This is a genomic window from Rhizobium esperanzae (genome assembly GCF_014197615.1).
Lineage (GTDB): Bacteria > Pseudomonadota > Alphaproteobacteria > Rhizobiales > Rhizobiaceae > Rhizobium > Rhizobium esperanzae_A.
This window is the reverse complement of record NZ_JACIFY010000009.1, coordinates 1-57671: the sequence shown is the minus strand read 5'-3', so window position 1 is coordinate 57671 and position 57671 is coordinate 1. Positions and strand designations below refer to the sequence as shown.

Annotated in this window: 48 protein-coding genes and 2 pseudogenes (1 of these 50 running past the window's edge); 18 read left to right on the top strand and 32 right to left on the bottom strand. The window is 61.9% G+C overall.

Annotation, left to right across the window (positions count from 1 at the left end; translation table 11 throughout):
• Together GGD57_RS13705 and GGD57_RS13700 are read left to right on the top strand one after the other, a co-directional pair.
• A protein-coding gene (locus tag GGD57_RS13705) for an MFS transporter (protein WP_184470521.1) crosses the window boundary here: on the top strand, nucleotides 1-1209 show its 3' portion. 15 nt of this gene lie to the left of the window's left edge; only the last 1209 of its 1224 coding nucleotides appear in the window; its start codon lies off the left edge, out of view; its stop codon occupies nucleotides 1207-1209.
• 76 nt (nucleotides 1210-1285) lie between these two features.
• The gene (locus GGD57_RS13700; protein ID WP_184470519.1) at nucleotides 1286-2488 is read left to right on the top strand and encodes an ROK family transcriptional regulator; all 1203 of its coding nucleotides are present in this window, start codon (nucleotides 1286-1288) and stop codon (nucleotides 2486-2488) included.
• Between the two features lie 3 nt (nucleotides 2489-2491).
• Here GGD57_RS13700 and GGD57_RS13695 read toward each other — a convergent pair whose 3' ends face one another.
• Nucleotides 2492-3406, bottom strand: coding sequence for a DMT family transporter (locus GGD57_RS13695; RefSeq protein ID WP_184470517.1), 915 nt, complete (start codon nucleotides 3404-3406; stop codon nucleotides 2492-2494).
• 276 nt (nucleotides 3407-3682) lie between these two features.
• Here GGD57_RS13695 and GGD57_RS13690 point away from each other — a divergent pair, with 276 nt between their 5' ends.
• On the top strand, nucleotides 3683-4423 hold the full coding sequence (locus GGD57_RS13690; RefSeq protein WP_184470849.1) for a helix-turn-helix domain-containing protein: 741 nt from the start codon (nucleotides 3683-3685) through the stop codon (nucleotides 4421-4423).
• A 12-nt stretch (nucleotides 4424-4435) separates the two neighbouring features.
• Here GGD57_RS13690 and GGD57_RS13685 read toward each other — a convergent pair whose 3' ends face one another.
• On the bottom strand, nucleotides 4436-5437 hold the full coding sequence (locus GGD57_RS13685; RefSeq protein ID WP_184470515.1) for an NADP-dependent oxidoreductase: 1002 nt from the start codon (nucleotides 5435-5437) through the stop codon (nucleotides 4436-4438).
• A gap of 49 nt (nucleotides 5438-5486) precedes the next feature.
• A complete protein-coding gene (locus tag GGD57_RS13680) occupies nucleotides 5487-6302 on the bottom strand; it encodes an oxidoreductase (protein WP_184470513.1) in 816 nt (271 codons plus the stop codon).
• Between the two features lie 87 nt (nucleotides 6303-6389).
• Here GGD57_RS13680 and GGD57_RS13675 point away from each other — a divergent pair, with 87 nt between their 5' ends.
• Nucleotides 6390-6866, top strand: coding sequence for a winged helix-turn-helix transcriptional regulator (locus GGD57_RS13675; RefSeq protein WP_184470511.1), 477 nt, complete (start codon nucleotides 6390-6392; stop codon nucleotides 6864-6866).
• 81 nt (nucleotides 6867-6947) lie between these two features.
• On the opposite strand, the gene GGD57_RS13670 is transcribed toward GGD57_RS13675, so the two are convergent.
• The 6 genes from GGD57_RS13670 to GGD57_RS13645 are packed head-to-tail and all read right to left on the bottom strand — an operon-like array spanning nucleotide 6948 to nucleotide 14353.
• Nucleotides 6948-8969, bottom strand: coding sequence for a beta-N-acetylhexosaminidase (locus GGD57_RS13670; protein ID WP_184470509.1), 2022 nt, complete (start codon nucleotides 8967-8969; stop codon nucleotides 6948-6950).
• Nucleotides 8970-9006: 37 nt separating this feature from the next.
• Nucleotides 9007-9951 carry an ABC transporter ATP-binding protein gene (locus GGD57_RS13665; protein WP_184470507.1) on the bottom strand — a complete coding sequence of 315 codons (945 nt, stop codon included), beginning with the start codon at nucleotides 9949-9951 and terminating at the stop codon, nucleotides 9007-9009.
• Nucleotides 9948-10763 carry an ABC transporter ATP-binding protein gene (locus GGD57_RS13660; protein ID WP_184470505.1) on the bottom strand — a complete coding sequence of 272 codons (816 nt, stop codon included), beginning with the start codon at nucleotides 10761-10763 and terminating at the stop codon, nucleotides 9948-9950. The genes GGD57_RS13665 and GGD57_RS13660 overlap by 4 nt, the downstream gene beginning before the upstream one ends.
• On the bottom strand, nucleotides 10760-11662 hold the full coding sequence (locus GGD57_RS13655) for an ABC transporter permease (protein ID WP_184470503.1): 903 nt from the start codon (nucleotides 11660-11662) through the stop codon (nucleotides 10760-10762). Before GGD57_RS13655 ends, GGD57_RS13660 begins: the two co-directional genes overlap by 4 nt.
• Nucleotides 11662-12642, bottom strand: a complete 981-nt coding sequence (locus tag GGD57_RS13650) for an ABC transporter permease (protein ID WP_184470501.1) — start codon at nucleotides 12640-12642, stop codon at nucleotides 11662-11664. The genes GGD57_RS13655 and GGD57_RS13650 overlap by 1 nt, the downstream gene beginning before the upstream one ends.
• A 19-nt stretch (nucleotides 12643-12661) precedes the next feature.
• A complete protein-coding gene (locus GGD57_RS13645) occupies nucleotides 12662-14353 on the bottom strand; it encodes an ABC transporter substrate-binding protein (protein ID WP_184470499.1) in 1692 nt (563 codons plus the stop codon).
• 337 nt (nucleotides 14354-14690) lie between these two features.
• Here GGD57_RS13645 and GGD57_RS13640 point away from each other — a divergent pair, with 337 nt between their 5' ends.
• The 3 genes and pseudogenes from GGD57_RS13640 to GGD57_RS13630 all read left to right on the top strand — a co-directional run bounded on the left by GGD57_RS13640 (nucleotide 14691) and on the right by GGD57_RS13630 (nucleotide 19938).
• On the top strand, nucleotides 14691-15599 hold the full coding sequence (locus GGD57_RS13640; protein ID WP_184470497.1) for a flagellin: 909 nt from the start codon (nucleotides 14691-14693) through the stop codon (nucleotides 15597-15599).
• A pseudogene (locus GGD57_RS13635) lies at nucleotides 15599-16555 on the top strand (MFS transporter); the annotation flags it as partial. The gene GGD57_RS13640 and the pseudogene GGD57_RS13635, both read left to right, overlap by 1 nt.
• Before the next feature lie 104 nt (nucleotides 16556-16659).
• Nucleotides 16660-19938, top strand: coding sequence for a GH36-type glycosyl hydrolase domain-containing protein (locus tag GGD57_RS13630; RefSeq protein WP_184470495.1), 3279 nt, complete (start codon nucleotides 16660-16662; stop codon nucleotides 19936-19938).
• Between the two features lie 3 nt (nucleotides 19939-19941).
• Here GGD57_RS13630 and GGD57_RS13625 read toward each other — a convergent pair whose 3' ends face one another.
• The 6 genes from GGD57_RS13625 to GGD57_RS13600 all read right to left on the bottom strand — a co-directional run bounded on the left by GGD57_RS13625 (nucleotide 19942) and on the right by GGD57_RS13600 (nucleotide 24353).
• A complete protein-coding gene (locus tag GGD57_RS13625; protein ID WP_184470494.1) occupies nucleotides 19942-20688 on the bottom strand; it encodes a FadR/GntR family transcriptional regulator in 747 nt (248 codons plus the stop codon).
• Between the two features lie 171 nt (nucleotides 20689-20859).
• Nucleotides 20860-21624: a 2-dehydro-3-deoxy-D-gluconate 5-dehydrogenase KduD gene (gene kduD / locus GGD57_RS13620; protein WP_348645977.1), complete on the bottom strand. Its 765-nt coding sequence runs from the start codon at nucleotides 21622-21624 to the stop codon at nucleotides 20860-20862.
• Nucleotides 21621-22457 (bottom strand): 5-dehydro-4-deoxy-D-glucuronate isomerase, encoded by an 837-nt coding sequence (kduI, locus tag GGD57_RS13615; RefSeq protein WP_184470490.1) that lies wholly within the window; start codon nucleotides 22455-22457, stop codon nucleotides 21621-21623. Before kduI ends, kduD begins: the two co-directional genes overlap by 4 nt.
• Nucleotides 22458-22581: 124 nt before the next feature.
• A complete protein-coding gene (locus tag GGD57_RS13610) occupies nucleotides 22582-22896 on the bottom strand; it encodes a hypothetical protein (RefSeq protein WP_184470861.1) in 315 nt (104 codons plus the stop codon).
• Between the two features lie 162 nt (nucleotides 22897-23058).
• A complete protein-coding gene (locus tag GGD57_RS13605; protein WP_003594835.1) occupies nucleotides 23059-23205 on the bottom strand; it encodes a DUF1127 domain-containing protein in 147 nt (48 codons plus the stop codon).
• Between the two features lie 167 nt (nucleotides 23206-23372).
• A complete protein-coding gene (locus GGD57_RS13600; RefSeq protein WP_184470488.1) occupies nucleotides 23373-24353 on the bottom strand; it encodes a 3'-5' exonuclease in 981 nt (326 codons plus the stop codon).
• Nucleotides 24354-24466: 113 nt separating this feature from the next.
• On the opposite strand from GGD57_RS13600, the gene GGD57_RS13595 reads away from it, so the two are divergent.
• Nucleotides 24467-25735, top strand: coding sequence for a flavin monoamine oxidase family protein (locus GGD57_RS13595; RefSeq protein ID WP_184470486.1), 1269 nt, complete (start codon nucleotides 24467-24469; stop codon nucleotides 25733-25735).
• Between the two features lie 227 nt (nucleotides 25736-25962).
• Nucleotides 25963-26994 (top strand): aldo/keto reductase, encoded by a 1032-nt coding sequence (locus GGD57_RS13590; RefSeq protein ID WP_184470484.1) that lies wholly within the window; start codon nucleotides 25963-25965, stop codon nucleotides 26992-26994.
• A 247-nt stretch (nucleotides 26995-27241) separates the two neighbouring features.
• On the opposite strand, the gene GGD57_RS13585 is transcribed toward GGD57_RS13590, so the two are convergent.
• Nucleotides 27242-29026, bottom strand: coding sequence for an APC family permease (locus tag GGD57_RS13585; protein WP_184470482.1), 1785 nt, complete (start codon nucleotides 29024-29026; stop codon nucleotides 27242-27244).
• Nucleotides 29027-29275: 249 nt separating this feature from the next.
• Here GGD57_RS13585 and GGD57_RS13580 point away from each other — a divergent pair, with 249 nt between their 5' ends.
• From GGD57_RS13580 to GGD57_RS13570, 3 genes are all read left to right on the top strand, one after another.
• Complete coding sequence (locus tag GGD57_RS13580; protein ID WP_184470480.1) at nucleotides 29276-31645, top strand: DUF1989 domain-containing protein; 2370 nt, start codon at nucleotides 29276-29278, stop codon at nucleotides 31643-31645.
• 237 nt (nucleotides 31646-31882) lie between these two features.
• Complete coding sequence (locus GGD57_RS13575; RefSeq protein WP_184470847.1) at nucleotides 31883-32107, top strand: hypothetical protein; 225 nt, start codon at nucleotides 31883-31885, stop codon at nucleotides 32105-32107.
• 77 nt (nucleotides 32108-32184) lie between these two features.
• Nucleotides 32185-32565, top strand: coding sequence for a DUF6481 family protein (locus GGD57_RS13570; protein ID WP_184470478.1), 381 nt, complete (start codon nucleotides 32185-32187; stop codon nucleotides 32563-32565).
• A gap of 142 nt (nucleotides 32566-32707) precedes the next feature.
• Here the strand turns inward: GGD57_RS13570 and minE are convergent, their stop codons facing one another.
• The 16 genes from minE to GGD57_RS13490 all read right to left on the bottom strand — a co-directional run bounded on the left by minE (nucleotide 32708) and on the right by GGD57_RS13490 (nucleotide 47978).
• Nucleotides 32708-32968 carry a cell division topological specificity factor MinE gene (gene minE, locus GGD57_RS13565; RefSeq protein ID WP_126910927.1) on the bottom strand — a complete coding sequence of 87 codons (261 nt, stop codon included), beginning with the start codon at nucleotides 32966-32968 and terminating at the stop codon, nucleotides 32708-32710.
• Entirely contained in the window at nucleotides 32965-33780 is an 816-nt protein-coding gene (gene minD / locus GGD57_RS13560; protein ID WP_184470477.1) for a septum site-determining protein MinD, read from the bottom strand. Before minD ends, minE begins: the two co-directional genes overlap by 4 nt.
• A gap of 31 nt (nucleotides 33781-33811) precedes the next feature.
• Nucleotides 33812-34531 (bottom strand): septum site-determining protein MinC, encoded by a 720-nt coding sequence (gene minC, locus GGD57_RS13555; protein ID WP_184470474.1) that lies wholly within the window; start codon nucleotides 34529-34531, stop codon nucleotides 33812-33814.
• Between the two features lie 209 nt (nucleotides 34532-34740).
• Nucleotides 34741-35343, bottom strand: a complete 603-nt coding sequence (locus tag GGD57_RS29380) for a methyl-accepting chemotaxis protein (protein WP_184470472.1) — start codon at nucleotides 35341-35343, stop codon at nucleotides 34741-34743.
• Between the two features lie 173 nt (nucleotides 35344-35516).
• On the bottom strand, nucleotides 35517-36854 hold the full coding sequence (locus tag GGD57_RS13545) for an NAD(P)-binding domain-containing protein (protein WP_184470470.1): 1338 nt from the start codon (nucleotides 36852-36854) through the stop codon (nucleotides 35517-35519).
• Nucleotides 36855-36938: 84 nt separating this feature from the next.
• The gene (locus GGD57_RS13540; RefSeq protein WP_184470468.1) at nucleotides 36939-37979 is read right to left on the bottom strand and encodes a heme-dependent oxidative N-demethylase family protein; all 1041 of its coding nucleotides are present in this window, start codon (nucleotides 37977-37979) and stop codon (nucleotides 36939-36941) included.
• 34 nt (nucleotides 37980-38013) lie between these two features.
• Nucleotides 38014-38979, bottom strand: coding sequence for a PDR/VanB family oxidoreductase (locus GGD57_RS13535; RefSeq protein ID WP_184470466.1), 966 nt, complete (start codon nucleotides 38977-38979; stop codon nucleotides 38014-38016).
• Nucleotides 38976-39581 carry a dimethylamine monooxygenase subunit DmmA family protein gene (locus GGD57_RS13530; protein ID WP_184470464.1) on the bottom strand — a complete coding sequence of 202 codons (606 nt, stop codon included), beginning with the start codon at nucleotides 39579-39581 and terminating at the stop codon, nucleotides 38976-38978. The genes GGD57_RS13535 and GGD57_RS13530 overlap by 4 nt, the downstream gene beginning before the upstream one ends.
• A gap of 11 nt (nucleotides 39582-39592) precedes the next feature.
• Nucleotides 39593-40726, bottom strand: a complete 1134-nt coding sequence (locus GGD57_RS13525) for an aminomethyltransferase family protein (RefSeq protein ID WP_184470463.1) — start codon at nucleotides 40724-40726, stop codon at nucleotides 39593-39595.
• A 130-nt stretch (nucleotides 40727-40856) separates the two neighbouring features.
• Nucleotides 40857-41741 (bottom strand): formyltetrahydrofolate deformylase, encoded by an 885-nt coding sequence (purU, locus tag GGD57_RS13520; protein ID WP_184470461.1) that lies wholly within the window; start codon nucleotides 41739-41741, stop codon nucleotides 40857-40859.
• Between the two features lie 73 nt (nucleotides 41742-41814).
• On the bottom strand, nucleotides 41815-43122 hold the full coding sequence (gene glnT, locus GGD57_RS13515) for a type III glutamate--ammonia ligase (RefSeq protein WP_184470459.1): 1308 nt from the start codon (nucleotides 43120-43122) through the stop codon (nucleotides 41815-41817).
• An 80-nt stretch (nucleotides 43123-43202) separates the two neighbouring features.
• Entirely contained in the window at nucleotides 43203-44531 is a 1329-nt protein-coding gene (locus tag GGD57_RS13510; RefSeq protein WP_097616662.1) for an FMN-binding glutamate synthase family protein, read from the bottom strand.
• 14 nt (nucleotides 44532-44545) lie between these two features.
• The gene (locus GGD57_RS13505) at nucleotides 44546-45232 is read right to left on the bottom strand and encodes a GXGXG domain-containing protein (RefSeq protein ID WP_184470457.1); all 687 of its coding nucleotides are present in this window, start codon (nucleotides 45230-45232) and stop codon (nucleotides 44546-44548) included.
• 26 nt (nucleotides 45233-45258) lie between these two features.
• A complete protein-coding gene (locus GGD57_RS13500; protein ID WP_184470455.1) occupies nucleotides 45259-46164 on the bottom strand; it encodes a class II glutamine amidotransferase in 906 nt (301 codons plus the stop codon).
• A gap of 89 nt (nucleotides 46165-46253) precedes the next feature.
• Complete coding sequence (locus GGD57_RS13495; protein WP_184470845.1) at nucleotides 46254-46937, bottom strand: helix-turn-helix domain-containing protein; 684 nt, start codon at nucleotides 46935-46937, stop codon at nucleotides 46254-46256.
• Nucleotides 46938-47018: 81 nt separating this feature from the next.
• Nucleotides 47019-47978 carry a GlxA family transcriptional regulator gene (locus tag GGD57_RS13490; RefSeq protein ID WP_184470453.1) on the bottom strand — a complete coding sequence of 320 codons (960 nt, stop codon included), beginning with the start codon at nucleotides 47976-47978 and terminating at the stop codon, nucleotides 47019-47021.
• Between the two features lie 86 nt (nucleotides 47979-48064).
• On the opposite strand from GGD57_RS13490, the gene GGD57_RS13485 reads away from it, so the two are divergent.
• The 6 genes and pseudogenes from GGD57_RS13485 to GGD57_RS29190 all read left to right on the top strand — a co-directional run.
• The gene (locus GGD57_RS13485; RefSeq protein ID WP_184470451.1) at nucleotides 48065-49315 is read left to right on the top strand and encodes a sarcosine oxidase subunit beta family protein; all 1251 of its coding nucleotides are present in this window, start codon (nucleotides 48065-48067) and stop codon (nucleotides 49313-49315) included.
• Nucleotides 49316-49328: 13 nt separating this feature from the next.
• Entirely contained in the window at nucleotides 49329-49610 is a 282-nt protein-coding gene (locus GGD57_RS13480; RefSeq protein ID WP_004674480.1) for a sarcosine oxidase subunit delta, read from the top strand.
• The gene (locus tag GGD57_RS13475; RefSeq protein ID WP_184470449.1) at nucleotides 49607-52561 is read left to right on the top strand and encodes a sarcosine oxidase subunit alpha family protein; all 2955 of its coding nucleotides are present in this window, start codon (nucleotides 49607-49609) and stop codon (nucleotides 52559-52561) included. The genes GGD57_RS13480 and GGD57_RS13475 overlap by 4 nt, the downstream gene beginning before the upstream one ends.
• Entirely contained in the window at nucleotides 52554-53102 is a 549-nt protein-coding gene (locus tag GGD57_RS13470) for a sarcosine oxidase subunit gamma family protein (protein ID WP_184470447.1), read from the top strand. The genes GGD57_RS13475 and GGD57_RS13470 overlap by 8 nt, the downstream gene beginning before the upstream one ends.
• Nucleotides 53103-54084: 982 nt before the next feature.
• Nucleotides 54085-54978, top strand: coding sequence for a hypothetical protein (locus GGD57_RS13465; protein ID WP_184470445.1), 894 nt, complete (start codon nucleotides 54085-54087; stop codon nucleotides 54976-54978).
• 24 nt (nucleotides 54979-55002) lie between these two features.
• Nucleotides 55003-57671: pseudogene (locus tag GGD57_RS29190) on the top strand (hypothetical protein); the annotation flags it as partial.

Genomic DNA, 57671 nt, shown 5'->3' with positions numbered 1-57671 from the left:
CCCGCCGTCTTCCGCAATCCGGCGATCCGCGCAAGCATGATCGCCATTTTCACCTTCGGCATGGCAGGCGCAATGACCGCACCTTATCGTTCGGTCGTCGGCATCCGCGAGCTTGGCCTGAGCGACGGTCTCTATTCCTGTCTGGCCTTCGCCTCGGCGGCGGTGAACGTTGTTATCAGCGTCATGCTCGGCAATCTCGCCGATCGGCTGGGCGAATACCGTTCGGCGATGATCGGTGCCTGCATCTTCGGCATCGTCGGCTACGGCATGGTCTACGCCTTTCCCTCCGCGGCGATCTTCATCATCAGCGGCTTGCTGCCGCTGCCGGTCTACGGGGCGCTGAATTCGCTGCTGTTTGCCAATGCGCGGGCGGCCATGCATGGCATGAACCGCAGTGACATGGTGACGGCCAACTCCGGCGTGCGCGCCATGATCTCGCTCTCCTGGGTGCTGATCCCGGGCATAACAGGTCTTGCGCTCTCCGGCGCATCGAGCATGCTGCCGGCCTACCTCTTTGCCGCCATCTCATGCCTTTTCTGCCAGGGCATCATCCTCTTCGCCCTGCCGAAGCGGGCGGGAACGGAGATATCGGCGACCCATCATCTGAGCTATCTCGGCGCGCTGCGGCAGGTGATTTCACCGCGGATTTCGGCGCATATCGCAGGCGTGGCGCTGATAACAAGCACGCTGCATCTGAACGACGCCCTGCTGCCGCTGATCGCTACCGGCCCAGCCCATGGCAGGCTCAGCGATGTCGGCATTCTCGTCGGCATCGTCGCCTTGCTGGAGGTCGTCTTCATCATCGTCTGGTCGCGGATCGCGCGGGAGGCCGGCCAGATGACCGCACTTGCCGCCGGCACCATCATCTATGCCGTGTTCCTCAGCCTTCTCGGCTTTGCCTCCGAGCCGTGGCATCTCTACGCGCTGACCTTGCTCGCCGGCATTGGTGCGGCGGCGATCATCAGCATTCCGATCACCTATCTGCAGGATCTCATTGCCGATCGGCCGGGGCTCGGCAGCGCACTGATCTCCGTCAATATCTTTGCGAGTGCGGGCATCGGCGCGCTGGTTTTTGCCGCCGGCACCTATATGACAGGTTATTCCGGGACCGCCATCATGAGCGCCGTCACCGGTCTGTCGGGCATAACGCTCCTCGGCCTGCTGCAGAGACGAAATGCCGTTGCGCCCGTTGACGCCGGGCTTCAATAAACGCTGGTAAAGAATGTGGCTTTCATCACTATCCGTCTTATGACAAGGGTGGGTCACCATTTCCTTTGAAGGCGACATGAAGGCAATCTCCGGCACGAATCTCGAGCAGGCCAAGTCTCACAACCGGCGTGTGGTGATCGAGGCCGTGCGCACCCACGGTCCCCTGTCGCGCGCGGCGATCGCCCGGATGACGGCGCTGACCGCGCAGACCGTATCCAATATCGTCGAGGAACTGGAGAGGTCGCATCTTCTGGTGCCGGCCGAGGCGCAGAAGCTGGCGCGCGGCCAGCCGATCATCCCCTATTCGATCAATCCGGCCGGCGCCTATTCGATCGGCCTCGAACTTGGCCGCCAGCGCGCCAGCGGGGTTCTGACCGATCTCTCCGGCGCTGTGCGCGCACGCATCGAGCGCCACGTCGAACATCCCGATCCGCAAAGGGCGATGCCGGCGCTGCAGTCGATCGTCGAAGACCTCACGCAGGCCTTCGCCTTCGACCGAAGCCGGCTGCTCGGCGTCGGCATGGCCCTGCCCGGCCGTTATGCCGATGGCGGCATTACCTCTCTCAGCCCGCAGAACCTGCCCGGCTGGCAGGATTTTCCCGTCGGCCATGAGCTGGAGCAGCGGGTCAAGGTGCCGGTGCTCGTCGAAAACGATGCGACGGCGGCCGCGATCGGCGAGCGTCTTCACGGTGTTGCCCGCGGCCTCGGCAGCTTCGTCTATCTGTTTCTGGCCGGTGGCGGCGGCATCGGTGCCGGCATGTTCCTCGACGGCCATCTCTACAAGGGCAGCCGCAACAATGCCGGCGAGATCGGCCATATCATCGTCGAGCCGCACGGCAAGCTCTGCAGTTGCGGCAAACGCGGCTGCCTGGACCGCTACGTCTCGCCAACCGTCGCTTATGAATTCATGGGCATTGCCAATGCCGAGGAGCTGTCGCCAGACGATCTCGACGCACTGATCGCCAAGGGCGGCGAAGGCCTGGATGCCTGGCTCGACCAGGCCGTCCAGCCGCTGCGCCAGACGCTCGACTTCCTCGAACTTGCCTTCGATCCGCAGACCATCGTGCTCGGCGGCAGCATATCGACCTCGCTGATGGCCCGGCTCGCCGAGCGGCTGGAGCCGCTGCACACCCCGATCGACCCCAATCAAAAGCGGATGGTGCCCCGCGTGATGATCGGCATGACCGGCAAGGATACGGCGATCCTCGGTGCCGCCGCCCTGCCGATCTTTTCCGAAACCAATCCACGCTTCGACGTCCTGCAAAAGCCGGTCGTCTGACCCTCATTCCCCCGCCGGCACACGCGCATCGACTTGGCGCGCGCGGCGCGCCGGAGGCCGCGCAAAGATGACCACGTTGCCGAGAAGCGTCAGCGCCAGGCCGACGAGGCCGAGACCGGTCCAGTGGTAGCCTTCGAAGACCGTCGACAGCGACAAGGCGACGATCGGGAACAGGACGGTGGCATAGGCAGCGCGTGAGGAGCCGATGCGCGACACCAGCATCAGATAGGTGGTGAAGCCGATCACCGAACCGATTGCCGCGAGATAGAGCAGTGCGGTGAGATACCGGATGTCGGGCGGCGTCACGATCGGCGTTTGCGTCACGGCAATCAGCAGCAGGAGGAAAATCGCCCCATAGGTCATGCCCCAGGCATTGGCGGTCACCGGTGAAATTCCGGCCGCGCTGTTTCGGCGCGACGCCATATTGCCGAGCGAGAAGAACAGCGTGCCGAGTGCTGCGAGCCCAATCCCTTTCAACGTGCCCAGATTGAAATCGACGACGACCTCCTCTGCGAACAGCAGCAGGAGGCCGGTGGCGCCGAGCGCGGCTGCCAGAAGCGTGCGGCCGGTAACCCGGTCGCCGAAGAACAGGCGCGCATTGACGGCATTGTAGATCGTTGCGAGCGAGAAGATCACCGAGACCAGCCCGGAGGGGACAAAGGCGGCGGCGTTGTAGAAACAGATGAAATTGAGGCTGAACAGGCAGAGTGCTTGCGCAAGGATGAAAGGCTGATCGCGCAAGGCAGGGAGCTTCAGCCGCCGCATGACGGCCAGGATGGCGACGAGGATGACGGCTGCGAGCGCAAATCTGTAAAAGACCGAGACCAGGACCGGCACGGGACCGACCTGCATCGCGATGGCGATCCAGGTCGTCCCCCATATCAGGACGGTCGAGATGAAGAGAGCGGCATTTGCCATGGCGTGATCCTCGTTTTCCCGATCGATAGGCCAACCGTGAGCCGGGCTCTTGCAGATTCTTGCTGCGAAATTTTATGACCCTGGACTTCCTGCTCGCCACGCGGACCGTCCACCGGTATTATCGCGAGGACGTACAGGTGTGGGGAAGAATAGGTGAAAGATAGCCGCCTCTCGGTTTACAGCTTTTTGTCGGCATCTCCCTCTGCCCGGGTGTCACAGTCGATCGATCTGGGGTTCGGGCGATCGGCGGCCCTCTGGAGCAATGGCAGCGACAGGATGAGCTATGAGCGGCCGGACGGACATACGTTCAGCCTCTATCTCACCGGCGGCGCCGGAACGCGCCGTCTGGATGGCAGCCCCGCCGCGCAGGGCCGGCCCGGAGCCTTGTGCGTCATGCCGCAGGGACACTCGTCGGAATGGGAAATTACCGACCCCTTCGAATTCGTCCATCTCTACGTTCCGGACGATCAGATGCGCCGGATGTTTGCCGAGACGTTTGACCGCGATTCGAGGCTTATGGTCCTTCCCGAAGCGACCTTCGCAGATGCGCCCGCTTTGGCGCGCACGCTTCGGCAGATGACGCAAGCGATGTCGGCGGGCGATCATCTCATGGCTGAAGAGGCGATGACGCAGACGATCAAGGATTTCTTCGTCGATCCGCGTTACGCAGGGATGCGTTCCCGCGCCATCAGCGGCGGGCTCGCTCCTCATATCCGGCGCCGGATCCTGGACTATATCGAGGCCCATCTCGACGAGACGATCCGCTTGCAGGATCTGGCGGCGATCGGGCAGCTCAGCGCCTTTCATTTTCAGCGGATGTTCCGGGCAAGCTATGGTGTGTCGCCGCATGGCTGGGTGGCGCACCGGCGTGTCGAGCGCGCCAAATCGATGCTGCGCGGCATGGACCCGATCGCGCAGATCGCTTCGGCCTGCGGCTTCAGCAGCCAGAGCCACATGACCCGGGCGTTCAAGCTGGGCACCGGCGTCACACCTTCTGCCTACCGGCAGCAGCAGTGACGCGCCTTCACCTCACTTCACTGCGATGACGACCTTGCCTTTCACGCGTCCCGTTTCCACATAGGCCAGCGCCTCGTTGGTCTTCTCGAATTGGAATGTCCGGTCAATGACGGGGCGGATGGCGCCCGCCTCGATCAGCGCGGTGATCTTGCCGAGCTGCGCGCCGTTTGCCGTCATGAACAGGAAGGAATAGCCGATCCCCCGGCGTTTCGATTTCCGCCGGATGCTGGAACTCAAGAAGCGCATGACCTGCTGCAGCGGCCAGCCGAAGCCGTTTTCCCTGGCGAAATCGGGATCGGGCGGACCCGATATCGAGATCAGCTTGCCGCCGGGCTTGAGGACGGCGAGCGATTTCTCCAGCGTCTCCTTGCCGAGGCTGTTCAGCACGACGTCATAGCCCTTCAGCAGCTTTTCGAAGTCGTCCTTCTTGTAATCGACCACCACGTCGGCGCCGAGGCTTTTCACCAGATCGACGTTTGCCGTGCTCACCGTCGCCGCCACATGGGCGCCGAGATGTTTGGCAAGCTGGATCGCGATGGTGCCGACGCCGCCGGAGCCCGCATGGATCAGCACCCGCTGGCCCTTCTGCAGCCTGGCGCGCTCGACCAGCGCCTGCCATGCGGTCAGCGCCACAAGCGGAATGGACGCGGCCTCTTCCATGCCGAGATTGGTGGGCTTCAGCGCGACATCGGCAGCGTCGATGGCGATGTACTCGGCGAAGGTGCCGATACGATCCTTCCCGGGCCGTGCATAGACCTGGTCGCCGGGTTTGAATTGGCGGACCTTGGCGCCCACCCGCACCACGACGCCGGCGACATCATTGCCGAGCACCAGCGGAAGCCGGTAAGGCAGGATCAGCTTGAACTCTCCGTCCCGGATCTTGGCATCCAGCGGGTTGACGCTGGCGGCATGGATCTCGATCATGACGTCATTCTCGCGCAGCTGCGGTTCAGGGCTCTGGCCGAGCCTGAGGGCGCCGCCTTTCTTGTAGCGATCGATCAGGAATGCTTTCATGGGACGAACTTTCGTTTCTGTGATGAGCCGGCGGCGCGGCAAGGCAAGCTCAATCAGGAAGCTTGTTGAATTTCCGGAGGTTCTTGTCGACGAAGGACTCGGGCAGGAAACGGCGGATGAAGCGGACCTGTCCGGCTGCTTTCCCGGCCGTGTAGCGTCTCTTGGGCGAGGCCGCATCGGCAGCCCGGATGACGGTTGCGGCGACCACCTCGGGCGCATCGCCTTTCAAAACGGCCTCGCGCATCAGCTTCTCCGCCCCGGCGCGCACCGCATCATAAACGGCAAGCGGCCGGTCGGGGCGCGTGATGTTCTCTTCGAAGGCGGTGCGGGTGACGCCGGGTTCGACGAGCACGACGCGGATACCCTGGGTGCGCACTTCATGGTCGAGGGATTCCGAATAACCTTCGACCGCGTGTTTGGTCGCTGCGTAGAGCGCATTGAAGGGCGCAGGGATCAGCCCGAGGATCGAGCTCAGGTTGATGATCCGACCGCTGCGCTGGCGTCGCATCACCGGCAGCACCGCATTGGTCATCCGCATCGTGCCGAAGACGTTGACGTCGAACACGGCTTTGGCCTGCGCCGTCGTCGATTCCTCGGCGCCGCCGAGCAGGCCGATCCCGGCATTGTTGACCAGCAGATCGATCCGCCCTGCCCGGCTCAGGACCTCGTCGACGACGCTCTGCACGGATTGATCGTCGATGACGTCGCATATCAGCATGGTGATCCCATCGGCGGTGTCGGCCATCGGCTTTCGGCTGGTGCCGAACACACGGTAACCGTCGCGCCGCAGCGCTTGTGCCGTCACCAGCCCGATGCCGGAGGAAGCCCCGGTGACCAGGGCAATGCCGCGTTCTCTCTTGCTCATCGACGTGCCTTCGTTTTGTCGTGGATCAATCATGGCCATTCTGTTACTATCAAATCAATAGCTAGTCACTACTAAAAAGATATCGACATGAAGAATCTTTCGGACCAGCCGTGCCTGATCGCCCGCAGCCTGGCGCTTGTCGGCGATGCGTGGAGCATGCTGATCATGCGCGACGCCCATGCGGGGCTGACCCGCTTCGATGATTTTCGAAAAAGCCTCGGCATCGCCCCGACCATGCTGACGGGGCGGCTGTCATCGCTGACAGAGGAAGGGCTGCTGCAAAAACGCCGCTATTCCGAGCGTCCGCCGCGCGACGAATATGTGCTGACGGAAGCCGGCCGCGACTTTCTGCCGGTGCTGTTTGCGATCGGCGCCTGGGGCCGCAAACATCGCGGCGGCGGTGACGTCACCCGCTTCTTCGACGCCGAGACCGGAACCGAGATCGATCCGGTCACCATCGATCGCACGACTGGCGCTCCTGTTGGAACCCGCCCTATCCGTGTCGCCGCACCCGGCTGTGAGCCGCCCGCGATGAATGACGCTGGTTCCGGCAACTCCCCTTGAGGCGATGCCGGCATCCTTGCCGCCACCGCCTGCCGCGAGGGCAAGGATAGTCCTCAAATCACACTCGGCCCGATCCGAGCGCTACGACTGCTGCAGCCCGTACAGCAGTGGCATCAGCCCTGCGAGCGCCTTGAAACGTTCCCATGACTTGGCGGACGGTTTCGTCCAGCCGGTTTCGGCAAGTCCTGAGATACGCGGAAAAACCAGGCGGTCGAAAACGGCGCGATCCGTCATCGGTTCGGACCAGATGCAGGCCTGGATGCCGAGGAGCTTCTGTTTCTGCGCCGCCGTCCAGCCGCCGACCGGATCGAAATTATAGAGCTTTTCGGCGTCCGACGTTCCCGCCCAGCTGGCGCCGGGCTCGTCCCAGTCCGGCCTCAGCGCCATGTCGAGGTAATAGACCTGCCCGGGGCAGACGACCATGTCGTAGCCGCGTTCGGCAAGTTCGGCCGAGACTTCGACATTGCGCCAGCTGCAGAGGTAGCTCTTCGATTTGTCGATGACATCGCCATGGGCCGCCTCTTCCCAGCCGCCGGTGATGCAGCCCTTGCTCGCCAGGAAGCGTTGCACGCGTTCGAGGAACTCCGCCTGCAGGATGGCCGCACCCGAGCCGTGGATATCGTCGGCGCCATGCGTATTGGTGACGACGTTCAGCCGCTTGGCATGCGCATCGGCAACCGCGTCGCCGGCCACGGTGCGCAGGCGGTCGAGCGCTGCCGGCGAGCCCGACCACGCCCCGAGCGGCACCTCGTCGGCGCCGAGATGAATTGTCTTGAACGGGAAGAGTTCGATGAGTTCCGCAAGGATGGTCTCGACGATCTCGTAGGTCTTCTCAAGGGCCGGATTGATGCAATTGTCGGGAAAGCCCTGAACCGAATAATAGCTGCCGAGTTCGGCGGGATCGCGCAGCTCGGGTATCGCCTGCTGCATGGCGTAGCAATGGCCGGGCATGTCGATCTCCGGCACGATCTCGACGCCGAAGCTCTTTGCCTCGGCGACGATCTCGCGGATGACGGCCTTGGGATAGTATCCGCCGGTGCGGGCGGGGCTGGAGCCCAGCAGCGGCGGGACGGCAAGGCCGTGGCCGCGCCAGGCGCCGATTTCGGTCAGCGCGGGATAGGCGTCGATCTCGACGCGCCAGGCCTCGTCGTCGGAAAGGTGCCAGTGGAAGCGGTTGAGCTTGTTCCAGGCCAGCACCGCGATCAGCTTCTTGACTTCTGCCGCGCCGTAAAACTGGCGGGCGACATCGAGATGCAGCCCGCGCCAGCCCATCGCCGGCTCGTCGGCGATCTCGCCGGATGCCGGAAACTGGAAGGTCCCGGGATGCAGCCTGGCGCCGCGCCAGATCTGGCCGAGGGTCACCAGGCCGTAGAGAAAGCCTGTCCGGCTGCTCGCCTCGACGGTCAAGCTTTCCTCGTCGAAGCTCAGCCGGTAGGCTTCGGGGCCGAAGCCGGCGGCATCCTTCAGGATGACCGGGACGGCGCCTTCCGCCTCGCTGCGCACGATGCCTTCGACGGCGAAGAGATGCTCCACCAGTGCGGCGAAACTTTCAGCCGCTGCCTCCCCTTCACCACTCTGCGCCCGCGGCGCAAAACCGGCCGGCAAGGGACGGCGGGAGGCGACCGCCACGTGGTTCGGCCAGGGAATGATCGACACCTGAACCGGCGCATGAGCGGGAACCGGATAGATCTCGGCGCCACGCTTCAGCGGCGCATTGCTGACCGAAGACCGCGTCGGCTCGATGCTGAGCACGATCGTGCCGCCGTCGGAAAGTGCGAGATAAGCGCTCGTTGCGCCGTCCGTCCAATGGCGGAACTGCCAGCTCAGCGCAAAAACCGAGATCGTCCAGGTCTCGCCCGCGCCGAGAACGAAATCGGCCGGCGGCTGGAATTCGGTGAAATTGGAGAGCCGCTTTGAAACCGTGGCGCCTTCGACCCGCCCGGCCGGATCGACGCGGCCCGGGCCGCTGATGCAGAGGGAAAAATGCGACAGCGGCTCGCTGCCGAGGTTTTTGAGGCGCAGCACATAGGAAAATTCCTTGCCGTCGGCAGGCGGGTTCCAGAGAGTTTCGAGCCGCAGGGCCTTCGGTCGCGGTGTGGACATGATCACTGTTTCCTGTTGAGAATTGGGCTTTTGAACATCAGCTCTTGAGCATTCCGGCATTGGAAACGCCGAGTGCGCGGATGAAGTGGTTGGGGCCGACCTGTTCGATGACGGTTGATTCAGGCCGGCTCAGCGCGCGCACTCTTTCCGCCTGTTCGAGGAAACGCGCGCTTCCGCCGGTCACGAACGGCCTGCTGCCGTCCGGAACGGCGGAAAGCAGCAATCGCGTATAGGGATGGCTGGGATCGGAGAGAACCTTTTCGGTGTCGCCCCATTCGACCATCTGGCCGGCAAACATCACGACGATCTCCTCGGCCACATGTGCTGCCGTTGCAATGTCGTGGGTGATATAGAGCATGGCAAGGTCGTTTTCACGCTTCACCCTGGCGAGCAGATCGAGAATATCCTTGCGGATGGAGACGTCGAGCATCGAGGTCGGCTCGTCGGCGACCAGCACGCTCGGCGCCACGGCAAGGGCGCGGGCGATGTTGACGCGCTGGCGCTGGCCGCCCGAAAGTTCGTGCGGGAATTTCTGCCTGGTCACGTCAGGCTCCAGCCCGACGCTTGCCAGCAGCCGGCCAATCTCCTCGGCGAGATCGGCCCTTGCGCCGCTCGGCCGATGCAATTGCAGCGGCCGAGCCAGGTGATGGCTGACGGTGAAGGCCGGGTTGAGCGAGGAGAACGGATCCTGAAAGACCATCTGCACCTCCCGGCGATAGCGATGCTCATCCTCGGTCTCGCCGCGGGCGGTCAGCTCCTGTCCGCGGAAAAACAGCCTGCCGCCGGTCGGCTTGTCCAGACGGGCGATGATGCGGGCGCAGGTCGTCTTGCCGCAGCCGGATTCGCCGACAAGCGCCAAGGCCCGGCCGGGAAAGAGCGAGAAGGACACGCCCTTCAGCGCCCGGACCGCACCGAAATCGCGCTTGATGTCCTCGAGCCGGATCACGGCTTCTGTGATAACGGGATTTGCCTCCGCTTTCATGCCATGAGCTCCGATAGATGCGGATTGCCGGGAAGCTGCGGAATGGCGTTCCAGAGCTTGCGCGTATAGTCGTGCTTCGGCGCATGGGCGACCTGGCCGACATCACCCACTTCGACGAGCTCGCCCTTCAGCATGACGCCGATGCGTCGGCAGAGCTGCGCCATCAGGTGCAGGTCATGGGTGATGAAGAGCACCGAGAAGCCGTAGGTTCGCTGCAGGTCGACGACCTGTTCGAGGATCTCCCGCTGCACGACCACGTCGAGCGCCGTCGTCGGCTCGTCCATGATGATCAGTTCGGGTCTGAGCGCCAGGCAGATCGCGATGACGATGCGCTGGCGCATGCCGCCGGAAAACTGGTGCGGGTAATCGCCGATGCGATGGGTGGGAATGCCAACGAGACGGAACATCTCTTCGGCCCGAGCCCGGGATTCCTCATGCGAGCAGCCGGTGTGCCGGCGCAAAACGTCGTGGAACTGCGCTTCGACCCGCATCAGCGGATTGAGCGAATTCATCGCGCTCTGGAAGACCATGCCGATGCGCTTCCAGCGGATTTTCTGCAGCTCGCGTTCCGGCAGTTTCAAGAGATCCTGCCCGGTGAGCCGGATGCTGCCGCCGCTGATCCAGGCGGGCGCCTTGGAAAGCCGGGTGATGGCATAGGCGATCGTGCTCTTGCCGCAGCCGGATTCGCCGGCGAGCCCGAAAATCTCGCCGCGGCCGATCGTGAAGGAGACCTCCTTCACCGCGCGGAACTCTCCCCTGTCGACGAGGTAATCGACGTTGAGCTTTTCGATTTCCAGAAGATTGTCGCTCATCGGCCAAGCTCCAGTTCCCGGTTGCGGGCGCGGTTGAGGCGGAACCAGCGGGTCAGCGCCGGGCCGGAGCGCAGCTGCGGATTGGCGATCTCGTCGAAGGTGAAATTCAACAGCGCAAGGCCGAGGCCGGTCAGCGCGATGCCGAGCGCCGGCACCCCGATATCCCACCAGGCGCCGACCATGATCGCCGAGGAATTCTGGGCGTTGTAGAGCATGGTGCCCCAGGAGACTTTCAGCGGATCGCCGAAGCCGAGATATTCGAGCGTCGTCTGGGCAACGATGGCGTAGATGATGCTGCCGACGAGGTTGATGCCGATCAGCGTCGTCAGGTTCGGCAGGATTTCCACGAAGATGATGCGCCAGGCCGGCTCACCGATCATTTTCGAAGCCGTGACGAAATCGCGATTGCGCAGCGCCATCGTCTGCGATCGCGTCATGCGGGCGCCCCACGGCCAGGAGGTCAGCGCGATGATCGTCATGATCGTCATCGGCCCGACAGTGCCGGCGAAAGAGGCGAGCAGGATCAGGAGCGGCATGTTCGGGATGACGAGCACGGCATTTGTCGCCAGGTCGAGCCATGCATCCGTCCTGCCGCCGGCATAACCGGCGATAAGGCCGATGGCGGTGCCGAGAAGGGTGATGGCAATGCCCGTGGCAAAACCGACCGAGAGAGAGCTGCGCGCACCCCAGACGAACTGGCGATAGACGTCCCGCCCCATTTTCGTGGTGCCGAGAACATGCTCGATCGACGGCGGCTGGTGCGAACGTCCGACACGCGCTCCGGGCTCGCCGGGGGCGACGAGCGGCGCAAACAGCGCCATCAGCCACAAGACGGCGATGATGATCAGGCCGGCGAGCGCCTTCTTCTGCTTGAGGATGGGCCATAGGGTAAAATTCATCACGCAGCCTCCCGCAATCTCGGATCGACGAGCCCGTAAATCATGTCGACGAGGAAGTTGGCGCCGAGGGTTGCGAGCGTCATCAAAAGCAGCTGGCCCTGGATGACCGGGTAATCGCGGGCGATGCTCGCGGTATAAAGCGTCAGTCCGAGGCCGGGATAGTTGAAGACGATCTCGGTGACGATCGAGCCGCCGAAGACGGCGCCGAGCATCAGCGCCAGATTGGTCAGCACGGGAAGCATGGCATTGCGCGCGCCGTAGCCGAACATCACCGTCAGGTGGCTGAGCCCCTTGGCGCGGCCCATGGTCACATAGTCCTCACCGAGCACCGAGATCATCGACGAGCGCATCGTCGTCTGGAATTCGCCGATCAGGAACGGCGAAAGCGTCAGCACCGGCAGGATCGCATGGAGGAGCACGCTGCCTGCGAAGGTGAAATTGAAGGCGGGATCGAGGTTCGGATCATAGGCATAACCCACGGGAAACCAGCGCAATGAAACCGCGAAGACGAAAAGCGTCGTCAGCGCCACAATGACGGGCGGTACCGAAATCATGATCACCGACAGCGGCGAGACGATCGTGTCGAAACGCCCGCCGCGGCGCCAGGCCGAGATCGCACCCAACACCACACCGACGCAGAGCGAGAAGATGATCGCTGTCGTCACCAGGAAGACGGTCCAGAGCGTCGAACGGCCGAGAACCTGGACGACGGTCTGGGGGTAATATTTGACCGAGATGCCGAGATCGAGGGTGACAAGCCCCTTCAGGTAATCGGCGAATTGCCAGAGCATCGGCTGGTCGACCGCGCCGAAACGCGCCTTGATCGCCTCAATGGCGGCAGGTGTTGCCCGCGGGCCGAGCTGGGCGACCATGGCATCGACCGGGCTCCCCGGCATCAGCCGGGGAAGAATGAAGTTCACGACGATGGCAAAGGCCAGGGCGACCGCGTAGACGCCAAGGCGCCGGCTCGAAATGCGCATGTCCGCTCCCTCGTCAGACTCAGCTGACCGGCTTGAGGCGCAGCAAGTGCATCAGGCGCATGCGGTTATTGTCATGATCTTCCGGGTTCATCACGGGATCCTTGTCGGTCACCCAGCCGGTAAAACGCTTGCTTGTGAATTGATACCAGGTCGGTCCGTTGAAGACCGGCACGACGGGGAAATCCTCGGCGACAAGCAGCTGGATGTCGTTGAAGATCTTCTTGTGATCGTCGTCCGAGGTCGCCTTCAGATATTGGTCGAAAAGCGCGTCCAGCTTCGGGTTCGAATAACGCGAGGGCGCGCCGGTGATGCGCCCGCCATAGGCGGTCGACAGGCTCTGGTAATAGCCGCGGAACGGCGTTGCCCCGTCGGCGCGGGAGTTCATGACGACCTCGAAGCTGCCGTCGATGATCTGCTTGCGCCATTGTTCATATTCCGGGGTGGCGACCGAGGCATTGATGCCGGCGGCACGCAGGCCTTCGACGGCGATCTGCACCGCATCGATCCAGTCCGTCCAGCCGTTCGGGACGATGATCGGGAAGGCGATCGGCTTGCCGCTCGGGGTCGTGCGGAAGCCGTCGGCGCCCTTCTTGTAACCGGCATCGTCGAGGATCTTGTTGGCCTTCTCGGTATCGAAGCCCATGAAAGCGTCCTTGTCGCCTTCCGCCTGTTTGTTGCGCCAGGTCTCGAAGCGCGGCGGCAGGCCGGTCGCATGCTCGTTGACGACGGGATAGCCGAAGCCGGCAATATCGACCATGGACTTGCGATCCATGGCAAGGCTGAAGGCATGGCGGAAGTTCAGGTCCTTATAGGCCTCGAGGTTGCCGTCATTGCCGCTCTTGAAATTCATCTGGAAGGCGACGGTTTCGGCCGGCGGCTGCCAATAGCCGTTGTGATCGGCATCGAGCGCCACGAAGGTCTTGTCGATCTGCGGAATGAAGGAGCCGATCCAGTCCATATTGCCTTCGGGCAGAATGGCCAGCATCTGGTCGTTGCCTGATATTTGCGGCAGCCTCAGGCAATCGACATGCAGCGAGGCGGCGTCCCAATAGTTCGGGTTGCGGCACTGCTCGTAGACCTGCGGCGTGAAACGGCGCAGCTCGGTCATCGGGCCGGAACCGACCGGCTTCTCGTTCTTGAAGGCGACAGGATCGGAAACGTCCTTCCAGATATGCTCGGGAACGACGGCGAGATCGGCAAGCGTTTCCGGGAAATCGGAATTGACCGCCTTGAGGTCGATCTTCACCTCGGTCGCCGACGGCGTCTCGACGGAGGCAACGGTCTCGCCGACGCCGACGGTATCGAGCGCGGCATTCTTCAGCATCAGATCGATCGTATATTTGACGTCGGCCGAGGTCAGCGGTTGCCCGTCCGACCATTTGAGATCGGGCCGCAGCGTGTAGGTGACCGATTTCATATCCTCCGAGAATTTATAGTCGGTCGCCAGGCGGAAGACCGGCTTGCCGCCATCCTCGGCATTGAAGATGACCAGCGGCTCGTAGATGAAATCCATCGTGCTCTGCCGGCGGCCGGCGAGATCGAAGGGATTGAAGTTCTGAACCCAGCTGGTCTGCTCCTCGATGTGCATCGTCAGCACCGATTCAGCGGCGGCACCACCTGCCCCGAAAGCAACGAGCGCCGTCAGCGCGGTCGCCGCCGCCCAGCCGGCACGTCCGGAAATTCTGCGGAATAGGCTTTTGCTCGATCTCATTCCAATGCTCCCCTCATTATGTTTTTTGGAGTCAATCAAATTGATTTAATATTGATAGTCAGTTTCCCGCCGCCCCGTCAATTGCCGATCTCAAATTTTTGCGGGGAGCATCCGAAGCCGATTTCGGCAGGCATCGATGCACGCGATTTCATGGTGAACAAAAAAATAAGCGCCGGGCTCGCTGCGTTAACCATTAAGGTACCTTTAAGTACGATAATTAACCCAACGATGGCGAATTGATCGGAAACAAGCGGTCGATAGGCATGAGGCTGCTCGCCACGGCCGGGATGTTGCCCCGGGTTTCAACATATTCAACCTCCGAAGCAGGCGAACTCCGATGACGAGCATCAATACCAACAATTCCGCGATGGCTGCCCTTCAGACGCTGCGCAGCATCAATTCCAATCTCGAAACGACACAGAACAGCGTTTCCACCGGCTATCGGGTCGACACCGCATCCGACAACGCCGCCTACTGGTCGATCGCCACGACGATGCGCTCCGACAACAAGGCGCTGTCGGCTGTCTCCGATGCGCTCGGCCTCGGCGCCGCAAAGGTCGATACCGCCTATACGGCCATGGACAGCGCGATCGACGTCGTCGACGAGATCAAGTCCAAGCTGGTGGCAGCGACCGAAGACGGTGTCGACAAATCGAAGGTCCAGGAAGAAATCAGCCAGCTGCAGGAGCAGCTGATGAGCATTGCCCAGTCGGCATCGTTCTCGGGCGAGAACTGGGTCGCCGGCGCCGACGGCACGAAAAATGTCGTATCGTCCTTCGTTCGCGACGGCTCCGGCGCCGTTTCCGTCAAGATGACGGATTACGTTCTGGATACCAGCTCTGCCGGCAACGTGCTGTTCGGCATGAGCGGCGGCTCGATCGAAACCTCCACCGGTATCCTCGGAACGGCTGATGCGAACGGCGATTCGGTCTACTCGCTCGACATTACCAACTTTACCACCGGTCAGATCCAGTCGGCGCTGTCGACGATCGAATCCGCACTCTCGGCGATGACCTCGGCCGGCGCGCAATTGGGCTCGATCTCGACGCGCATCGATCTGCAGGAAGACTTCGTCGGTGCGCTGTCCGACTCCATCGACTCGGGCGTCGGGCGGCTGGTCGATGCCGACATGGAGGAAGAATCGAGCAAACTCTCCGCCTTGCAGACGCAGCAGCAGCTGGCGGTCCAGTCGCTGTCGATCGCCAATTCGTCGTCCCAGAACATCCTGTCGCTCTTCCGCGGCTAAGACCGCCGGCCGACCCCTCCGAACTCAGGCATCTCGATGGTCTGTCGCTTGTGCTCATGGCCGCGGCGCTGACGAGCCTGGAACTCAGCCTGAAAGAGGCGCCGACCAGCGGCTGGACCTCGGCCTATGTCCTCGGCCTGCTGGCCGTCTGTCTTGTGTCGGGCGGCGCTTTCATAGGACGATCGCTGCGCCGGCGCCGGCCGATCGTCGATCTCGGCAATTTCGCCGATCGGAACTTTCTCGTCGGCTCGACCTTAAGCTTCGTGCTCGGCATCGGCCTGTTCGGTTCGGTCTATCTGATGCCGGTCTTTCTCGCTTTCGTCAGAGGCCACGACGCGCTCGAAATCGGCATGACCATGCTGGTCACCGGCATCGCGCAGCTGATCACCGCGCCGATCGCGGTGGCGCTGGAGAAGCGCATGGATGCACGGCTGCTGTCGGCCGCCGGTTTCGCCCTGTTTGCGGTCGGCGTCGCGATGAGCGCCTTTCAGGATCCCCGTTCGGATTACGATGCGATGTTCTGGCCGCAGGTCGTGCGCGGCGTCGCCATCATGTTCTGCCTGCTGCCGCCGACGCGGCTGGCGCTCGGCACGCTTCCGCCCGATCGCATTCCCGATGCCAGCGGTCTTTTCAACCTGATGCGCAATCTCGGCGGCGCCATCGGCATCGCTCTGATCGACACCATCATCTACACCCGCTCGGAACCGCTGGGCCAAGGCCTCTGGGCGCGCCTCCAGGCCGGCGATATCGCGGCTGCGGCATTTGTCGGCGCCCCGGCCGAGCTCATATCGGGCCATAACGGCAGTTTCGATGCGGATGCCACGGCGCTGCTCGATCCGCTGGTCCAGACCGCGGCCAGCGTCCAGGCGATCAACGAAGCCTGGATGGTCGTCGCCGTCCTCACCGGCTGCGCCCTGCTCTCGGTGCCCTTCGCCAGGCGTCCGGCGCCGGCGTGAAAACCGTCGCGACCGGTTGCCGATCTTCAGATCGCCGCTAAGATTTCCCTCAATCATTTGCGTCATCCTCCAATTCTTCTTTGAAGCCAATCCACGAGATAGCAATGGCCCAGGACCTTACCCGCAGTTTTCAGATGCCCCGACGCGAACAACTTGGTCTCTTGACGATCGCCAACGGTTCCGGCCTGTCGATATCGGCGCTGCCGAACGGCACGCTGTTTGCCATCGAATATGCCGACGACAAGGGATCGGTGCAGATCAACCAGATCCAGGGCTCGCCTTTGTTCGGCGGCATCGGCCGGCTTTATCTGCGCGTCGGCGGCAAAAGGCCCGATGTCGTCGAAATTGTCGGGCCGGGCGCCGATGGCGGCTTCGGGCACGATGCGACGAGCTTTTCCTGGAGCGGCGAAGCCGGCGATATCGGCTACAATGTCCGCCTGGCGCTTCATCCCTCCGAAACGGCCTGGTTCTGGCGTGTATCCGTCCGGCATCTGAAGGATCAAACGGTACCGATGGATCTGGTGCTGATCCAGGACGTCGGTCTGGGCGATCGCGGCTTTCTGATGAATAGCGAAGCCTATGCCTCGCAATATGTCGATCACCACATCGCCAATCACCGGACATTCGGCCCTGTGGTGATGAACCGGCAAAATCTCAAACAGGGCGGCGGCCGCAATCCCTGGCTCGTTCAGGGCTGCCTCGACGGGGCGGTGGCCTATGCCACGGATGCGATCCAGCTGGTGCAGGCGAAAGACCGTCTCGGCGATCTGCTGGTCGGCCCTTTCGGCACCAGCCTGCCGAGTGAACGGCGCCAGCAGGAGACGGCCTGTCCGGCTATCCAGTCGCAATCGCTCTCCGGTCCGGCAAGCGGCATGACTGCGACCTTCTTCGCCATCTTCGCCGTCGATCATCCCGAGGCGTCTGATGATGCCGACCTGTTACGGCTCGATGGGCTTGTCGGCCTGGAGGGCGCCGCCGACGATTTCGCTGAGACGGCGCCGGTCCGCAGCCTGCTCCAGGATGCTGCCTTGCTGAAGGTCGAATCGCTGGACAAAAAGGCGATTGGCCAGCTCTATCCGAAGCGGAGTCTGGAGGAGCGCGCCGACGGAAAGCTGCTTTCGTTTTTCGTTCCGGACGGCGCTTTGAACCGCCACGTCGTCCTGCGCGAAAAGGAACTTTTGGTGGCGCGCCGTCACGGCGCGATCGTCAGGAGCGGCCAGAACATGCTGCTCGACGACAGGACACTTGCCGCGACCTGCTGGATGCAGGGCATTTTCGCCGCGCAGCTGACGATCGGCAACACCTCCTTCCACAAACTCTTTTCCGTCTCCCGCGACCCCTACAACCTGACGCGCGCCAGCGGCTTGCGCATCATGGCCGATGTCGGCGTCGGCTGGCAGCTGCTGGCGGTGCCGTCGGCTTTCGAAATGGGCCTCAGCGACTGCCGCTGGATCTACAAGTGCGCGGAGCGCACGATCACCGTTACGGCGGTCGCCTCCGGCGAGGATGCGGCGATGCAGTGGACCGTGTCCGTCGAGGGCAAGCCGTGCCGCTTCCTGGTGTTCGGCCATGTCGTGCTCGGCGAGCGCGAATATGATGCCGGCGGGCAGATCGAATTCGATACGGCAGGCAAACGCATCCATTTCCGGCCCGATCCTGCCTGGCTTTGGGGCGAGCGTTATCCCGATGCAACCTATTGGCTGGTGAGTTCGACGCCCGATGCCATCGAAGCGATCGGCGGCGACGAACTGCTCTATACCGACGGCATTGCTCGCGACGGCGCCTTCGTCGCTCTGCGCTCCCGGCCGACGCAGGCGTTCTCCTTTGCCGTCGTCGGTTCGATGACCGATGCTGAAGAAGCCGAGCGGCTGGCAGAGCGTTATGAAACCGGCGTCACCGATGAAGCCATGCTGGCCCCGGTCTCGACATTCTGGCGCAACGCCGTACGCGGCCTGACGATCGCCGGCCCTTCGCCCGATCTTGCCGCGCAGACGACGCTGCTGCCCTGGCTGGCACATGACGCCATCGTGCATTTGAGCGTGCCGCACGGCCTTGAGCAATATACTGGTGCTGCCTGGGGCACACGCGATGCCTGCCAGGGCCCGATCGAATTCCTGCTCGCCTATGAGCATGATCGTGAGGCCAAAGAGGTGCTGAAAACCGTCTTCAGCGAACAATATCTGAAAGACGGCGACTGGCCGCAATGGTTCATGCTGGAGCCCTATGCCAATATCCGGGCGGGCGACAGCCATGGCGATATCGTCGTCTGGCCGCTGAAGGCGCTCTGCGACTATATCGAAGCGACCGGCGATCTCGCCGTCCTCGACGAGAAGGTCTCGTGGCGCGATGAGACGACCATGCAGAAGTCCGAGAAGGCGAGCACCATCGCCGTCCATGTGGACAAGCTGCTCGATACCGTCCGCGAACGCTTCATCCCGGGAACGCATCTGATCCGCTATGGCGAGGGAGACTGGAACGACTCGCTGCAGCCGGCCGATCCGCATCTGCGCGACTGGATGGTCAGCAGCTGGACCGTTGCCCTGCTCTATGAGCAGATCGTCCGTTATTCCGCAATCCAGCGCCGCCTCGGCCATGGCGAAAAGGCCAAATCGCTCAGGAAGATCGCAACGGCGATGCGCCGGGATTTCAACCGCCATCTCATCCGTGACGGCGTCGTGGCCGGCTACGGCATCTTCGATCCCGCCCATGACGGCGTCGAATTGCTGCTGCATCCAAGCGACCGGCGCACCGGCCTCTCTTTCTCGCTGATCTCGATGACGCAGGCAATGCTCAGCCGGCTGTTCACGCCGGCGCAGAGGCAGGATCATATGAAACTGATCAGGAAGCACCTGCTCTTTCCCGACGGCGTGCGGCTGATGGAAAAGCCCGCGACCTATGCCGGCGGACCCGAGACGCTGTTTCGCCGCGCCGAATCCTCCTCCTTCTTCGGCCGTGAGATCGGGCTGATGTATGTGCATGCGCATCTGCGCTACTGCGAAACGCTGGCGCTCGATGCCGAGGCGGAGGAACTCTGGAAAGCGATATCAGTCGTCAATCCGATTGCCGTCACCCTTGCGCTGCCGCATGCCTCGCTGCGCCAGCGCAACACCTATTTCAGCAGCAGCGATGCGGCTTTCCATGACCGCTATCAGGCCGCGGCCGAATGGCAGCGCGTCATGGCGGGCAAGATCGCCGTCGACGGCGGATGGCGCATCTATTCGAGCGGGCCCGGGCTCTACACCCGGAGCTTCGTCGAAAATATCCTGGGCTTCAAACGGCGCTTCGGCCGGCGCAGACGCATGCCGCTGCTGCCGGAGGTGCACGCTTCCATCGATCTGCAGACGGATCACGCCGCCTGGCGGCGGTTGAAGCCGAAGGCCTGACCGTCACGAAGACGTGCTGGCGTCGCGCAGCTCCTCGAAGCGGGCGGCGCTCTTCGACAGGTGGCTGCGGATGGCGCGGCGCGCGGCGGCCTCGTCTCCGTCGCGGATCGCCGTGAATATGGCGTGGTGTTCTCGGCGCATGCGTGCCGCATGGCGCTTACGCTCGGCCACTGTCATCTTGTCCAGGCGCGCCCATTGCCGCGGCACCATGATGTCGCCGAACGTATCGAACAGGCGGCTGTAATAGGAATTCTGGGTCGCAACCAGTATGGACCGGTGGAAGGCGTAGTCCTCCTGTGCGCCGTATCCGCCCTCTTCGAGCGCCTTGTCGAGCGCATCGAGCCGGTCCTGCATCCGGTCGAGGTCTTCCTGCCTCCGCCGCAGCGCGGCAAGGCCGGCGGCTTCATATTCGACCCCGATGCGCAGTTCCAGCACGCGCAGCACGTCGTCGATCGATTGCAGGTCGTTCGGAATGATCGAGAAGGATCTCGCCGTCGGGTCGTTCGAGACGAAAGCCCCAAGTCCTTGCCGCGTCGTGATCAGCCCCTTGGCGCGCAGCGTGGCGAGCGCTTCGCGAACGATCGTCCGGCTGACGCCGGTCGCCCGCATGATCGCCTGTTCGGTCGGCAGGCGCTGACCGGGCTTGAGGTCGCCGGATTCGATCTGCGCCATCAGCGTATCGGCAAGGCCGCTGCGCAGGTTCGGCGGCTGGGGAGTGGTATTGAAGGCGGCCTTGTCCCTGTTCGTCATCCCGTGTCGAATCCTGCCTGTCGATGCGGCTGTGCCGGCCTCATTTCCTTTTGCTAACGCATGCCGGCAGGAAAGGCAAAACGACGTCGGTCATGGCAGCTCTATACGACAACGCCGCGCATCTCTTCAGAGGCGCGACGCTGATTTATTCAATCGTCGTTCGGGACCGGATCACCGCGCCAGCCAGCCGCCATCGACCGGCAGCACCGTTCCATGCACATAATCGGAGGCCGACGATGCCAGGAACACGGCAGCGCCGCCGAGTTCGGCAGGCGTTCCCCAGCGTCCGGCCGGAATGCGCGAAAGAATGGCGGCGTTGCGGTCGGCATCCTCGCGCAGCGCCGTGGTGTTGTTGGTGACGAAATAACCGGGCGCGATGGCGTTGACGTTGACGCCCTTGCCGGCCCATTCGCAGGCAAGCAGCTTGGTCAATCCGGCCAGACCGCTTTTCGAGGCGGTATAGGACGGGATGCGGATGCCGCCCTGGAAGGAGAGCAGCGAGGCGATATTGATGATCTTGCCCCTGCCCTTCTCGACCATATGGCGGCCGGCCGCCTGCGACAGGAAGAAGGCCGTTTTCAGATTGACGTCGATCACCGCGTCCCAGTCTTCCTCGGTGAAATCAAGCGCATCGGCGCGGCGGATGATGCCGGCATTGTTGACGAGGATGTCGAGGCCGCCGAAGGTCTTGATCGTCTCCTCGACGATCCCCTTGACCGGCTCGATCGTGCCGAGATCGGCCTTGACGACGTGGAAGCGGCTTCCCGCAGTTCTGACCAGCGCCTCGGTTTCGTCCATCGAGGAGCGCCCGACGGCGACGATCGCGGCACCCGCCTCGGCCAGTGCGGCGGCGATCGCCTGGCCGATGCCGGTGTTGGCGCCGGTGACGACGGCAGTCCGGCCGGAAAGGTCGAAGGGATTTGCCACGGCGCTCACCTCAGATCCGCAATGGCGATGTGATCCATATCGGTGAAGCTCTTATTGTCGCCGGCCATCGCCCAGATGAAGCTGTAATTCTTGGTGCCGGCGCCCGAATGGATCGACCAGGGCGGCGAAATGACTGCCTGTTCGTTGGCGACGAGCATATGCCGGGTCTGCTGCGGCTCGCCCATGAAGTGGAAAATACGCTGGTCGGCTTCCAGATCGAAATAGAGATAGGCTTCCATGCGGCGGTCATGCGTATGGGCCGGCATGGTGTTCCAGACGCTGCCTGGCTCGATCATGGTGAAGCCGAGGGTCAGCTGGCAGGACTGGCAGACTTCTGGATGGATGAACTGGTAGATCGACCGCTTGTTGGCCGTCGCGGCTTCGCCCGGTGTCAGGTGGCGGGCCTTTTCGCGGGTGAGCAGCACGGTCGGGTGCGTCTGATGCGCCGGCGTCGAGACCAGATAGAATTTTGCCGGATTGGCCGCATCGGCGCTCTCGAAGCGGATGTCCTTGGCGCCCTTGCCGGCATAGAGGCAATCATATTTGGCAAGATCGTAGCTGGTGCCGTCGACGATGATGCGGCCGGCGCCGCCGATGTTCAGCGCGCCGAGTTCACGTTCGGCCAGGAAGGTTTCCTGGCCGATCGCCGTCGGCGCCGTCAGCGCCAGGCCGGCGCCGAGCGGTGTGGCGCCGCCGATGACCATGCGGTCGTAATGGGAATAGGTGAGCCGGATCTCGCCGCCTTCGAAGATGGTCTCGACCAGAAAGTGACGCCGCAGCGTTTCGGTGTCGAAATTGCGCACAGCCTCAGGATGGGAGGCATGTCTCACGTCGATCTGCATGTCGAATTTCCTCAGTTTTCGTTGTCGTCAAGCGTTGTTGCCGTCGGCAAGCCGGCCCGGTCCGGCCGTCCGCTGCACCAGGCAATGAACCATATGGTTACATAGTTGTACGACAAGTTCGAAGTCAATATGTTTCTGCCGGCGCGCTCGTGCCAGGAGGCAACATCGAAAAATCGGTAATAAAATCAATAATAAACAGGCAAAAAATCCTCTCCCGCGCGACGGATCGCAAGGCCGTTCTCGGCCCGATGGAAATTTCAATCGGCCAAAACGAAAAAGCCTGCCGCGGGAGGAGGTGCGGCAGGCTTTCGAAAAAAACCGAACGACAGCTGGGAGGAGGAGTGCTGCCGTTCCCGCAGACGACCCTGGGAGGAGGATGGGGCGCCTGCATATCGAAGGGATGCGGGAGGAGGTGCATCGCTTCGATAGAAATAATCATACTTATTTCCTGCTCAGTTGGTAGGCATTTCTTTGCAGGGCAGCTATGCGCTATGCGAAAAGCGGACGGCTCGTTCTCCAGCCGGAAAGCGCAAAAGCAAAGCGCCCGCTCGGGAGGAAGCAGGCGCTGGGCAAGTCTCAAAAAATGTGGTCTGCGAGGCCGTTAGCGGGCGATGGCGGCGCGCGCGACGTTGCGGATGTCGCCGCGGCCGATGCCGAGGTCGTCCAGTTCGCGTGCGGACATACGGCCCAGTTCAGCGACCGTCTGACGGTACTTGCGCCAATTGTTGAAAGAGCGTGCTACGTTCATGATGATCCCCTTTCCGTGGGCTTTCGAAGCTTAGCTGCCAGTCCTTAGCGCTTCGTTCGCTTCGATGAGCTGTATATAATACGAGCCCTGCGATTGTTGCAGCGCCAATGCGGCACTGCACCTATGCGGCATTTGCATGGGTGATCATATTAGAGGATTTTTCGCGGTCAGAGTTTAAAGCGATCGAAGGCCGTCAGCCGCACGGTCGGTGGCTCCGCTTCTTTCCAACGGTAAATTTCCGAGCGCAGATAGGAAAGCTCGTCGCCGAGATCGTCTTCGCCGACTTCGATCCACCAGGATTTCAGGCGGCCGTCGCTTCCATCAGACCAGCGATAGCCCCTCGCCTTCAGGTGGTCCTTCATCTCGAAGGGGCTGTGTTCGGCAAAGATGCGGATGCGCGAGCGCTGGCTGGCGCGGTAGAGCTCGCCGAACGGGCTTTCACCCTGGCGCTGCTGCCGATCGAGGATTTCCAGCAGCGCGTGGCAATCGTCCACCGCGCGATGGCCCTCATGGAAATAACCGGCCTGGCCGACGAGATAACCGAGCTTGGTGCCTTCGAAGCCGCGGGCGCTCCAGTCGATTTCCGACACCGAACAGGCCCAGGCCTTGCCGGCGAAAATCCGCGAGAAGGCCTCGCAGAACGGCCGGTCGAAACCGGCATTGTGGGCGATGATCAGATCCGCCGGTTCGATCAGGGCGCTCAGCGACTTGAGGTCGATGACCTGCCCTTCGACCATCGCGTCGGTGATGCCGGTCAGCCGGGTAATCTCGGGCGGGATCGGCCGCGACGGCTGCTGCAGGCCGCCATAGATGCCGACGACATCGCCGATCCTGCCATCATCGTCGAAGGTGAAGGCGACGGCGCCGATTTCGATGATCTCGTCGCTGCGGTGGCTGAGACCTGTCGTCTCCGTGTCGAGAATGACGCCGAGCCGCGAAAACTCCGGCCGCCTGACCGCGGCAATCGGCCGGGCGATCAGTTTTCTCAAGATGCGATAATTGCCGCTTTCCTCGAGCGTGCGCGCCATGTCTTCTTCGCCATGGGCGCCCGGGTGTAACGGCCGGCCGCGCGATGGGGCGCGCGCCTTGGCGATCGCAGGCGATGCCTTGGCAAACATATCGAGTTGCGAATCTCTGTGCACGCTCATCGGACCTCTATGTCACGGAGAGGCGGTTTAATCCATCGCAGGCGGGGCGCTATCCCCTTGCGTTTCGTGGATATGGGCGCTTAGCTGAGCGGTCAGTGACCGAAGGAGACTGCATGCCTGGTGACAACGGCAAGAGTGCCGAGGAGGATGTCGTCATCATCGGCGCCGGTGCCGCCGGGATTGCCGCTGCGCGCCGCCTGCAGGAAATTCGTCCCGATCTTTCCATCCTGATGCTTGAGGCCGGCGATCGTCTCGGCGGCCGCGCCTGGACGGTCGGGCTGCCTGAAGCCGGTGATACCGGGCTCGATCTCGGTTGCGGCTGGCTGCACGGGGCGCGGACCAATGCCTGGACCGCGATCGCCGGCGAGGTCGGACTGACGGTCGACCGCACGCCGGCCCCCTGGAACGGCGGCCGGCAGCTCGAGCGGGATGACGCTGACGTCGATGCCGCGCAGGATGCGATCGGCGCCTATTTCGAACGCCTCGACAGCCATGAAGGCGATGATACCGATCTGGCCGCAATGCTCGAACCCGGCAATGCTTGGAACGGCCAGATCCGGGCGATCGGCACCTATATCACCGGCGCCGAACTGGAACGCTCGTCGGTCGCCGACTATAACAAATACGATCCCGGTCCCGGCCCCGACTGGCGGGTGCGCCAGGGCTACGGAAAGCTGGTTTCCCTTTACGGCAGGCCGGTTCCGGCAAGGCTCGGCACGCAGGTGAGGCGCATCGACCACCGCCCTGCCGGCCGGATCGGCATCGAGACCAACCGCGGCCTGCTGAGTGCCCGCGCGGTTCTCGTGACCGTCTCGACGAATGTGCTTGCCGCCGGCAGGATCACGTTCGACCCTCCTTTACCCGACAAGATCGAGGCCGCCGCCCGTCTGCCGCTCGGGCTTGCCGACAAGCTCTTCCTCGGGCTTGTGCATCCGCAGGCGCTGCCGGCCGATACCCATATGCTCGGCTCCTTCAGCCGCGGCGCCACCGGCACCTATCAGCTGCGGCCGCTTGGCGCTCCCGTCGTCGAGGCCTATTTTGCCGGCGACCTCGCGCATGATCTGGAGCGGGAGGGTGGAGAGGCTGCCTTTTCCTTCGCCGCCGATGAACTGGCGGCGCAGTTCGGCGCCGATATCCGCAGAGAATTGTCGGTGGCGGCGATCTCGGCCTGGGCCGCCACACCCCATATCGGCGGCTCCTATTCCTATGCCGAGCCCGGCGCCTCCGATCTGCGCGGGGTGCTTGCCGCGCCGCATGACGAGCGGATCTTCTTTGCCGGAGAGGCCTGCTCGCATTCGCGTTATTCGACTGCGCACGGCGCCTACGAGACCGGCCTTGCCGCAGCCGATCTGATTGCCGGTTCGTTGTCGCAAAATCCATAACCTCGCGGGCGGCAGTGGCGGGTGGGAATATTTTTTCCCACTTGTGGCAGGGACGGGATTGGTTATGCTGCCCTCGCCCCTGCGCCGGATTGAGCCCAGGGCGCCATACGTCATCCGGCGGCAAGCGGCCGCCTCAAGCTCGATATTGTCATTGATTTGCGGAAGCCCCGGCTTCTACCCCGGCGATTTTGCGCGTCGGCTGCGGGCGTCCGCATGAGGAGGAAGAAATGGATTATCGCAAGCTCGGTCCCAGCGGGGCCGTCGTCACCGCCTATTGCCTGGGCACCATGACCTTCGGCGCGGAGGCCGACGAAACGGCTTCGCACAGACTGCTCGACGATTATTTCGCCTGGGGCGGCAATTTCATCGATACCGCCGATGTCTACAGCGCCGGCAAGTCGGAAGAGATCATCGGACGCTGGCTGAAGGCGCACCCGACCGAGGCCCGCCAGGCGATCGTCGCCACCAAGGGGCGGTTTCCGATGGGCAACGGACCCAATGATATCGGCCTGTCGCGCCGGCATCTCGGCCAGGCGCTCGACGATTCGCTCCGCCGCCTCGGCATCGAGCAGATCGACCTCTACCAGATGCATGCCTGGGACGCGCTGACGCCGATCGAGGAGACGCTGCGTTTCCTCGACGATGCGGTTGCCTCGGGCAAGATCGGCTATTACGGCTTCTCCAACTATGTCGGCTGGCACATCGCCAAGGCCTCGGAGATCGCCAAGGCGCGCGGTTATACGCGTCCGGTGACGTTGCAGCCGCAATATAATCTGCTGATGCGCGATATCGAACTCGAAATCGTCGCGGCCTGCCAGGATGCCGGCATGGGCCTGTTGCCGTGGTCGCCGCTCGGCGGTGGCTGGCTGACCGGCAAATACAAGCGCGACGAGATGCCGACCGGCGCCACCCGCCTCGGCGAGAACCCCAATCGCGGCGGCGAATCCTACGCGCCGCGCAATGCGCAGGAACGCACCTGGGCCATCATCGGTGTCGTCGAAGAGATCGCCAGGGCGCGCGGCGTCAGCATGGCGCAGGTGGCGCTCGCCTGGACGGCCGCGCGGCCGGCGGTCACCTCGGTCATCCTCGGCGCCCGCACGCCAGAACAGCTCGCCGACAATCTCGGCGCCATGAAGGTCGCGCTCTCCGAGGAGGAAATGGGAAGGCTCAACGAGGTCAGCGCGCCCCAACCTTTGGACTATCCCTACGGCAAGGGCGGCACCAACCAGCGCCACCGCAAGATCGAAGGCGGCCGCTGAGCCTGTCGGCTGAACCATGACTGATCTGTCCGCTTTCTGCTTAAGCGGACAGATCAAAGTTTGCTCCGTCATGCTCGACCTTGTGCCGAGCATCTGATCACATCAATTGTTCTGCGAGAAAAATTTTGTTTTCAAGCGCTTGATTGGATGTGCGGAGATCCTCGGCACAGGGCCGAGGACGATGTCGCGGGTTTGTCAGCAGAAGGGCCGCCATGTTGCCATGGCGGCCCTTCTGTTGGGAGGCAATTCAGGCCGGAAGTTGGAAGATCACGTTGGCGATCAGGACGATCGCCAAGCCACCGGCGAGTGCGAGATAGGGCAGCATGCCGGCTTTCTTGACGCCGAGATCCTGGCCGATGAGGCCGAGATCTTCCATCGCGCCGGCCGGGAATTTGCCGCCGTCGCGCACATAGTGGCGATAGGCGAAGACCGGCAGTATCAGCGCGGCGAAGATGAAGCCGACCCAGAGCGCATTGGAATAACCCCAGACCTTGGCGCCGGCGCCGAGGAACAGCGCGTTGACGAAGGCCAGCACCGTGTTGAGGCCGATCAGCCAGGTCGGCGCCTTCCAGGGCCGTTCGATATGGCCGGAATCCACCCGGTGGATCCAGCCGGAATTGAGGTTCAGGAAGTTGAAGATGATGTAGCCGACATTCGAGACGGCGAGCACGAAGAAGTAGCCGCCGGTATCCGAGGCGATGGCCAGCAGGAAAAGGTTGAAGGCGAAGTCGGTCCACATCGCCCGCGTCGGCGCACCGTGTTCGTTGACGTGGTCGAGATATTTCGGCAGCCAGCCGTCCTTCGAGCCCTGGTAGAGCGTGCGCGACGAGCCCGCCATCGCCGTCATGATGGCGAGGAAGAGCGCCATGATCATCAACACGACGAGCAACTGGGTGATGATCCGGCCGGCGCCGATCAGGCCGCCGAGGGCTTCGGCAACGCCGGTGCCGTCGACGATGCCGGGGGCCAGCATGCCCGCATGCCCGAGAACGCCCTGGAAGGCGAAGGGCACGAGGAAGAAGAACAGGCAGCAGGCAAGGCCGGAATAGAAGATCGCCTTGAAGGTGTCGGTTTTCGGGTCTTTAAGCTCGCGGGTATAGCAGACCGCCGTCTCGAAGCCGTAGGTCGACCAGGCGGCGATATAGAGCCCGCCGAGGAAGAGCGTCCAGCCGCCATTGCTCCAGGTGCCGTCGGCGCCGGCATAGGCGGCCGTCGGCGGCACCAGGCCGGTGACGTTGGCGGCAACGATATGGCCGCTGACGATGGGATAAAGGCCGATGATCAGCAGCGGTACCAGCACGATGATCGCCAGCCACTTCTGCACACTTGCCGTTTCCGAGATGCCGCGATGCTGGATCGCGAAGATGATCAGCATCAGGATGCCGCCGATGAAGAAGGTGGCGTTGATGTTGGCGGTGGCAAGGAAGGGAATGTTGAAGCTGACGAGCGACCAGCTACGGACCGCCGGCGTCAGTGCGGCGACGCCGTCGGTGCTGAGCAGCGCCTTGACGGCGTCTTCAGGCGAGGTGCCGGCATGGGTTGCGATATATTCGGCGACGCGGGGGCTGTCGGCCGTGATGGAAGCGGCATGCGCAGCGATCCAGTCGAGGACCATCTGCGAATCCGCCGCCGGAATCGGGAAGAAGGCATTGAGGATATAACCGGCGGCGATGGCGCAGCCGAGCGACAGCACGGGCGACCAGGCAAACCAGTTGCACCAGACCGACAGCGGCGCGATGAATTTCGAATAACGCAGCCAGGCGGTGGCGCCATAGATCGAAGCGCCGCCGGATTTATTGCCGAACATGCCGGCAATTTCGGCATAGGTGAAGGATTGCAGGAAACCCATCACCATCGAGATGATCCAGACGATGAAGGCGAGCTTGCCCGTCGTGCCCGCAATGCCGCCGATGGAAAAGAGAACGAGCGGCGGTACGCCCGCAGCCACCCAGAATGCGCCCTTCCAGTCGAGCGCGCGTACGAGTTTACCTTCGGTGCCGGAGGAAATTCCGGCCTCCACAATGTCTGTCATCGGCGAAATTCCCCATATTTATCTGTTCCGGACGTCTCTTTGTACGTCTCCCCGAACGTGTCTCCCTGACAGTCTAAAGTCCGCCCGGATGATTTTGGCGATCCGTGCTCCAACGGATTCCCGAGTCTGAACTCTTTATGCATAGTAAAGATATTTTCTTTTTAGTCAACATGACTTTACTTTCCACAGGCATTTTGTAACCTGTATGGGTGTATGTCGAAGGGCATGCCGATCCCCTATGAGGGTAGAATGCGAGAACTTCATCCTGTCATGCCAGGCCCCCGAACGGTCGTTCCGAGCCTCGTCCATTATCCCGGTATTCCAGCTCTGCCCGAGGGCACGGAACGCTACCGGGCAAAGGGCGGCGGATCGGTTGTCGTGCGCGTTGCCGCGGGCGACCGCGTCAGCGTCATCGACAGCGAAGGCGGGCAGATCTGCGAGCTTTCCTTTCTTGACGAAGAAGGTCGCTTCCAGGCAGCCGGTCTTGGAACGGCATTCAGCAATTCCGCCGAGGGTTTGAAGGCCATTCTTCAGATGGGGGATGAGAGTGCGGTCCGCATGCGCGCAGCGCTTCAGCGTCGCGGCGCCGACCTTGCGACAGCCGGAGCCCTGCGTCTCTTCGGGACCGGATCGACCCCGGGCAGCCAGGCGGATTTTAACGTTACCATGAAAGGCCTGCTGATCGTCGCAGCCCCCGCCGCCGCCATGTCGCCGGAGGCGCAGGATACGGCGACGCCGATCGAGGTCAGGATCAAGCGCAGCCTGCTGGTCCGCGATTATGCCGCCGCCCTGCCGGAACCCGCCGCCGATCCGATCGAGGATATCCGCATCCGGGCGGCGAGTGCTGCGGCCTATTTCGTGCGCGCCGGCGAACTCATCCAGATCATCGACGTCTATGGGCGCCAATGCACCGACTTCCAGGCCTTCGCCGCCCGCAAGGTCGATAAGGGCCTCGATCTAGCGTTGGATTCGACGGTCACCCGCACGCTGCTCGGCCGCAGCTATCCCGCGCCGGGCCTGCCCTCCAAGGCTTTCGACCGCGACTTCGAGCCGTTGGTCGAGATCGTCCAGGATACGGTCGGGCGGCACGACGCTTTCGCGACCGCTTGCAATGCGCGCTATTACGACGATATGGGCTATCCCGGCCACAGCAATTGCACGGACAATTTCAACGCGGCGCTGGCGCCTTACGGCATTGCCGGCCGCAAGGGCTGGGAAGCCCTGAACTATTTTTACAACACCAATATCGACCACAACAATCAGCTCTATCTCGACGAGCCCTGGTCGCGTCCTGGTGATTATGTGCTGATGCGGGCACTGACCGATCTCGTCTGCGTCTCCTCGTCCTGCCCGGACGACATCGACGCGGCGAACGGCTGGGATCCGACGGATATCCATGTCCGCACCTTTTCCGGAAACGAGAAATTCTCACGAGCGGTGGCCTATCGCATGACCCCAGATGCCGACGCCGAACTGACGCGCGAAACCGCCTTCCATCCGCGCCTCTCCGCCTTGACGCGGGACTATACCGAATATCGCGGCTACTGGTTGCCGAACCGCTTTTCCGGCGAAGGGCCGGTCGAGGAATACTGGGCCTGCCGCGAGCGCGCCGCCGTCATTGATCTCTCGCCATTGCGGAAGTTCGAGGTGACCGGGCCGGATGCCGAGGCACTCTTGCAATATTGCCTGACGCGCGACGTGCGCAAACTGTCGACCGGCCAGGTCGTCTATTCCGCCATGTGCTATGAAAACGGCGGTATGATCGACGACGGCACGCTGTTCCGTCTCGGCGACACGAACTTCCGCTGGATCGGCGGCGATGATTTCAGCGGCATATGGCTGCGCCAGCAGGCGGAAAAGAAAGGCTTCAAGGCCTGGGTGCGCTCCTCGACCGATCAGCTGCACAATATCGCTCTGCAGGGCCCCAGCAGCCGCGACATCCTGAAGGAGATCATCTGGACGGCGCCGCGCCAGCCTGAGATCGGCGAGCTCGAATGGTTCCGTTTCACCATCGGCCGCATCGGCGGCTTCGAAGGTGCCCCGGTCGTCGTCTCGCGCACGGGTTATACCGGTGAGCTCGGCTACGAGATCTTCTGTCATCCGAAGGATGCGCTGACGGTGTTCGACGCCGTCTGGGAGGCAGGCCGGCCGCACGGTCTGAAGCCGATGGGGCTGGAGGCGCTCGACATGGTCCGCATCGAGGCGGGCCTGATCTTCGCCCATCACGAATTCACCGACCAGACCGATCCCTTCGAGGCCGGCATCGGCTTTACCGTGCCGCTGAAATCCAAGCAGGACGATTTCATCGGCCGCGAGGCGCTGATCCGGCGCAAGGAACATCCGCGCCATCTGCTCGTCGGCCTCGATATCAAAGCCAATGAGGCGGTCGGCCACGGCGACTGCGTCCATGTCGGCCGGGCTCAGGTGGGCGTCGTCACCAGCGCCACGCGCTCGCCTGTGCTCGGCAAGACGATCGCGCTCGCCCGCATCGACGTGACGCATGCAAGCCCCGGCACCGAGGTCGAAATCGGCAAGCTCGACGGCCACCAGAAGCGCTTGCCGGCGACAATCGTGCCGCTTTCCCACTACGATCCGCAGAAGACGCGGCCGCGGTCATAGCGAAGGGATGGCCGCATCGGCCTGAAATCTGCGTCTGTTCTCAATAAAGCGTTGGAACATGATGAGGCCGTCCGAAAATCGCTTACACTTTTCGGCATCATGCTCTAAGCACATCACGTCAAACTTGAATCATGCGACGTATTTTTTAGGTCTTTTGTTTTTACGCATGTTGTTGTTGCAACCGCTGCAAACCTCTGCGCGACACGCTCTGAACAGCGCATGAAAACCGGGACGCTTATGACAGAGACATACAGCAAGGCACGCAAGCAGGCTGAGATCGCCTTCGGAAACGCACAGTCGCAATTTTTAGCGCGAAACCGTGCAGTGGACGAGACAGACCCGACCCTGCGCGCCCGCGAGGAAAAGACCTTGAGGCTGCGCCAGGCGCGCGAGGCCAAGGAGGAGCAGGATCGCTTGGCAGCAGCCACCGCTCCTGCCGGGAAACGAAAAAAGAAAATCTGACGCTGGATCTGGATGATTTTAAGCCCGGATTGGCCTAAAATCATCCAGGTTTGAAGTCGAACAGTCAGGAAACAGATTTGAAAAACAGCAGAAACAACGAACTCTCCGATCGTCGCAGCGCCGCGGCCGACGCCAAGGCGGCTCTCCTCAACGCCTATCGCAGCGCCAAGGAGACGGCCGAACCGACCCGGCTCGCAAAGCAGGCCGAGCGTGTGGCTGTCGCCGCCGCCAGGGAAGAACGCCGCGCCGAGCGGGAACGGCTAAAGCTTGAGGAACGGGAGCGGGCGCAAGCTGTGGAAGCAGAACGCCAGGCTGCCGCAGAAGCTGCGCAACGGGCCGACATCGAGGCGCGCGAAACAGCCGAGAAAGAACGGATCGCGCGCGTGATTGCCGATGAAGCCGCCCGAAAGGCCGCACGCGACCTGCGTTACGCCAATCGGAAAGCCAGAAAGTCGTGATACTGGAGCATGTCGCGCAAAAGTGTGCAGCGGTTTGCGATAACGACATGCGTAAAAACAAAGACCTGAAGCACGAGAAGCGAATCTGAAAGATCGCGACGCGCTTTAGGCGCTGCCTGTTAGAAACAGGCAGCGCCGTCTTTCAAGCGGCCTGGACGGCTGCATTCAACGGAATTTCGACATCGATCTCCAGGGTCGAGACGAATTCGTTGCGGTCGATCGTCACCTGCACCTTGTCGTGGTCGAGCTCGACGTGCTTGGCGATGACCGCAAGGATTTCCTCGCGCAGTACCGACACCAGGTCGGACCCGGCCGAGGAACGCTCGTGGGCCAGCAGCACCTGCAGGCGTTCGCGGGCCGCCGGTGCGGTCCTCTGCTTGTTGAACAGACGGAAAATATTCATGCTGCCCTCCGTCCGAAGATCTTGCCGAAAATGTTCCGTTTTTCCTCAGGGATCGCGATCGGCAGAACCTCGCCGGCGAGCCGGCGGGCGGCATCGAAATAGGCCATCGCGGCCGGGCTGCGGCTTTCTGCCAGCGTGACCGGGGCGCCGATATTGGAGGCGCGCAGCACGTCCATGCTTTCCGGCACGATGCCGAGCAGCGGGATGGACAGGATCTCCAGCACGTCGTCGACCTTGAGCATGTCGCCGCGTTCGGCGCGGTTGGCGTCGTAGCGGGTCAGCAGCAGGTGCTTTTCCATCCGCTCGCCGCGTTCGGCTTTCGCGGTCTTGGCATCGAGCAGGCCGATGATGCGGTCGGAATCGCGCACCGACGAGACCTCAGGATTGGTGACGACGACGGCGACGTCGGCATGGCGCATGGCGAGCGTTGCGCCGCGTTCGATCCCGGCGGGGCTGTCGCAGATGATCCAGTCGAAATAGCGCTTCAGGTCGTTGATGACGCGCTCGACGCCTTCGGCGGTCAGATTGTCCTTGTCGCGCGTCTGCGAAGCCGGCAGCAGGAACAGCGTTTCCAGCCGCTTGTCGCGGATCAGCGCCTGGGGAAGCTTGGCATCACCCTGGATGACGTTGATCAGGTCGTAGACCACCCGGCGCTCAGCGCCCATGACGAGGTCGAGATTGCGCAGGCCGACGTCGAAATCGACGACCACGACTTTTTCATTGCGTTGCGCCAGCGCCGCTCCCAATGCGGCGGTCGAGGTCGTCTTTCCGACCCCGCCCTTGCCTGACGTGACGACGATCACTTTCCCCATGTCTCTCTCCTTTGTCGCGGCCACAGCCGGCTCAGATCAGTTTTTCCGCCATGATCGCATCGTCTTCGAGCCAGAGCTGAACAGCCTGTCCGCGAAGATTGGGGGCCATGTCTTCTGCCATTTTGTAGATGCCGTCGATTGCCACCAGCTCGGCCTCGAGCTTGCGGCAAAAGATCTGCGCCGATGCGTTTCCGATCGAGCCCGCCATGGCCCGGCCGCGCAGAGCGCCGTAAATATGGACCGATCCCCCGGCGATCACCTCGGCGCCGGAAGCGACCGATCCGATGATGGTGACGTCACCCTCCGGAAAGATCACCGACTGTCCCGAACGCACCGGTTCCCGGATGACGATCGATTGGGTGGCCGCACGTGTCTCGGCGGCTGCCGCTTTGACCGGCGGATCGGCGGTCTCCTTGGCGGGAACCTCGATGTCGGAAACCGACCGGCCGCCTTTGAGTGCCGGCGGCATGCCGGAGCCGAGGATCGACGGCCGCGCGCCTTCGATGCCCATGATGCTGACATTGCGCTTGGCAAGTTCGGCAATCAGCTCTTTCAGTTGCGGCCGGTCGATTTGCAGGTCCGTCAGGTCGAGCACGACGGGCCGTCCGAGGAAGAAGCCGGCCGAACGCGCGGCCAAATCGTCCAGCCTGGTCAACCAATCGTCGATCGGAAGATCAGGGGACAGCATGACCGCCAGGAAAGAACGGCCCTTGATGCGGATAGAGCGAGCGTCTGTTAGCACTTTGGTCATCTATGTGAAGAAATCGTTGACCATGTGTAGCGCTGCTATGGTTAACAAAAAGTTAACGCGGTCCGAATATTCCTCGTAACGGCACCGGTTTCCTGTTCGGCGGAATTAAGGCAATATATTGAAAAATATATGTAATTTCTGAAAACGCCGCAGGTTAACAACGCCGACGTTCCGGGTCGACGCCAAATCTTCCGCCGCTGCAGCAACCTTCAGCCTTGCGCCTTGCGCTGCGCATCGGAAATGGCGCGGGCGGCCTCCTCGGAGGAGTTGGCAAGCGTGCGCATCTCGGCGGCAAGCACGGCAAAACCCGATCCGGCAGTGCCTGCACGGGCCGCCTCGATGCCGGCATTGACGGCGAGCAGCTTGAGGTAGCGCAGCGATTGCAGGATCTCGCCGGTCTTGGAGGCGGTGACGCGCATGTCGGCGGTCTGTTCGTCGATTCGCTGGTAGAGCGATTCGATGTTGATGATGCTGCCCTCGAGATAGAGAAGCTCACCCTTCTGGTCCCAGATGCCGCCGCCGGTCTCCGTCACCCAGATGAGATGGCCCATGGCGTGGCGGATGCGGTATTCCATCGTCCAGTCGGCGCGCTTCTCCAGCGCCCGCCCGACGACCTCGTCCATCAACGGCACGTCCTCCTCGTACATGATCGAGGTGAAGGTGCGGCTGCGGTTGCCGACGATCTCGTCGGCGGGGTAGCCGAAGATGCGCTCGATGCCATTGGTCATCTCAAGCATCGTATAGTTTTCATCGGCGCGGCAGCGGTAGAGAAAGCCGTTCATGCGCCCGAGAATGCTTGTTTGAAAATCCATGAAGGCCACGTCCGAAGAGATGAGTTGCAGATGGATTTATGCCGTCTTCTTTTTGCTGATGCATGTCGTGATCGCAAAACCGCTGCACAATTTTGCGCGACATGCTTCAAAGACCGGCCGCAATTGCCGGAACTGAGTGGACAGGCACCCTGCTCCGGCAATGGCCCGCCTCGTCAGTTGCGCAGATATTCCTCCATGGAATCGTCGAGCGCCTCGACCCAGCGCGTGTGATGCGTCGGCGACATGTTGCCGGTCATCAGCGACCGGTAGGCATGGTCGCGGAAGCCCATGATGTTGTGGGCCTTGTGATGTTCCCATTCCATGAAGGTCCGGTTGGTGCCTTCGATGTCGAAGGAGGGGTAATCGGTCTCGGCCAGCAGTTCCTTCACATAGTCGCCCTGATACCAGATCATCTGCTCGGCATCCTCGAGCGTCTCCTCGCGGGCGCGCCACATGTCGAAATTGGCCTTCAGCTCTTCTTCCGGCGGCAGCCGGATGCGCCCCATCATCACGTCGCGCGCCCACCAGGCCTGCACGTCGAACATGTTGAACGTATAGAACTGATCCTGCATGCCGATATAGAAGAGCTGCGGGTTCCGGTCGAAGATCACGCCCTTGTAGAGGCTGTCGGCCCAGAGCCGGTTGGCGGTCTTCAGCCGCAGTTCGTCCGGCAGGAAAGGGAAATGGTGCTGGTATCCGGTGCACAGGATCAGCGCGTCGACCTCCTTGCTCGAACCGTCGAGGAAATGCGCAGTGCGGTTTTCGAGCCGGGTCAGCAGCGGCCGCTCCTCGAAATTCTCCGGCCATTTGAAGCCCATCGGCTTCGAGCGATAGCTCGTCGTCACCGATTTCGCGCCGTATTTCCAGCATTGGGAACCGATGTCCTCGGCTGAATAGCTGCGGCCGACGAGCAGGATATCCTTGCCTTTGAACTCCAGCGCGTCGCGGAAATCATGGGCGTGCAGCACCCGGCCGTTGAAGGTCTTCACGCCTTCGAAATAGGGCACGTTCGGCGTCGAGAAGTGACCGCTGGCCACGACGACATAGTCGAATTCCTCGTCATACATCCGGTCCTCGATGCGGTTATGCGCCGTCACCGTGAATTTCTTCGCCTGCTCGTCGAAGCGGACCATGCGCACCGGCGTGCTGAAGCGCACCCAATGGCGGACATTCGCCTTCTCGACGCGACCCTTGATATAATCCCAGAGCACGGCGCGCGGCGGATAGGAGGCGATCGGCTTGCCGAAATGCTCCTCGAAGGAATAGTCGGCGAATTCGAGGCATTCCTTCGGGCCGTTCGACCAGAGGTAACGATACATGCTGCCGTGCACCGGCTCGCCATATTCGTCGAGCCCGGTGCGCCAGGTATAGTTCCAGAGCCCGCCCCAGTCCGACTGCTTTTCGAAGCAGACGATCTCCGGGATTTCGGCGCCCTTCTGGGCGGCCGATTGGAAGGCGCGCAGCTGCGCCAGCCCGGAAGGACCAGCACCGATGACGGCAACTCTTGTCATGAAGCATTCCCCTCTTGATTATGTCGCAATTCGAAGTGGTACCGCATTCTCGCGCGTCCGGACGGACGCGCCGGGCTGCAGGTGTCAGTCGGGATAGATGCCGGGGCTGGTCGGGGCCCCGTCGTCATATCGGGAAAGCCAGTCGATCGTCGTCTGGCGAAAACGGGTGAGGCCCTTGTAGTCGATCAGCTCCGGCGGCAGCGTCTTCAGCACGCGCGGCAGGCGCCGCGCCCATTTCGGCACGGTGACGAGCTCTTCCATGTTCATCAGGTAGCAGCGGATGACGAAGAGGATGGCGTTCGAGCGCGGCAGGCGCCACAGGCTCTGCAGCTCGACGCGCAGATGCACCTTCTCTCCGACATTCTCCGGCGTCACCGTCGTACGATCGGGACCCCATTTGTGGTAATTTTCCGGGCTGGTGTCGAGCCGCGGATTGATCGTCATCGTCCAGTTGAAACGGCGCGTCGGCTTGCCCTGCTGCAGGTTCAGCAGGAATTTCAAGGCCCGGTCGAAGACGCCGATCTGGTGGGCGAGCGGCACCGGTCCATGCCATTCCATGAAATTCATGCCGATGTCGAAATCGAGCGACCAGTCGGCCTGGGTCGTCACCATGCCGGCATCCATCCAGAGATTGCCGTCGCGCTGATCGACGATGCAAAAATCGCCCTGGGCCTGGCGGGTGATGTATTCGAAGGGCTCACAGGGCAGCGTCGAGGCATCGCCGAAGGTAAAGCTGTGGTCGATGCCGAGCGGCCTGTTGATCCAGCGCCACTGGTCGCCGTTGCGGATCAGGGTGAAATGGTCGGGATAGCCCGCCGCCTGTTCTTCCATCAGCAGTTCGAGCGTGTCCCACTGCGCGCTCATCATGTGCGGCAGGGCCTGATAGCGCAGCGGATCTTCCTTCAGCACCAGCGCCCGGTCATGCATCTCGGCGACGTAATGTTCGTCGACGTCGATCAGGCTTTCGTAGACGGTCCCCGCCCGCCCGTGCACATGCGGCTCCATATTGACCGAATACATGTATTCGTCGCGGTCGAAGGGAAACGGGAAACGCCGGATATTCTCAGGGCTGTTCCGGTAGCTGAAATCGTTCCGGAAAGTTTCCTGCTTGAAGACGATTGCCATATCAGGTCTCCTTGTTCCGCTTTATCAGATGCCGCTAGAGATCAAGATGCAGCGTCTTTCCCTCGAAGCGGGAAACGCAGATCATCACCTTGCGGCCGGATGTTTTTTCTTCGCTCGTCAGATAGACGTCATTGTGCAGCAGCTTGCCGTCGCAGGTGACGACCCCGGTTTCGCATTGACCGCAGGCCCCGCCGCGACAGAGGAAAGGCGCGTCGACGCCCGCCGCCTCGATCGCCTCCAGCATGCTTTCGTGGTGGCCGACCTTGACGGTCTTGCCGGAACGGATTAGCTCGATGGTGAAGGGCTTGCCTGATAGAGACGACAGGAAGCGTTCCGAATGCAGATTCTGCTCCGGCCAGCCGGCCTCCAATCCTGTTTTCAACACGCCGTCGATCATGCCCGACGGGCCGCAGACGTAAAGATGCGTGCCGAGCGGCTGGCTGTCGAGCAGGCGCGTCAGCGGGATGGCGCCGCCTTCGGCGTCGCAATGGATCTTGATGCGATGCGGGCCGTAGCGTTCCAGGAGATCCCGCCAATAGGCGCCGCGGTCGCGGGTGCGGATGGCATAATGCAGTTCGAAATTGGCGCCCTCGCGGGAAAACTGCTCCATCATCGCAATGAAGGGCGTAATGCCGATGCCGCCGGCAATCAGAAGATGTTTGCGCCCGCGCCAATCCGGCTGGAAGAGGTTGACAGGATAGCTGACCTTCAGCTGGTCGCCTTCCCGCACCTTCTCATGCATGAAGGTGGAGCCGCCGCGTGAATCCTCGACATGCAGGACGCTGATCTCGTAGGCGGCGCAATCATGCGGCGGCGACATCAGCGAATAGGCGTTGCGTCTGACATGGCCGCCGTCGTTCATCGAGACGATGATATGGGCGCCGCCGGAGAAATAGGGCATTGGCGCGCCATCCAGGCGTTCGAAGCGAAAGCGCTTGACGCGCTCGGCGATCGGGGTGATCCGCGCCACGCGGACGGGAATTTCAGTGCCACCGCTCAAAGGAACAACTCCTCCGGATCGGGCGCGCTGCCGGGCTCTTCCGCGTCGATGTTGACGCCCTGGAAGGCGGCGAGCCGGCGCGAATAATGATCGCGCACCAGAAGCGTCAGCCCGCAATGGCTGCAGGCAAACGGGCTCATGGTGACGTCGTCGGTAATGCCCTTGCAATGGACGCATTGCACCCGCCTGGCAAGCGAACCACGGTGCTCGGTGATGAGAGAGGCATGGTCCATGCCGTAATCGAGCGCCACCAGCATCGCCTGGCCGATGAAGCCTTCGGTGCCTGCGATATAAAGGCGGGTGCCCATATGGGCGGTGGCGAGCGAGCCCTTCAATCGGAAGATGAGGGTTGCAATGGTCGGCGCCGTGAAGAACATATCGGCGCCGAGACCGCGCAGCGCCTCGCCCAGGCCGGACCCTTGCGAGCCGCGGGCGACATAGAGGATCTCGCTGCGGGAAAGGGCCGCTTCGTCAAGCGCTGGCCGCTGGTCGAGGAGAGCTCTGGCGCCCTCCCCTTCGAGCGCGAAAATGTGCCGCCGGGCGCGCGGCTGGATGGTCAGGCCCTTATAGACTGGTCGGCTCTTGATGCCTGCAACGAGCATTCGCGTGCTCCTTAACCCAAGGCAGTCCTCTTCTTCTTCTCCGGATCGTCGAAGGGAAGCGTATGGGCGGTGCCGCCTGCCTTCACGGTCTTGCCGCGGACCTCGAGTTTCGTCCCATGCACCGCCTTGTCAACGTCGAGGCGGGCGATCGCCATGGATTTCTTCGTCAGCGACGAATAGCTTGGGCAGGTGATGACGCCGACCTTCCTGCCGTCGGCAAAGACCTCGTCGCCGAGATCGGCCGGTCCGTCGGCATCGATCAGCATGCCGAAGATCTTGAAGCGTTCCTTGCCCTTGAGGCGGGCATGTTCCTCGGCGCCGCGGAAACCGGTCTTGCCGGGGCTGACGGTGAAGTCGAGGCCGAGTTCCCAGAGGCTGTCGCCGGGCGGCTGGTCGGCGAAGGGATACATCTGCGAATTGTCGTAGGGATAAAACAGCAGGTAGCTTTCGACGCGCAGCATGTCGAGCACCGAGAAGCAGCAGGGGATGATGCCCATCTCCTTGCCTTCCTCGACGATCCGGTCCCAGACCATGACGGCATCCTGGCCACGCACGAAGAGCTCGTAACCGCGTTCGCCGGTATAACCGGTGCGCGAGATCATCACCGGCGCACCGAACAGCGTCGTCTGCATATGGTGGAAATATTTGAGATCGCGGATGCCGGGCACGTATTTGGCGAGATAATCGACCGCGAGCGGGCCCTGCAGCGACAGATCGTGCAGGTCGTCGTCGAAGAGCACGGCGCAGTTGCGGCCTGCCGCCTGCCTGACGACTTCCTCGTGGCCGGAGCCGGAACCATGCACCAGCATCCAGGAATTCGGACCGGTGCGATAGACGATGCAGTCGTCGGTGAAATGGCCGCGCTCGTTCAGCATGGTCGCGTAGACCGAGCGGCCGGGATAGATCTTCGTCAGATCGCGGGTGGTGATGTAATCGAGCACGGCGATGGCATGCGGACCGACCAGATGCACCTTCTTCAGGCCGGAGACATCCATGAGGCCGGCCTTGGTACGGACGGCGACATGTTCTTCCGACATGTCCTTGTCGTAGGTCCAGGCGGTCCCCATGCCGCTCCAGTCCTCGAGCTTCGATCCCAGAGCGCGATGCCGATCCGCCAACACGGAGAAACGCCATGATAATGCCATTACCGTTCCCTCTTATTTCCTCTATGGAATATTTATTTCTTGACTATATAAGCCTTTCGCGTCGTGGCAAGCCCATCCGACGTGCATTTCCCAAAACTTCGATAGCGTCTGTCCGGCACCGATGACCCTCTTACCCCATGCGTTCGGAAGCGTAGCTGCCGGGGCTTGCGGGGAAGACGACGGTGCGGTTGCCGTTGATGAAGGTGCGGTGGTGGATATGGGCGTGGATGGCGCGCGCCAGCACCTGGCTTTCGACATCGCGGCCGATCGAGACGTAGTCGTCGGGCGACTGCGCATGGGTGATGCGCGCCGTGTCCTGCTCGATGATCGGGCCTTCGTCGAGATCGGCGGTGACGTAATGGGCGGTCGCCCCGATCAGCTTGACGCCTCGGCCATAGGCCTGCTTGTAGGGGTTGGCGCCCTTGAAGCTCGGCAGGAAGGAATGGTGGATGTTGATGATCTTGCCCGACATCTTCTGGCACATCTCGTCCGACAGGATCTGCATGTAGCGGGCGAGCACGATCAGTTCGGTGCCGGTCTGCTCGGCCACCTCCATGATACGGGCTTCGGCCTGCACCTTATTAGCCTTGGTGACCGGAATATGGTGGAAGGGGATGTCGTGGTTGACGACGACCTTCTGGTAGTCGAAATGGTTGGAGACGACGCCGACGATATCGATCGGCAGCGCGCCGATCTTCCAGCGGTAGAGCAGGTCGTTGAGGCAGTGGCCGAAGCGCGACACCATCAAGAGCACCTTCATGCGCTTCTCGCTGTCGTGGAATTCGTAATCCATCGCAAAGGGCGCGGCGACGGCGGAAAAATCAGCGCCGATCTCGGCGCCCGAAAGCCCCTCTTCGGAAATGAACGAGACGCGCATGAAGAACTTGCCGGTATCGAGATCGTCGAACTGGCTGGAGTCGATGATGTTGCAGCCCTTCTCGGCCAGATAGCTCGAAATCGCCGCAACGATGCCGCGCGTCGATTTGCAGGATACCGTAAGAATGTACTGGGTCATGGGGCGATCCGAACGAAGGAGAAGACCCCGTGCCCGTGGCACGGGGGAGATGGCTGCGGATGCGGCTGGGAACTCAAATATCCAGCGTGGTGCTCCGCTCCCACTCGGTGAAATGCGAGCAATAGGTGTTCCACTCGCTGTGCTTCAGTTTGAGGTAGGCGGAGGAGAACTCCGCACCCAGCGAAGCGCGCAATTCTTCGTCCTTCTCGTATTCGCGCAGCGCATCGAGGAGATTGAGCGGCAGCTTCGGGGCGTCGGTCACCGTATGCCCGTCACGATACATATCGATATCGTAGTGGCGGCCGGGATCGGCTTGCGATCGAATGCCCGAAAGGCCGGCGGCGATAATGATCGCCTGCAGGAGATAGGGATTGACCGCGCCATCGGGCAGCCGCAGTTCGAAGCGGCCGGGGCCCGGCACACGCACCATGTGCGTCCGGTTGTTGCCGGTCCAGGTGACGGTATTCGGTGCCCAAGTTGCGCCCGAAATCGTCCTCGGCGCGTTGATGCGCTTGTAGGAATTGACCGTCGGATTGGTGACGGCGGCGAGCGCCGAGGCATGTTTCATGATGCCGCCGAGGAAGGTTTTGCCCTGGGCGGAGAGCCCGAAGGGCATTTCCCTGTCCGCGAAGGCGTTGACCTTGCCGTCGATATCCCAAACGGAAATGTGGGCATGGCACCCATTTCCGGTCAGGCCCTTGAAGGGCTTCGGCATGAAGGTGGCGCGAAGCCCGTGTTTTTCGGCGACCGACTTGACCATGAACTTGAAGAAGGAGTGCTTGTCCGCCGTCTGAAGGGCGTCGTCATATTCCCAGTTCATCTCGAACTGGCCGTTCGCATCCTCATGGTCGTTCTGATAGGGCTTCCAGCCGAGTTCGAGCATGTAATCGCAAATTTCGGCGATGACGTCATAGCGGCGCATCACCGCCTGCTGATCGTAGCAAGGCTTCTCGGCGGTATCGAACTGATCCGAAATCACCGAGCCGTCGGCGGAGATGAGGAAGAATTCCGGCTCCACGCCGGTTTTCACCCGGAGCCCTTCTTTCGCAGCCTCGGCGACCAGTCTTTTCAGCAGCACGCGCGGCGCCTGTTCGACAGGCCGGTCGTCCATGACGCAGTCGGCCGCGACCCATGCGACGTCCTTCTTCCATGGGAGCTGGATGACGGAGGAAGCATCGGGAACCGCAAACAGGTCCGGATGGGCAGGCGTCAGATCGAGCCAGGTCGCAAAACCCGCGAAACCGGCGCCATCCTTCTGCATATCGGCAATGGCTTCAGCCGGGACCAGTTTGGCGCGTTGGCCGCCGAAGAGGTCCGTGTAGCTGATCATGAAATATTTGATGCCTTTGTCTCTGGCAAAAGCAGCAAGGTCCAGTGTCATTCTCGTTCCCCTTTGGATTTCTTCGAGACACTTTGGTCATGGAAATGAGACGGCCGGGACTTTGGCCCGGCCGGTAGAAATCAGAAGCCTCCCTTGCCGGGAATCCAGTTGGTGCCGGCGAGCGGCACCTGCGCCATGGCCGATGCCTCGATCGTCAGTGCGACGAGATCTTCCGGCTCGAGGTTGTGCAGATGGTTCTTGCCGCAGGCGCGCGCGATCGTCTGCGCCTCGAGCGTCATCACCTTGAGGTAGTTGGCAAGGCGGCGGCCGGCCGCAACCGGGTCGAGGCGTTTTGCCAGTTCCGGGTCCTGGGTGGTGATGCCGGCCGGATCCTTGCCTTCATGCCAATCGTCATAAGCGCCGGCCGTGGTGCCGAGCTTCTGATATTCCTCTTCCCAGTGCGGATCGTTGTCGCCGATCGCCACAAGTGCGGCCGTGCCGATCGCGACCGCATCGGCGCCGAGCGCCAGCGCCTTGGCAACGTCGGCGCCGGAGCGGATGCCGCCGGAAACGATGAGCTGCACCTTCCGATGCATGCCGAGGTCCTGCAGCGCCTGAACGGCCGGGCGAATGCAGGCGAGTGTCGGCATGCCGACATTCTCGATGAAGACGTCCTGTGTGGCCGCCGTGCCGCCCTGCATGCCGTCGAGCACGACGACGTCGGCGCCAGCCTTGACGGCAAGGGCGGTGTCGTAATAGGGGCGCGCGCCGCCGACCTTGACGTAGATCGGCTTTTCCCAATCGGTGATCTCGCGCAGCTCCATGATCTTGATTTCCAGATCGTCGGGGCCGGTCCAGTCCGGATGGCGGCAGGCCGAGCGTTGGTCGATCCCCTTCGGCAGATTGCGCATATTGGCGACGCGGTCGGAGATCTTCTGGCCGAGCAGCATGCCGCCGCCGCCGGGCTTGGCGCCCTGGCCGACCACGACTTCGATCGCGTCGGCGCGGCGCAGATCCCTGGGATTCATGCCGTAGCGGGAAGGCAGGTACTGGTAGACCAGCGTCTGCGAATGGCCGCGTTCCTCATCGGTCATGCCGCCGTCGCCTGTCGTGGTCGAAGTGCCTGCGATCGTCGCACCGCGGCCGAGCGCTTCCTTGGCATTGCCGGACAGCGCGCCGAAGCTCATGCCGGCAATGGTGATCGGCGTCTTCAGCGTGATCGGCTTCTTGGCGAAACGCGAGCCGAGCACCACTGTCGTGTCGCACTTCTCGCGATAGCCTTCGAGCGGATAACGCGAGATCGAGGCGCCGAGGAACAGCAGGTCGTCGAAATGCGGAACCTTGCGCTTGGTGCCGGCGCCACGGATGTCATAGATGCCGGTGGCCGCCGCGCGGCGGATTTCGGCCAGCGTATAGTCGTCGAAAGTCGCGGACTTGCGGGGCGGGGTATAGGGGTTGTGATAGCTCATGGATGTCCCTCGCCTCAATACGCGTCGGCGTTGTCGATGTTGAAATTGTAGAGCTTGCGGGCCGAGCCGTAGCGCTTGAACTCTTCGGGGCGGACGCCCGTGACCCCAGCGCGCTCGAGCAGCTCGGCGAGTTTCTCCAGATGCTCTGGCCGCATCTCTTTCTCGATGCAGTCGGAGCCGAGGCTCTTGACCTCGCCGCGGACGAAGAGCTTGGCTTCGTAGAGTGAATCCCCCAGCGCATCGCCGGCGTCGCCGAGCACGACGAGATGGCCGGACTGGCCCATGAAGGCCGACATGTGGCCGATGCTGCCGTGAACGACGATGTCGATGCCCTTCATCGAAATGCCGCAGCGCGAGGCCGCATTGCCCTTGATGACGAGCAGGCCGCCGCGGCCGGTGGCGCCGGCATACTGGCTGGCGTCGCCCTCGATGACGACGGTGCCGGACATCATGTTTTCGGCAACGCCCGGACCGGCCGAGCCGTGAACCGTAATGGTGCCGCCGTCATTCATGCCGGCGCAGTAATAGCCGACCGATCCCCTGACCGCGACCGTGACGGGGCTGTCGATGCCGACGGCGACCGCATGGCTGCCGCGCGGGTTGACGACTTCGAATTCGGTGTCGTTCGCCCCTTGGGAAAGGGCGTACAGCGCACTGTTCAGTTCGCGAAGAGGGGTGTTGGAAAGATCGAATATGGGCATTTATTCCTCATTGCTCCGGGCGCCCCTCAGGCGGCCTTGTCGTGATCCCAGAAGTAAACGGTTGCCGGCTCCGGCTCCCAGACACGGGCATTCTCGATGCCGGGAAGGTTGACCAGCGCGCGGTATTCCGAACCGAAGGCGACGTACTGGTCGGTCTCGGCCATGACGGCGGGCTTGCAGGCGATCGGGTCGCGCACCACGCCGAAGCCGGATTTGGTGCCGACGACGAAGGTGAAGAAACCGTCGAGATCGTCGAGCGCGCCGGTCAGCGCCTGGCCGAGATCCTTGCCCTTGGCCATTTCGGCTGTGAGATAGGCGGCGGCGACTTCGGAATCGTTCTGCGTCTCGAAGGTCATGCCTTCGCGCACCAGTTCGCGGCGCAGATTGTTGTGGTTGGAGAGCGAGCCGTTGTGCACCAGGCACTGGTCGGCGCCGGTCGAGAATGGATGGGCGCCGAGCGTGGTGACGGCGGATTCGGTCGCCATGCGCGTATGGCCGATTCCGTGGGTTCCGCTCATTGCGCGGACGCCGAAGCGTGCCACGACGTCCTTGGGGAGGCCGATTTCCTTGTAGATCTCGACGCTTTCGCCCGAGCCCATCAGGCGGATTGCCGGGCGGATCCGTTCGAGCGTCTCGCGCACGTCTGCAAGCTTGGAAGCATCGAGCTCGATGACCGCGTGCGTGCTCTTGACCCACACATGGGCTTTGATGCCGGCCTTCTCGAGGTCGCCGGCGAGGCCCTCGAAATCGGCGCCCGGATTGGCGGACTGGATGGTGATCTTTGCCCTGCCCTCGGACGTGCCGCCATAGATCGCGATGCCGGCCGAATCCGGCCCGCGATCGGTCATGGTGATCAGCATATCCGAGAGCAGATTCCCGAGCTGGGGTTCAAGGCTCTTGTCCTTGAGGAACAGTCCTACAATGCCGCACATGGCGCGTGCCTCCGTTCATGTTGAGAAAGGAGTAGCAGGTCTCTATTGGGACATCAACTGGGAAGAATAAAGTTTTCCTCTAAGGCAATTCAGCTCCGCGAGCTCTGCTGGGGATAACTGATGATCGACAGGTATTTGCTCGGCAGTTTTACCAGCTGTTCCGGCCCATGCGGCGCATCGGCGTCGAAGAACAGGCTGTCGCCCGGCTGCATCTGGAAAAGCTGGTCGCCGTGGCGGTAGACCACCTCGCCTTCCAGCATATAGAGGAACTCCATGCCCTCGTGCTGGAAGGTCGGGAAGATGTCGGAATCGGCCGTCAGCGTGATCAGATAGGGCTCGACGATGACCCCGCTGGTATTGTTGTCGATATGGCCGAGCAGATTATATTGGTGGCCGGCGCGGGTGCCGCGCCGTTCGAGTTCGACGCCCTGCCCTGCCTTGACGAAGACGGCATTGCGCGGCTCCTCGAAGCGGCGGAAAAAGGCGGTGAGCGGCACGCCGAGCGCCCGCGACAGCGATTGCAGTGTCGTCAGCGACGGTGAGATATTGCCGTTCTCGATCTTCGACAGCATGCCGAGCGAAATGCCGGTCGCGGCCGCCAGATCGGTGACGGTGATGCCGAGTTTCTTGCGGTAGGCGCGCACCTCATGGCCGATCGCCATTTCGAGGTTGTTTTCCTTCGGTTCCCGAACGGCGTGCGGATCCTGGGAAAAGGGCGTGCGTCCGCCCTCTGCCTGTTCCGGTTGATCTGCCGCTTCGCCCTTGGCTTTCATCGGATTTTTCACTGCTGCCTTCTCTTTTGCGTCAAGGCAATCCTATCGCCATAGTGAAAATTTCTCAACCGTGAAGAAAACCTATTCCCGCCGCGCCGCCCGGGGAGCGATGCCGTAAACAGCACGGAACATCCGGGAAAAATGGCTGAGACTGGAAAAACCGGTGGCAACAGCGATCTCCGAGACGGAAAGCGGGCTCTGTTTCAGCAGGCGGTGGGCATGTTGCAGCCTGATCCTGCGGTATTGATCGAGGAAGCTGGTGCCGAGATGGGTCGCAAACAGCCGGTCGAGATGGCGGGTGGTGACGCCGGCAATGCGCGCCATGGCGGCGCGCTCGAGCGGCATCTCGATCGTCTCCTCCATCCGTTCGAGAACGCTCAGCAGGCCGGGGTGGTGGACGCCGTAGCGCTCGGCGAGCGAGGCGCGCTGCGGAGCGGCGGGTTCGTTGATCTCGGTGTGAAGATACCAGTCGCTGACCCGGCGGGCGAAATCCGGTCCCATGCGCTCGGCGATCAGCACATGCATCATATCGAGGGCGGAGATGCCGCCGCCGCAGGTGATGCGGTTGCCGTCGATCATGAAACGCGCCTGGCGCGGCGTCAGCTCCGGGAAGGCTTCGAGAAGGGCTGCCGCATATTCCCAGTGGATGGTGAAGTCGCGGCCGGCAAGCAGACCGGCGGCGGCCATCAGATAGGGGCCGCCCGATATGCCGCCGATCCGCATGCCTTCGCGCGACAGCTGCCTCAGGCAGGCAAGCACGCCGGGATATCGCCAGTCCCGGGGCAGACCGCCGGCGCAGACGAAGGCGGTGCCAAGGCCCGATCCCCGCATGGGAAGAGGTTCGGCGGGCACGCTGACGCCGGAGGAGGAAAGGGCCGGCGCGCCGTCCGGTGAATAGGTGGAGACACGATAGATCTCGCGGCCGGCCAGAAGATTTGCCGCCCGCAGCGGTTCCGTCGCCGAGGCATAGGACATCAGCGCAAATCCCGGAATCAGGATGAAGCCGATCGTCTGGACATTTCTGCTATCAAGTGAGGACATGTCCCTTTCTTAGCGATTCATGTCCCTATTGTGCAAGTCCGCACGCTTCTTTCTGGCATCATGCAGCTGTTCTTTCCGGGTGATCCATGCGCTATTCCGCTCTTTCGATTTTTCTGAACGGCCTTCGCGGCAACAAAGGCTGGGCGCCTGCCTGGCGCGATCCGGCGCCGAAGCCGCATTACGACGTCGTCATCGTCGGTGGCGGCGGTCACGGCCTGGCCACCGCCTATTATCTCGCCAAGGAATTCGGCATTACCAATGTCGCCGTGCTCGAAAAGGGCTATCTCGGCTCAGGCAATATCGGCAGGAACACCACGATCATCCGGTCGAATTACCTGTTGCCGGGCAACAATCCCTTCTACGAACTGTCGATGAAGCTCTGGGAAGGCTTGGAGCAGGACTTCAACTTCAACGCCATGGTTTCGCAGCGCGGCGTGCTGAACCTCTTCCATTCCGATGCGCAGCGTGACGCCTATACGCGCCGCGGCAACGCCATGCGGCTGCACGGCGTCGATGCCGAGTTGCTCGACCGGCAGGCGGTGCGCAGGAAGCTGCCCTTCCTCGATTTCGACAATGCCCGTTTCCCGGTCATGGGTGGTCTATACCAGCCGCGCGGCGGCACGGTGCGCCACGACGCGGTCGCCTGGGGTTATGCCCGCGGCGCAGACAGCCGCGGCGTCGACATCATCACCCAGTGCGAAGTCACCGGCATCCGCACCGAAAACGGCAAGGTGACCGGCGTCGAGACCAGCAGGGGCTTCATCGGTTGCGGCAAGCTGGCGCTGGCGGCGGCCGGCAATTCCACCGTGGTCGCCGATATGGCCGGCCTTCGCCTGCCGATCGAAAGCCATGTGCTGCAGGCCTTCGTCTCCGAAGGGCTCAAACCCTTCATCGACAATGTCGTCACCTTCGGCGCCGGGCATTTCTATGTCTCCCAGTCGGACAAGGGCGGCCTGGTCTTCGGCGGCGATATCGACGGCTATAATTCCTATGCCCAGCGCGGCAATCTGGCTTCGGTCGAACATGTCGCCGAGGCCGGGATTGCGATGATCCCGTCCTTGTCGCGCGTGCGCTACCTGCGCTCCTGGGGCGGGGTGATGGATATGAGCATGGACGGCTCGCCGATCATCGACCGCACCCATATGGATAATCTCTATCTCAACGCCGGCTGGTGTTACGGCGGCTTCAAGGCCACGCCCGCCTCCGGCTTCTGCTACGCCCATCTGATCGCCCGCAACACGCCGCACCAGACGGCGCGCGCCTTCCGGCTCGACCGTTTCGCGCGCGGCTATCAGATCGATGAAAAGGGCGTCGGCGCCCAGCCCAATCTGCACTGAGGACATTTAGACGATGGCAAGCCTGATTTCATGTCCCCATTGCGGCGTCCGGCCCAAGGAGGAATTCTCGATCCGCGGCGATGCGAACCTTGTCCGGCCGGCGCCGGATGCCGGCGCGGATGCCTGGTACGACTATGTCTATCTCAGAGACAATCCGAAGGGCCGGCATAGCGAATACTGGCACCATTCCTCCGGATGCCGCCGCTGGCTGATCGTCGAGCGCGATACCGTCACCCATAAGGTCCATGGCGTCAGGGATGCCGCCCTTGCCAAGCTCGGCGGAGAACCGGCATGACGAGCTTCCGTCTTTCCTCCGGCGGCCGCATCGACCGCGCCAGGACACTGGGCTTCACCTTCGACGGCAAGGCGCTGCAAGGCCATCCGGGCGATACGCTCGCCTCGGCGCTGCTGGCCAACGGTATCCAGCTCGTCGGCCGCAGCTTCAAATATCACCGCCCGCGCGGCATCCTGACGGCGGGAGCCGCCGAACCGAACGCGCTGGTGACGACAGGCAGCGGCGGGCGCACCGAACCGAATACGCGTGCGACGATGATCGAGCTTTATGAGGGGCTGACGGCCAAGAGCCAGAACCGCTGGCCTTCGCTCGGTTTCGATGTCGGCGCGGTCAACGGCCTGCTCTCGCCTTTCCTCAGCGCCGGTTTCTACTACAAGACCTTCATGTGGCCGGCGGCCCTCTGGGAAAAGCTCTACGAGCCGGTGATCCGCAAGGCGGCGGGTCTTGGCCGGGCCTCCTACGACGCCGATCCCGACGCCTATGAGAAATGCTGGGCGCATTGCGATCTGCTGGTGATCGGCGCCGGCCCTGCCGGCCTCGCCGCGGCGCTGACGGCGGGGCGCGCCGGCGCGCGCGTCATCCTTGCCGACGAAGGCGCCGAACTCGGCGGCAGCCTGCTCTCGGACAATGGCGCTGTCGACGGCAAGCCGGCGGACGCTGTTCTCGGCGAGCTGCTGGCCGAACTCGAAGGGCTTTCGAATGTGCGCCGTCTGCCGCGCATGACCGTGTTCGGCTGGTACGACGACAATGTTTTCGGCGCGGTCGAACGTGTGCAGAAGCATGTGGCGCTGCCCGATCCCGAGCGCCCGGTCGAACGGTTGTGGCGCATCGTCGCCCGCCAGGCGATCCTGGCGACGGGAGCCGAGGAGCGGCCGCTCGTCTTCGGCGGCAACGATATTCCAGGCGTGATGATGGCAGGCGCCATGCGCAGCTATCTCAATCGGCAGGCGGTAGCACCTGGCGAAAGTACGGTGATCTTCACCACCAACGATACTGCATATGACACCGCCGCCGACCTCGAAGCCGCCGGCCTTCGAGTTGCAGCGATCGTCGACAGCCGCGCCGATGGCGGCAAGTTTTGGCAGGGCCGCGCCGAAGTTCTGCGGGGCGCCCGGATCATCGATGCAGAGGGCGGCAAGCGCCTGCGCGGTGTCAGCGTCGAGACCGCAGGCGGCATTCGCCGGATCGACGCGGATGCGCTTGCGATGTCGGGCGGCTGGAGCCCGGTCATTCATCTGGCCTGCCATTGCGGCGGCAAGCCGCAATGGTCCGAGGAGTCTTCGGCCTTTCTGGCGCCGGCATCACAGGACGGTCTTGCCGTCGCCGGCGCAGCCGCCGGCCTTGCACAGACCGCAGCCTGCCTCGGTGATGGCGCGGCAAAGGCTGCCGCCGCGCTGCAGGCAATCGGCCTCGCCGCGGAACCGGCCTTTGCCTCAGGCACGGAGACGGCTCCGCACGCAAAGCCGCTCTGGTCGGTCAAGGGCTCGAAGGGCAAAGCCTTTGTCGATTACCAGAACGACGTGCATCTCAAAGATCTCGGCCTTGCCGTGCGTGAGGGCTACGGCCATGTCGAACTTGCCAAGCGTTACACCACATCAGGCATGGCGACCGACCAGGGCAAGCTCTCCAACATCAACGCCATCGGCATCCTTGCCGAGGCGCGCGGCGTATCGCCCGCCGAGGTGGGAACGACGACCTTCAGGCCCTTCTACACACCTGTCTCCTTCGGCGCTTTGACCGGGGCATCGCGCGGCAAGGATTTCCAGCCGGCGCGCAAATCGCCGCTGCACGGCTGGGCGAAAAAGAATGGCGCGGTCTTCGTCGAAACCGGCCTCTGGTACCGCTCCTCCTGGTTCCCGCGCGCCGGCGAGACGACGTGGCGCGAAAGCGTCGATCGCGAGGTGCTGAACATCCGCAAGAATGCCGGCCTCTGCGACGTCTCGACCCTCGGCAAGATCGAAATCTTCGGCAAGGATGCTGCGACCTTCCTCGACCGGGTCTATTGCAACGGCTTCGCCAAGCTGGCCGTCGGCAAGGCGCGTTACGGCATCATGCTGCGCGAGGATGGCTTCATCTATGATGACGGTACCACCAGCCGCTTCAGCGACGACCATTTCTTCATGACGACGACGACGGCGCTGGCCGCCGGGGTGCTGACCCATCTCGAATTCTGCGCCCAGACGCTCTGGCCGGAACTCGACGTCTGTTTCGCCTCCTCGACCGATCAATGGGCGCAGATGGCCGTCGCCGGGCCGAAGTCGCGCGCCATCCTCTCGGAAATCGTCGACGAGGATCTTTCCGATGCGGCCTTCCCCTTCATGAGCGCCCGCAAGGTGTCGCTATTCGCAGGCCGCCTCGAAGGCCGGCTCTTCCGGATCTCCTTCTCGGGCGAACTCGCTTACGAGCTGGCGGTGCCGGCTGGCTACGGCGAAAGCGTTGCCGATGCCATCATGGCGTCAGGCGAGAAACACGGCATCTCAGCCTATGGTGTCGAAGCGCTCGGCGTCATGCGCATCGAAAAGGGCCATGTCACCCATGCCGAGATCAACGGCACGGTTACCCCTGGGGATCTCGGTTTCGGCCGCATGATTTCCAGCACCAAGCCGGATTTCATCGGCAAGGCGATGCTTGCCCGCGAAGGCCTGCAGGATCCCGAGCGTCCGCGCCTCGTCGGCGTCAAGCCGCTCAATCCGGCAAGCGGCTTCCGCACCGGCTCGCATATCCTTGCCGAAGGCGCTGCGGCGACGCTCGAAAACGACCAGGGTTACGTCACCTCGAGCGCCTTCTCGCCGAGCCTCGGCCATACGATCGGCCTGGCGCTGGTCCGGCGCGGACCTGAGCGCATCGGCGAAAAGGTGACGGTCTGGAACGGCCTGCGCAATGAATTCACCGATGCGGTGCTCTGCCATCCCGTCTTCATCGATCCCGAAAACGAGAAGCTCCATGCCTGATCTTCCCCAGCACAAACCGGTTCTTGCCGGAGCGGCATATAGTGGCATTTCTGGAGCAGGCATCCGGCTGGAGGCCCTGCCGGAAGGCCATCTCCTGCACGTGCTCGGCACGATCGAGCCGGCGGCTCTCGCCACGGAATTGGCCAAAGCCGGCTTTACCAGCAGTTCGATCCGCAAGGCCGGCTTCCGCCAATGGTTCGTCGCCGGCGACGAGCCGCTCTCGCCTGCCGGTCTGAATGCACTTGCGGCGGCCCTTGCTGGAAAAGCCTTCGTCATAGACCAGAGCCACGGACGCGTGCGCATCGGCATATCAGGCCGGTCTTCGCGGGTGCTTCTTTCAAAGGGCACCGCCGTCGATCTCGATCCCGCCGTCTTTGCGGAAGGCAGTTCTGTGATGACCATGATCGGCCATATCTCCGTGCAGATCGCCCGCACCGGCGACGACAGCTTCGAACTCACGGTCCTGCACAGTTTTGCCGAAAGTCTGTGGGACGAGCTTAAGCATATGGCGACAAGCGCCGAAAAGGACAGTGGCGCATAAGGGCAGCCGCGCCGGCACAAAGATCGATGATTGACTGAAATTAGCTGGAAGGTTCAGCTTTGCGGCGCCGGTGGCATGCAGCCCTCAACGATCGAGCCAACACCAGAATTCGCTACAGTCAGTGGAGAGCCAAAACTTTGGCGCAGAAACTGAGATTTAGTTAGGCCGTGGAGATCGAGTTTAAGGGGTCATCGGCAAAAAAACTGCTGTGTCGGCAAATGTCCGTTCACGGGGCCAGAAACGGTGTCCAAGTTCAAAGAGTGCTTCGGCTAAATGGTGCCAAATTCTGCAGCCCAGGCATCACCATCTCAAGGTAAGCGACTATCACAACCGCCGGTGGCTGCAAGCCAAGCACAAAGAAGCCATCCGGCATCGAAATTATCTGTCTTCGGTATGAAGACCTAACGAGCTGCCCTTGTTGACGTGGTGGACGCGCCGGACTGCGCGTTTTGCCAGTGGCGGGTTCATGAATGAGTAACAGTCGCCTGCCTAACCAGACTTGCATCAATTAAAAATGCATAATTCCTAATAAAGATAGAAACTATGTTCGATTTAACAACGGTCGCTCGCAAGCTACTAGAAACGATTGCAGGAAAGCGACAGCTCGCGACGAATTTAGCAGAATAACTCCAATAGGAATCTAGGGGTTCTCGGGTGCGTCCTTCTGTCGCTCTCCGAAATCAAGCTAAGATTGTGAAAGCTACTTGATTGAATCATGAAAACGCTTTTATCGTAAAGGTCGATATCACGGGGTTTTACAAGCATGTGGCGACAGCCAAGGAGAGAAAAGATCATCTCTATCGCAAGGTTCGCGACTGACTTAGTGAGGATTAAGCCCGCATTTTGCCGAGGAACAATTTTTTTACTTAGGACATTTTCAACTCTGCTTTGCGCCCTATCTCGGCCGGCCGGCTTGGCTGAAAATTGATATGCGCTGCAATTTTGTTGAAGTCTAAAGGTTGAATAGACCAAGGATGTTATTGTGGAAGATAACTACGAGCGCGATTTCATCGCGTTTCACGAATGGCCTGTTAGATGGCTAATCTCTCTACGGATGCGCCGGATCGCACCGTCCGTCTTGATAGGCTGGTACGTGCTGGCATATCGCTATTTGCTGAGGCTCCTTGGCTTGGCCGCATTGGTGCTATTTCCGACGATCGCATTCGCTACGAGCGAATTCGAGTTGCAGTGTCACAAGCTCTTACCCTCTGCCGACGCATTCTATGAGAGATGTCAGAAAGACGCCGTTCCTTTTGGCAGAACGTTTTATCCTAGCGGCGGCAACAGGGGGGAAGAAGAATACTACCGTGTTCTCTTCGACGATAATAGCGGAAACTCCCATTTCATCTTGGGTTGCGCCATCGCCAACGCAAATGTAAAAATGGTCAGTATCTACTATAAGACGTCGATCGAACCTCTTCCACCACTAAGAGAAGAATATATCCAGTATGCCGACCTCCAAGGGCATATAGGCCTGAACATTAATGGCCAAAGGCGCATTCTACTCGCGGTTCGGCAAATTGTGACGGAGAAGATCCCAGCGCGTTATAATTGGGGCGTCACGAATTGCGGCATCAGCGATCTTGAGGGAAGTGCACCAAACGCGAACAGTCCTAAATTCTTAAGGGATGGCCGCCATCGGCCAAATGGATTTTGCTCCGGGCTGGACGTCCCGTGCAGAAACAGGCCGTACGTCACCCTCTTTGGGGACGGATTAAATGACACCATCTTCATGCCCGAGCGGGGTGTTTTTGTCGACGGCAACGGTACGCTCATTGTTCCGCAAGCCCGGTATGAGGATGCCTGCCAAAACTGGTTGAACGATATATATGGCCCGACAGCTATTATTCTTGAGGGCTGCAAGAAAAGAGACTGATAATATATTTACAAGGTGATGAAAATGAAAAATTCGTCGGCATTTGTACCTTTAGTTCTTCCTAACTACAACGTAATGTCTCCTCTCCAGCTTGAAGCGCCCGGCTTGGGACACGCTGGTTTCATGATTGTCGATTCACTCGGGCGCGATCAATACTATGAGTTCGGAAGATATAGTGCCGCCAAGAATAGTAACCTCATCACGAACCATCCTACGAATTCTGGGAACGTTCGCAGCGTTTCAATTCCAGGTTTGATGTCGTTTGATGAAGATGGAAAGATTTCGCAGAATTCTTTACGCAGTGCATTGGATCATGTGTATGGCGCGTCTGGTATGTATAAGGCAGATACCGGAGTTGCCGTTGTAACTCAGTTTGGAATAAATAAGCTACAATACGATGATATTTCAGCATATCTGGATTCATTCATCGACAATGTTAACGCCGGCAAGCAATCATACGGCATCCTTGGTACGAATTGTATCCAGTTTGTGGAGGATGCCGCAAAGGCCGCTAATTTGAAGATTAGCATAACTCAGGATTTGCCGCACACTAGCATTCCCAACATCGAAGCGGGGAATATCCTCTCAAGGGCGGGAGCAGGTTTCTTGTATTCCGGCCCGAATTCCTGGTTGGGAAGTGGAATCGAAGCCACAGGAACCATTCATGCGAACGTAGAGCAGTCATTGGATGCCATCGTCCAGACCGGCAACGCAATTGACCAGTGGGGAACCGCTGCGAGCCAGGGTCTTGCGCCTCTGAATACATTGAACTCGGCACCTCAAGTGCCGACCGCCCCCACTCTTCCTGTTGACCCGATAAGTTTCAAGCCCCTCTATGCTCCTTCCCCACTCACCTCCGTCACTCCACTTACACCGGCATCGTTGTCGGATTTTAGGAATTTCTGGGACGCCTCTTCCTATGACGAGGGCGGTGGATATTCGAGTGGGTCCGGTCGCGGTGGATCCTCCGATATCTACGGCGGGTATGGCTCGTCATCCTGGGGCGGTGGCTCTTTCGGCGATGATGGCTCTTTCGGCGGCAGCGGTGGCTCTCCCGGTGGCGATGGCGGCCGTGGTGGTGGCGGTGGTGGTGGCGGCGGTCCATTCGACAAATGGAACGGGCCGGACGAAGGCGACAGAGGGCGCAACGCCCATGATTTAGGATGGGGAAAAGGGTCTAACCCCTTCGATAACTGGAACGGGCCGGACGAAGGCGACAAAGGGCGTAACGCTCATGACCTGGGGTGGGGGCAAAGAGAATGGACCGACTATGGCGTAGGCAAAGGTCTGCATTGGGCGACGGATACGGGAGATTATGATCCTGACGCGGTCGAAGGTGTACCAGTTCTCCTCGATCTTTCCGGTAACGGTTTGAGCATCGACGAGCTGTCAAACTCCTCGAAATTCGTAGATATCGATGGCGATGGCTATCTGCATCGGACCGCCTGGGCAGGTGCCGGCACCGGTGTGCTTGTCATCGATGCAAATGGTGACGGCAAGATCAGCCAATCGAATGAATTCGTCTTCACTGAGTGGGACTCTTCGGCGACGAGCGACCTCGAGGCGCTGAAGCATGTCTTCGACACCAATGGCAACGGCAAGCTGGATGCAGGGGATGTCCAATGGTCGAAATTCCGTGTGGATGTAAACGGACAACTCGTCACTCTCGACGGCCTCGGCATCACCTCGATCGACCTGACCCCAAAGGGAAGCGGCCAAACCTTTAGCGACGGTTCCGCTATCACTGGAACCACGACCTTCACCCGTGCTGATGGCACGACGGGAACCGTCGGTGATGCGCAACTGATGGCCGATGACGACGCCTATATCGTCAAGACGACCAGCGCGACGAAGGCCGACAGTTCGGTCGAGAAGACGATTCTTGCCTACGACAAGGATGGCAGCCTAGCCTTCCGCAATATCGTTACGACAAGCGCCGATGGCAAAAGTGTCCAGACGCAGTTCGACGACGATGGCAATGGCACTTTTGACCGCTCGCAGACCAATGTGCTCACCGTCGATGCATCAGGCGTCCAGACCAAGACCGTCTCCAACTTCAATGCGGATGGGTCGCTGAAGGATCGCACCACGACGGTCACCAGCGCCGATCATCTGACCGTGACGACCACGGTTGACCAGGACGGCGATGGCATTGCTGACCAACGGCAGACTTTTGTCAAAAGCGCCGATGGTTCGACCACCACGACCACGCAGCAACTCAGCGTCAACGGGACGCTCCTGTTTGGGACAGCCGTCACCAGCTCCGCCGATGGCCTGACCAAGACGACCAGTCTCGACCCGGACGGGAATGGGGCCCACGACGATATTGTCACCGAGACCACAACGGTCGCGGCGGATGGCAGCCGCACCAAAACAGTGATCGATCGCAGCTCGAACGGTAAGGTTCTGTCAGAGGTCGACACGTCCATGAGTGCTGACGGCCGCACCATCACCGTATCGGTCGATGCAGACGGTAACGGACCCCGCGAAACCAAAACTGTCACCACATCCACCACAGCGGCGTCAGGCGACGTGACGCTCGTCACTTCAACCTACAACACAAACGCATCCTCTATTCTGCGCTCGAAATCGACGACGGTCACCACCGCCAACGGATTGTCGAAGACGACGACGAGCGACTTAAACGCCGACAACGTCATTGATTTCACCGATACCGATGTGACAGTGATCGA

Coding starts and splice junctions, on each gene's coding strand:
- GGD57_RS13700 (WP_184470519.1), top strand. CDS start 1,286: ATGAAGGCAATCTCCGGCACGAATCTCGAGCAGGCCAAGTCTCACAAC.
- GGD57_RS13695 (WP_184470517.1), bottom strand. CDS start 3,406: ATGGCAAATGCCGCTCTCTTCATCTCGACCGTCCTGATATGGGGGACG.
- GGD57_RS13690 (WP_184470849.1), top strand. CDS start 3,683: ATGAGCTATGAGCGGCCGGACGGACATACGTTCAGCCTCTATCTCACC.
- GGD57_RS13685 (WP_184470515.1), bottom strand. CDS start 5,437: ATGAAAGCATTCCTGATCGATCGCTACAAGAAAGGCGGCGCCCTCAGG.
- GGD57_RS13680 (WP_184470513.1), bottom strand. CDS start 6,302: ATGAGCAAGAGAGAACGCGGCATTGCCCTGGTCACCGGGGCTTCCTCC.
- GGD57_RS13675 (WP_184470511.1), top strand. CDS start 6,390: ATGAAGAATCTTTCGGACCAGCCGTGCCTGATCGCCCGCAGCCTGGCG.
- GGD57_RS13670 (WP_184470509.1), bottom strand. CDS start 8,969: ATGTCCACACCGCGACCGAAGGCCCTGCGGCTCGAAACTCTCTGGAAC.
- GGD57_RS13665 (WP_184470507.1), bottom strand. CDS start 9,951: ATGAAAGCGGAGGCAAATCCCGTTATCACAGAAGCCGTGATCCGGCTC.
- GGD57_RS13660 (WP_184470505.1), bottom strand. CDS start 10,763: ATGAGCGACAATCTTCTGGAAATCGAAAAGCTCAACGTCGATTACCTC.
- GGD57_RS13655 (WP_184470503.1), bottom strand. CDS start 11,662: ATGAATTTTACCCTATGGCCCATCCTCAAGCAGAAGAAGGCGCTCGCC.
- GGD57_RS13650 (WP_184470501.1), bottom strand. CDS start 12,642: ATGCGCATTTCGAGCCGGCGCCTTGGCGTCTACGCGGTCGCCCTGGCC.
- GGD57_RS13645 (WP_184470499.1), bottom strand. CDS start 14,353: ATGAGATCGAGCAAAAGCCTATTCCGCAGAATTTCCGGACGTGCCGGC.
- GGD57_RS13640 (WP_184470497.1), top strand. CDS start 14,691: ATGACGAGCATCAATACCAACAATTCCGCGATGGCTGCCCTTCAGACG.
- GGD57_RS13630 (WP_184470495.1), top strand. CDS start 16,660: ATGGCCCAGGACCTTACCCGCAGTTTTCAGATGCCCCGACGCGAACAA.
- GGD57_RS13625 (WP_184470494.1), bottom strand. CDS start 20,688: ATGACGAACAGGGACAAGGCCGCCTTCAATACCACTCCCCAGCCGCCG.
- kduI (WP_184470490.1), bottom strand. CDS start 22,457: ATGCAGATCGACGTGAGACATGCCTCCCATCCTGAGGCTGTGCGCAAT.
- GGD57_RS13610 (WP_184470861.1), bottom strand. CDS start 22,896: ATGATTATTTCTATCGAAGCGATGCACCTCCTCCCGCATCCCTTCGAT.
- GGD57_RS13605 (WP_003594835.1), bottom strand. CDS start 23,205: ATGAACGTAGCACGCTCTTTCAACAATTGGCGCAAGTACCGTCAGACG.
- GGD57_RS13600 (WP_184470488.1), bottom strand. CDS start 24,353: ATGAGCGTGCACAGAGATTCGCAACTCGATATGTTTGCCAAGGCATCG.
- GGD57_RS13595 (WP_184470486.1), top strand. CDS start 24,467: ATGCCTGGTGACAACGGCAAGAGTGCCGAGGAGGATGTCGTCATCATC.
- GGD57_RS13590 (WP_184470484.1), top strand. CDS start 25,963: ATGGATTATCGCAAGCTCGGTCCCAGCGGGGCCGTCGTCACCGCCTAT.
- GGD57_RS13585 (WP_184470482.1), bottom strand. CDS start 29,026: ATGACAGACATTGTGGAGGCCGGAATTTCCTCCGGCACCGAAGGTAAA.
- GGD57_RS13580 (WP_184470480.1), top strand. CDS start 29,276: ATGCGAGAACTTCATCCTGTCATGCCAGGCCCCCGAACGGTCGTTCCG.
- GGD57_RS13575 (WP_184470847.1), top strand. CDS start 31,883: ATGACAGAGACATACAGCAAGGCACGCAAGCAGGCTGAGATCGCCTTC.
- minE (WP_126910927.1), bottom strand. CDS start 32,968: ATGAATATTTTCCGTCTGTTCAACAAGCAGAGGACCGCACCGGCGGCC.
- minD (WP_184470477.1), bottom strand. CDS start 33,780: ATGGGGAAAGTGATCGTCGTCACGTCAGGCAAGGGCGGGGTCGGAAAG.
- minC (WP_184470474.1), bottom strand. CDS start 34,531: ATGACCAAAGTGCTAACAGACGCTCGCTCTATCCGCATCAAGGGCCGT.
- GGD57_RS29380 (WP_184470472.1), bottom strand. CDS start 35,343: ATGGATTTTCAAACAAGCATTCTCGGGCGCATGAACGGCTTTCTCTAC.
- GGD57_RS13545 (WP_184470470.1), bottom strand. CDS start 36,854: ATGACAAGAGTTGCCGTCATCGGTGCTGGTCCTTCCGGGCTGGCGCAG.
- GGD57_RS13540 (WP_184470468.1), bottom strand. CDS start 37,979: ATGGCAATCGTCTTCAAGCAGGAAACTTTCCGGAACGATTTCAGCTAC.
- GGD57_RS13530 (WP_184470464.1), bottom strand. CDS start 39,581: ATGCTCGTTGCAGGCATCAAGAGCCGACCAGTCTATAAGGGCCTGACC.
- GGD57_RS13525 (WP_184470463.1), bottom strand. CDS start 40,726: ATGGCATTATCATGGCGTTTCTCCGTGTTGGCGGATCGGCATCGCGCT.
- purU (WP_184470461.1), bottom strand. CDS start 41,741: ATGACCCAGTACATTCTTACGGTATCCTGCAAATCGACGCGCGGCATC.
- glnT (WP_184470459.1), bottom strand. CDS start 43,122: ATGACACTGGACCTTGCTGCTTTTGCCAGAGACAAAGGCATCAAATAT.
- GGD57_RS13510 (WP_097616662.1), bottom strand. CDS start 44,531: ATGAGCTATCACAACCCCTATACCCCGCCCCGCAAGTCCGCGACTTTC.
- GGD57_RS13505 (WP_184470457.1), bottom strand. CDS start 45,232: ATGCCCATATTCGATCTTTCCAACACCCCTCTTCGCGAACTGAACAGT.
- GGD57_RS13500 (WP_184470455.1), bottom strand. CDS start 46,164: ATGTGCGGCATTGTAGGACTGTTCCTCAAGGACAAGAGCCTTGAACCC.
- GGD57_RS13495 (WP_184470845.1), bottom strand. CDS start 46,937: ATGAAAGCCAAGGGCGAAGCGGCAGATCAACCGGAACAGGCAGAGGGC.
- GGD57_RS13490 (WP_184470453.1), bottom strand. CDS start 47,978: ATGTCCTCACTTGATAGCAGAAATGTCCAGACGATCGGCTTCATCCTG.
- GGD57_RS13485 (WP_184470451.1), top strand. CDS start 48,065: ATGCGCTATTCCGCTCTTTCGATTTTTCTGAACGGCCTTCGCGGCAAC.
- GGD57_RS13480 (WP_004674480.1), top strand. CDS start 49,329: ATGGCAAGCCTGATTTCATGTCCCCATTGCGGCGTCCGGCCCAAGGAG.
- GGD57_RS13475 (WP_184470449.1), top strand. CDS start 49,607: ATGACGAGCTTCCGTCTTTCCTCCGGCGGCCGCATCGACCGCGCCAGG.
- GGD57_RS13470 (WP_184470447.1), top strand. CDS start 52,554: ATGCCTGATCTTCCCCAGCACAAACCGGTTCTTGCCGGAGCGGCATAT.